This window comes from Cupriavidus metallidurans CH34, assembly GCF_000196015.1.
Taxonomy (GTDB): Bacteria; Pseudomonadota; Gammaproteobacteria; order Burkholderiales; family Burkholderiaceae; genus Cupriavidus; species Cupriavidus metallidurans.
Genome location: NC_007972.2, coordinates 113,013 through 169,631, shown reverse-complemented (window position 1 = coordinate 169,631; position 56,619 = coordinate 113,013). Strand labels below are relative to the sequence as shown.

The 56,619-nt window shown below is 60.4% G+C and carries 58 protein-coding genes and 1 pseudogene (2 of these 59 running past the window's edge); 28 read left to right on the top strand and 31 right to left on the bottom strand.

What is annotated here, in order from left to right:
• The 13 genes from RMET_RS31690 to RMET_RS31630 all read right to left on the bottom strand — a co-directional run.
• On the bottom strand, positions 1–158 hold the beginning of the coding sequence (locus RMET_RS31690; RefSeq protein ID WP_008649473.1) for an ATP-dependent helicase. It extends 1,582 nt beyond the left edge of the window; the window shows 158 of its 1,740 coding nt (coding positions 1–158); the start codon lies at positions 156–158; its stop codon lies beyond the left edge, outside the window.
• Positions 159–436: 278 nt separating this feature from the next.
• Positions 437–1,270, bottom strand: coding sequence for a hypothetical protein (locus RMET_RS31685; protein WP_008649471.1), 834 nt, complete (start codon positions 1,268–1,270; stop codon positions 437–439).
• A 55-nt stretch (positions 1,271–1,325) separates the two neighbouring features.
• A complete protein-coding gene (locus RMET_RS31680; protein WP_008649469.1) occupies positions 1,326–1,943 on the bottom strand; it encodes a DUF4400 domain-containing protein in 618 nt (205 codons plus the stop codon).
• A gap of 3 nt (positions 1,944–1,946) precedes the next feature.
• Entirely contained in the window at positions 1,947–2,243 is a 297-nt protein-coding gene (locus RMET_RS31675) for a hypothetical protein (protein WP_150982632.1), read from the bottom strand.
• Positions 2,218–2,724 (bottom strand): hypothetical protein, encoded by a 507-nt coding sequence (locus RMET_RS31670; protein ID WP_008649465.1) that lies wholly within the window; start codon positions 2,722–2,724, stop codon positions 2,218–2,220. Before RMET_RS31670 ends, RMET_RS31675 begins: the two co-directional genes overlap by 26 nt.
• Before the next feature lie 6 nt (positions 2,725–2,730).
• Entirely contained in the window at positions 2,731–4,596 is a 1,866-nt protein-coding gene (gene traD, locus RMET_RS31665; protein ID WP_008649464.1) for a conjugative transfer system coupling protein TraD, read from the bottom strand.
• A complete protein-coding gene (locus RMET_RS31660; RefSeq protein WP_008649463.1) occupies positions 4,596–5,837 on the bottom strand; it encodes a TraI domain-containing protein in 1,242 nt (413 codons plus the stop codon). The genes traD and RMET_RS31660 overlap by 1 nt, the downstream gene beginning before the upstream one ends.
• Complete coding sequence (locus RMET_RS31655) at positions 5,837–6,889, bottom strand: type IV secretion system protein (protein ID WP_008649461.1); 1,053 nt, start codon at positions 6,887–6,889, stop codon at positions 5,837–5,839. Before RMET_RS31655 ends, RMET_RS31660 begins: the two co-directional genes overlap by 1 nt.
• Positions 6,890–6,901: 12 nt before the next feature.
• On the bottom strand, positions 6,902–7,660 hold the full coding sequence (locus RMET_RS31650; RefSeq protein ID WP_008649459.1) for a TrbJ/VirB5 family protein: 759 nt from the start codon (positions 7,658–7,660) through the stop codon (positions 6,902–6,904).
• A gap of 16 nt (positions 7,661–7,676) precedes the next feature.
• Positions 7,677–10,133 carry a VirB4 family type IV secretion system protein gene (locus tag RMET_RS31645; RefSeq protein WP_008649457.1) on the bottom strand — a complete coding sequence of 819 codons (2,457 nt, stop codon included), beginning with the start codon at positions 10,131–10,133 and terminating at the stop codon, positions 7,677–7,679.
• Positions 10,127–10,456 carry a conjugal transfer protein gene (locus RMET_RS31640; protein WP_008649455.1) on the bottom strand — a complete coding sequence of 110 codons (330 nt, stop codon included), beginning with the start codon at positions 10,454–10,456 and terminating at the stop codon, positions 10,127–10,129. The genes RMET_RS31645 and RMET_RS31640 overlap by 7 nt, the downstream gene beginning before the upstream one ends.
• A 1-nt stretch (position 10,457) precedes the next feature.
• Entirely contained in the window at positions 10,458–10,805 is a 348-nt protein-coding gene (locus RMET_RS31635; RefSeq protein ID WP_008649454.1) for a TrbC/VirB2 family protein, read from the bottom strand.
• Positions 10,806–10,824: 19 nt separating this feature from the next.
• The gene (locus tag RMET_RS31630) at positions 10,825–11,874 is read right to left on the bottom strand and encodes a CpaF family protein (protein WP_011239902.1); all 1,050 of its coding nucleotides are present in this window, start codon (positions 11,872–11,874) and stop codon (positions 10,825–10,827) included.
• Positions 11,875–12,272: 398 nt separating this feature from the next.
• On the opposite strand from RMET_RS31630, the gene RMET_RS31625 reads away from it, so the two are divergent.
• From RMET_RS31625 to RMET_RS31560, 14 genes are all read left to right on the top strand, one after another.
• Positions 12,273–12,980 carry a VirB8/TrbF family protein gene (locus RMET_RS31625; protein WP_008649452.1) on the top strand — a complete coding sequence of 236 codons (708 nt, stop codon included), beginning with the start codon at positions 12,273–12,275 and terminating at the stop codon, positions 12,978–12,980.
• A gap of 17 nt (positions 12,981–12,997) precedes the next feature.
• The gene (locus RMET_RS31620; protein ID WP_008649451.1) at positions 12,998–13,909 is read left to right on the top strand and encodes a TrbG/VirB9 family P-type conjugative transfer protein; all 912 of its coding nucleotides are present in this window, start codon (positions 12,998–13,000) and stop codon (positions 13,907–13,909) included.
• Positions 13,909–15,153 carry a TraB/TrbI/VirB10 family type IV secretion system protein gene (locus RMET_RS31615; protein ID WP_008649450.1) on the top strand — a complete coding sequence of 415 codons (1,245 nt, stop codon included), beginning with the start codon at positions 13,909–13,911 and terminating at the stop codon, positions 15,151–15,153. Before RMET_RS31620 ends, RMET_RS31615 begins: the two co-directional genes overlap by 1 nt.
• Positions 15,146–15,943 carry a transglycosylase SLT domain-containing protein gene (locus RMET_RS31610; protein WP_008649449.1) on the top strand — a complete coding sequence of 266 codons (798 nt, stop codon included), beginning with the start codon at positions 15,146–15,148 and terminating at the stop codon, positions 15,941–15,943. Before RMET_RS31615 ends, RMET_RS31610 begins: the two co-directional genes overlap by 8 nt.
• Entirely contained in the window at positions 15,940–17,166 is a 1,227-nt protein-coding gene (locus RMET_RS31605) for a TrbG/VirB9 family P-type conjugative transfer protein (RefSeq protein WP_011239903.1), read from the top strand. Before RMET_RS31610 ends, RMET_RS31605 begins: the two co-directional genes overlap by 4 nt.
• On the top strand, positions 17,163–17,585 hold the full coding sequence (locus tag RMET_RS31600) for a lytic transglycosylase domain-containing protein (protein ID WP_011239904.1): 423 nt from the start codon (positions 17,163–17,165) through the stop codon (positions 17,583–17,585). The genes RMET_RS31605 and RMET_RS31600 overlap by 4 nt, the downstream gene beginning before the upstream one ends.
• A 28-nt stretch (positions 17,586–17,613) precedes the next feature.
• A complete protein-coding gene (locus RMET_RS31595) occupies positions 17,614–18,201 on the top strand; it encodes a toxin co-regulated pilus biosynthesis Q family protein (protein ID WP_011514910.1) in 588 nt (195 codons plus the stop codon).
• 11 nt (positions 18,202–18,212) lie between these two features.
• A complete protein-coding gene (locus RMET_RS31590; protein WP_011239906.1) occupies positions 18,213–20,015 on the top strand; it encodes a hypothetical protein in 1,803 nt (600 codons plus the stop codon).
• Positions 20,016–20,082: 67 nt separating this feature from the next.
• On the top strand, positions 20,083–21,447 hold the full coding sequence (locus tag RMET_RS31585; RefSeq protein WP_011239907.1) for a hypothetical protein: 1,365 nt from the start codon (positions 20,083–20,085) through the stop codon (positions 21,445–21,447).
• The gene (locus RMET_RS31580) at positions 21,444–22,079 is read left to right on the top strand and encodes a hypothetical protein (RefSeq protein WP_011239908.1); all 636 of its coding nucleotides are present in this window, start codon (positions 21,444–21,446) and stop codon (positions 22,077–22,079) included. Before RMET_RS31585 ends, RMET_RS31580 begins: the two co-directional genes overlap by 4 nt.
• A gap of 10 nt (positions 22,080–22,089) precedes the next feature.
• On the top strand, positions 22,090–23,907 hold the full coding sequence (locus tag RMET_RS31575; RefSeq protein WP_011239909.1) for an ATPase, T2SS/T4P/T4SS family: 1,818 nt from the start codon (positions 22,090–22,092) through the stop codon (positions 23,905–23,907).
• Positions 23,908–24,065: 158 nt separating this feature from the next.
• On the top strand, positions 24,066–25,139 hold the full coding sequence (locus RMET_RS31570; protein ID WP_232310531.1) for a type II secretion system F family protein: 1,074 nt from the start codon (positions 24,066–24,068) through the stop codon (positions 25,137–25,139).
• Between the two features lie 16 nt (positions 25,140–25,155).
• Positions 25,156–25,788 carry a type 4 pilus major pilin gene (locus tag RMET_RS31565; RefSeq protein WP_011239911.1) on the top strand — a complete coding sequence of 211 codons (633 nt, stop codon included), beginning with the start codon at positions 25,156–25,158 and terminating at the stop codon, positions 25,786–25,788.
• Positions 25,789–25,853: 65 nt separating this feature from the next.
• Entirely contained in the window at positions 25,854–27,074 is a 1,221-nt protein-coding gene (locus tag RMET_RS31560; RefSeq protein WP_011239912.1) for an adhesin, read from the top strand.
• A 57-nt stretch (positions 27,075–27,131) separates the two neighbouring features.
• On the opposite strand, the gene RMET_RS31555 is transcribed toward RMET_RS31560, so the two are convergent.
• The 5 genes from RMET_RS31555 to RMET_RS31540 form a co-directional block, all read right to left on the bottom strand.
• Positions 27,132–27,953: a hypothetical protein gene (locus RMET_RS31555; RefSeq protein WP_011239913.1), complete on the bottom strand. Its 822-nt coding sequence runs from the start codon at positions 27,951–27,953 to the stop codon at positions 27,132–27,134.
• 97 nt (positions 27,954–28,050) lie between these two features.
• The gene (locus RMET_RS31550; protein ID WP_011239914.1) at positions 28,051–28,248 is read right to left on the bottom strand and encodes a YqaE/Pmp3 family membrane protein; all 198 of its coding nucleotides are present in this window, start codon (positions 28,246–28,248) and stop codon (positions 28,051–28,053) included.
• A gap of 101 nt (positions 28,249–28,349) precedes the next feature.
• Positions 28,350–28,682: a PLDc N-terminal domain-containing protein gene (locus tag RMET_RS33405; protein ID WP_011514909.1), complete on the bottom strand. Its 333-nt coding sequence runs from the start codon at positions 28,680–28,682 to the stop codon at positions 28,350–28,352.
• A 41-nt stretch (positions 28,683–28,723) separates the two neighbouring features.
• A complete protein-coding gene (locus tag RMET_RS31545; protein WP_011239915.1) occupies positions 28,724–29,902 on the bottom strand; it encodes a FlhC family transcriptional regulator in 1,179 nt (392 codons plus the stop codon).
• Between the two features lies 1 nt (position 29,903).
• Complete coding sequence (locus RMET_RS31540; RefSeq protein ID WP_011239916.1) at positions 29,904–31,082, bottom strand: coiled-coil domain-containing protein; 1,179 nt, start codon at positions 31,080–31,082, stop codon at positions 29,904–29,906.
• Between the two features lie 74 nt (positions 31,083–31,156).
• Between RMET_RS31540 and RMET_RS31535 the strand changes: the two genes are divergently transcribed.
• The 7 genes from RMET_RS31535 (at position 31,157) to RMET_RS31505 (ending at position 36,732) form a co-directional block, all read left to right on the top strand.
• Complete coding sequence (locus tag RMET_RS31535; RefSeq protein WP_011239917.1) at positions 31,157–32,176, top strand: IS30-like element IS1086 family transposase; 1,020 nt, start codon at positions 31,157–31,159, stop codon at positions 32,174–32,176.
• 701 nt (positions 32,177–32,877) lie between these two features.
• Positions 32,878–33,186: a hypothetical protein gene (locus tag RMET_RS31530; protein WP_011514908.1), complete on the top strand. Its 309-nt coding sequence runs from the start codon at positions 32,878–32,880 to the stop codon at positions 33,184–33,186.
• 98 nt (positions 33,187–33,284) lie between these two features.
• Positions 33,285–33,716, top strand: a complete 432-nt coding sequence (locus RMET_RS31525; protein WP_008649407.1) for a hypothetical protein — start codon at positions 33,285–33,287, stop codon at positions 33,714–33,716.
• Positions 33,717–33,723: 7 nt separating this feature from the next.
• Complete coding sequence (locus RMET_RS31520; RefSeq protein WP_011514907.1) at positions 33,724–34,506, top strand: hypothetical protein; 783 nt, start codon at positions 33,724–33,726, stop codon at positions 34,504–34,506.
• 11 nt (positions 34,507–34,517) lie between these two features.
• Positions 34,518–35,090, top strand: coding sequence for a single-stranded DNA-binding protein (locus tag RMET_RS31515; RefSeq protein WP_011239918.1), 573 nt, complete (start codon positions 34,518–34,520; stop codon positions 35,088–35,090).
• A gap of 265 nt (positions 35,091–35,355) precedes the next feature.
• On the top strand, positions 35,356–36,423 hold the full coding sequence (locus tag RMET_RS31510; protein WP_011514906.1) for a DUF7146 domain-containing protein: 1,068 nt from the start codon (positions 35,356–35,358) through the stop codon (positions 36,421–36,423).
• A gap of 96 nt (positions 36,424–36,519) precedes the next feature.
• Positions 36,520–36,732 carry a hypothetical protein gene (locus RMET_RS31505; RefSeq protein ID WP_008649401.1) on the top strand — a complete coding sequence of 71 codons (213 nt, stop codon included), beginning with the start codon at positions 36,520–36,522 and terminating at the stop codon, positions 36,730–36,732.
• Positions 36,733–36,807: 75 nt separating this feature from the next.
• Here the strand turns inward: RMET_RS31505 and RMET_RS34435 are convergent, their stop codons facing one another.
• Together RMET_RS34435 and RMET_RS31500 are read right to left on the bottom strand one after the other, a co-directional pair.
• Positions 36,808–36,939, bottom strand: a complete 132-nt coding sequence (locus RMET_RS34435; protein WP_011514933.1) for a hypothetical protein — start codon at positions 36,937–36,939, stop codon at positions 36,808–36,810.
• Positions 36,940–37,430: 491 nt separating this feature from the next.
• On the bottom strand, positions 37,431–38,456 hold the full coding sequence (locus RMET_RS31500; protein ID WP_011239920.1) for a PRTRC system protein D: 1,026 nt from the start codon (positions 38,454–38,456) through the stop codon (positions 37,431–37,433).
• A gap of 1,128 nt (positions 38,457–39,584) precedes the next feature.
• Between RMET_RS31500 and RMET_RS31495 the strand changes: the two genes are divergently transcribed.
• Both RMET_RS31495 and RMET_RS31490 read left to right on the top strand, forming a co-directional pair.
• Positions 39,585–40,739 (top strand): integrase domain-containing protein, encoded by a 1,155-nt coding sequence (locus tag RMET_RS31495; protein WP_011239921.1) that lies wholly within the window; start codon positions 39,585–39,587, stop codon positions 40,737–40,739.
• Positions 40,740–41,352: 613 nt separating this feature from the next.
• Positions 41,353–42,489 (top strand): hypothetical protein, encoded by a 1,137-nt coding sequence (locus RMET_RS31490; RefSeq protein ID WP_011239922.1) that lies wholly within the window; start codon positions 41,353–41,355, stop codon positions 42,487–42,489.
• A 392-nt stretch (positions 42,490–42,881) separates the two neighbouring features.
• Here the strand turns inward: RMET_RS31490 and RMET_RS31485 are convergent, their stop codons facing one another.
• Complete coding sequence (locus RMET_RS31485; RefSeq protein ID WP_011514905.1) at positions 42,882–43,628, bottom strand: AbiU2 domain-containing protein; 747 nt, start codon at positions 43,626–43,628, stop codon at positions 42,882–42,884.
• A gap of 473 nt (positions 43,629–44,101) precedes the next feature.
• On the opposite strand from RMET_RS31485, the pseudogene RMET_RS31475 reads away from it, so the two are divergent.
• Together RMET_RS31475 and RMET_RS31470 are read left to right on the top strand one after the other, a co-directional pair.
• A pseudogene (locus RMET_RS31475) lies at positions 44,102–44,374 on the top strand (HU family DNA-binding protein); the annotation flags it as partial.
• A gap of 23 nt (positions 44,375–44,397) precedes the next feature.
• Positions 44,398–45,315, top strand: coding sequence for a hypothetical protein (locus RMET_RS31470; protein WP_029306690.1), 918 nt, complete (start codon positions 44,398–44,400; stop codon positions 45,313–45,315).
• Between the two features lie 90 nt (positions 45,316–45,405).
• Here the strand turns inward: RMET_RS31470 and RMET_RS31465 are convergent, their stop codons facing one another.
• From RMET_RS31465 to RMET_RS31435, 7 genes are all read right to left on the bottom strand, one after another.
• Positions 45,406–46,296: a DNA/RNA non-specific endonuclease gene (locus RMET_RS31465; protein ID WP_011239925.1), complete on the bottom strand. Its 891-nt coding sequence runs from the start codon at positions 46,294–46,296 to the stop codon at positions 45,406–45,408.
• 53 nt (positions 46,297–46,349) lie between these two features.
• On the bottom strand, positions 46,350–46,940 hold the full coding sequence (locus tag RMET_RS31460) for a hypothetical protein (RefSeq protein WP_008648655.1): 591 nt from the start codon (positions 46,938–46,940) through the stop codon (positions 46,350–46,352).
• A 94-nt stretch (positions 46,941–47,034) separates the two neighbouring features.
• Positions 47,035–47,280 (bottom strand): hypothetical protein, encoded by a 246-nt coding sequence (locus RMET_RS31455; protein ID WP_011514902.1) that lies wholly within the window; start codon positions 47,278–47,280, stop codon positions 47,035–47,037.
• Entirely contained in the window at positions 47,277–47,537 is a 261-nt protein-coding gene (locus RMET_RS31450; RefSeq protein WP_011239927.1) for a DNA methyltransferase, read from the bottom strand. Before RMET_RS31450 ends, RMET_RS31455 begins: the two co-directional genes overlap by 4 nt.
• A gap of 27 nt (positions 47,538–47,564) precedes the next feature.
• Complete coding sequence (locus RMET_RS31445) at positions 47,565–48,515, bottom strand: phage Gp37/Gp68 family protein (RefSeq protein WP_029309938.1); 951 nt, start codon at positions 48,513–48,515, stop codon at positions 47,565–47,567.
• A gap of 475 nt (positions 48,516–48,990) precedes the next feature.
• Complete coding sequence (locus tag RMET_RS31440) at positions 48,991–49,206, bottom strand: hypothetical protein (protein WP_011514935.1); 216 nt, start codon at positions 49,204–49,206, stop codon at positions 48,991–48,993.
• A 12-nt stretch (positions 49,207–49,218) separates the two neighbouring features.
• Positions 49,219–51,999: a DUF6531 domain-containing protein gene (locus RMET_RS31435; RefSeq protein WP_158664421.1), complete on the bottom strand. Its 2,781-nt coding sequence runs from the start codon at positions 51,997–51,999 to the stop codon at positions 49,219–49,221.
• A gap of 379 nt (positions 52,000–52,378) precedes the next feature.
• Between RMET_RS31435 and RMET_RS31430 the strand changes: the two genes are divergently transcribed.
• The gene (locus RMET_RS31430) at positions 52,379–53,044 is read left to right on the top strand and encodes an alpha/beta fold hydrolase (RefSeq protein ID WP_029309940.1); all 666 of its coding nucleotides are present in this window, start codon (positions 52,379–52,381) and stop codon (positions 53,042–53,044) included.
• 113 nt (positions 53,045–53,157) lie between these two features.
• Here the strand turns inward: RMET_RS31430 and RMET_RS31425 are convergent, their stop codons facing one another.
• From RMET_RS31425 to RMET_RS34065, 3 genes are all read right to left on the bottom strand, one after another.
• Positions 53,158–53,373 (bottom strand): hypothetical protein, encoded by a 216-nt coding sequence (locus RMET_RS31425; protein ID WP_011514931.1) that lies wholly within the window; start codon positions 53,371–53,373, stop codon positions 53,158–53,160.
• A 9-nt stretch (positions 53,374–53,382) separates the two neighbouring features.
• On the bottom strand, positions 53,383–54,576 hold the full coding sequence (locus tag RMET_RS31970; protein WP_231138462.1) for an RHS repeat domain-containing protein: 1,194 nt from the start codon (positions 54,574–54,576) through the stop codon (positions 53,383–53,385).
• A 201-nt stretch (positions 54,577–54,777) separates the two neighbouring features.
• Positions 54,778–54,921, bottom strand: a complete 144-nt coding sequence (locus RMET_RS34065; RefSeq protein ID WP_167585606.1) for a hypothetical protein — start codon at positions 54,919–54,921, stop codon at positions 54,778–54,780.
• A gap of 90 nt (positions 54,922–55,011) precedes the next feature.
• On the opposite strand from RMET_RS34065, the gene istA reads away from it, so the two are divergent.
• Complete coding sequence (gene istA, locus RMET_RS31415; protein WP_011239930.1) at positions 55,012–56,565, top strand: IS21-like element ISRme9 family transposase; 1,554 nt, start codon at positions 55,012–55,014, stop codon at positions 56,563–56,565.
• Positions 56,566–56,572: 7 nt separating this feature from the next.
• Positions 56,573–56,619, top strand: the 5' portion of a protein-coding gene (gene istB / locus RMET_RS31410) for an IS21-like element ISRme9 family helper ATPase IstB (protein ID WP_011239931.1). Its footprint extends 709 nt past the window's final position; only the first 47 of its 756 coding nucleotides appear in the window; the start codon lies at positions 56,573–56,575; its stop codon lies off the right edge, out of view.

Here is a 56,619-nt window from a genome sequence, read left to right as displayed (position 1 = left end):
ACGGTAAGGGCTGGGTTGCTCAGAAGCAACGCGGCTTTGGCGGCAATCGTCGCTGTCTTCCCTGCACCAGGCACAGCGACGGCCACGCAATGGTCGCGGCAGTCAACGACTTCCCGCTGGGACGGATTCAGCTTTTCGAGAACTTCTGCGAGAGACATAACTCGGTGTGGCGAATGCCTGGGATGGTCATTGACCGACTTGGTCGGACTTGGTGCCAGCAACGAAGAGGAAGTGCCACCAACTGCCTGTTGCTTGACTTGTGCCGTTATGCAAACAGGCACCATGTAAGACTTAGCCCCAATTGGTGGCACGTGCTGACACAATGTCCGACTTACGCTGTGGGTAACTCCGATCCGTCATCTGGCACCTAATGGCACCACGTCCAACCATGTCGGATGGCGACGGACTTGGTGCGACCATAGTCGCGCCGGAAGCACTAGATGCCGCGCACGGTTGTCATGAGCTTCAGGTGCGTCGTGTAGCTGCGCAGGCCCAAAGGCTGGAACTTACGCAAGAACCGCGACACCTCTTCATTGACGTCGCTCTGGTCGCGGATGCCGTTCCACACCATGAAGTCGAACTGGTCCATCGTCTGGTCGAATTTGATCAGCACCTGCAACGCCCGCACCGCGAACCGGGAGTACGCCTGGACCTCAAGGGAGACCGACGGGCGCTGGATCGTAGGTACAAATACGATATCCCCGGCCCCCCGCATCTCGGTTTCGCGTTGCTCTCGGTATGCGCTGGCCACTCGCACCTGCTCGTCCACATAGTCCTCGAGCTTCGACAGTTCGCGTTCCAGGAACGTCTCCAGTGTGGACAACTCCGTTCGCGTGAAGGTGCTCTGGCCGAAGCGCTGGAGATTCAGCGACATCCTGTTCATGTAGGGCCACCATTGTTCGAACAGGGGTCGCAGGCGCGTGTGATTCAGCTTCAGGGCGACAGACACGACGGCAGCGCCCGCGAGTTCGCGGTCCAGGATCTGCAGGCCCAGCTCGCGACGCCGGCGGATGATTGCCTGGCGCTGTTCCGGCTGAAGTTCGCGAAAGAGCTTCCGGGTTCGCTCGACCTCAGCCTTGCGTTGCTCATGATCGGCCGGCGAGAGCAGCCCCTCATTGCGCAGCGCATCGGCGGACGCGTCCATCTCGTTGAGCTCGTGCTCGACGTCCCCGGTGCTGTCGATGGTTCCGAGCGTGCTCGGGGTAGGGGAAGCCGCTACCGAAGCGTCAAGGCTGCTCTCATCGGCGGGGATCAGGTCGGTCGTGGTCATGATTTCTCCGTTTGGAAGGCCATCCACATGGCCTCGTCGTAATTGAGTGGCCGGACTATTTGCCGACATGGAACGACGCCGCGAGGCGCCAGCAAAGCAGGCCCACCAGGCACACCACATAGGTCCACCAATTGGCGAGCAGGGAAATCGGGAGAAGCAAAGCGGAGGCTCCAATCCCGAAGCAAAGCATCAGGCCGTGGGCTGCGACATGGAATGACACGGGATTGGCGAATCCCGCGCTTGCAGCGTGGATCTTTCGCGATACCGATCCGTCATTGAAAATCGCCAGAATCAACACTGTCGCGCCCAAGAGCCAGTGGTGGGCAACCGCGGAACGGTATAGCGCCCGATAGATGGTCAGCCAGAAGTGCTGCATCCAGCCGCGGCCGAACGTTGACGCGCCCCCGTCCGAGAAAGCAGTTGGGGCATCGGAACCGGCGAAGGATGCTTTCACCGCCCCAGAGTCGATGAACCACTCGCGAAAGCGAGCGTTTGCCGATGCCACCGCGATATCGGCCTTCTCCGTCCCAAGGACCCCTTCCACAGACGCCCTTTCGGAACGACTGATTTCGAACGCTGTCTGGTCCTGAATGAATGGCGCCAGCGTGCAGATCATGAGTGGCGAAATAATCAGCCAAAGACGGACGTGGGATGCGAATCGGCTACTTGCCATGGTTCAGATCCACCGCAGTAGCAGCAGGACGGGGAAGCTGGGGATCGCAACAAGCGCGGCCCAGAACACACCCGGCTTGGCGAGAGAGATGTTCACAAGCGCGAAGCAAGGTGCGGCCTTGGTGGCTGTGAACGCCTCAGGCGGCGTCTCGTCCGGGTAAGCATGCGAGACCAACCAATCTTGCATGGCCAGCGCCAGGGCCGGGTCGACGTTACAGATGCGTGCGGCCACCATAGCCGGAATACGGCGAAGCCGCTGCCCGACCCAGCGGGCGTCAGTGTGCAAAGTTGCCAGCGACATCGTAGCTCTCGAAGTAACGGGAGAAGGCGTATCCGGTCAGCACCCGGGCCGCGAGTTGAAACGCAGCACAGCGCTGGGAAACCTCGCCGGGGACCGGCTCGTCAACGACTTGGCAGACGTAGCCCGCCAGCTGCCGTTGCTCGAATGCCGGGATCGATTCGTGGAACGGGTACCAGACGTTGTACTTTTCGCCCTTGAATGCGGCATAGCGCTTGTTGTACAGGTCATGCGCGCGCGAGAAGAGGCCCTTCATGAACGCGACAGACGGATCACCATGCTTGCGCGCGGCGCGCCATGCTGCGATGCCGTCCGTCAGCATTTCTTTGATCAAAGGCTCTTCCCGCACACGGTAGTTCGTGCCGATGTAGTCGACCACGCGGGCACAGATCTCATCGAGGTCCGGAGAGAGGGTGAACACCGGGGAGAGCTTCGCCGACAAATTGTGTTGCTTGATAACTTCGCGGAACAGGCTGCTGCGCATGGATGGTTAGTCCTGAATAATTGGAATACGACCTTGGTAGACGGCGCCGCCGGATATCCGTAGGAAGTACTGGAGGTTCGGCAGTTGCATGACCAGGTCATGCGGAATCAGGGGTACCTTTTCAAGCTGTGCGGATCGCGAAACGGAGCCACTAAATTCACCTACGTGCGCTTCCGTGCCGGTACTCGTGCTGCTGGAGATCACCAGGTTGCGGATAGCCGTCGTCCCGGCCTTCTCGGCGAACCACTGCGCGGTGTCGATGTCTTCCAAGCGTAGAACGATCTGGTTGTTCAGATTGCCCAAAACCTGCTGCATTTTGGCCACGTTTCCAAGTTTTGCCGTGAAATCGGAACGCGTCTGGTAAGCAACGAACGCCTTGAAGCCTGCACCACGCCCCTTGTTGAGAAGCTGGAGCAACTGCTCGTTGATGGCCTCAGCCGTTTCGTCAACTTGAAGGACGATCTCGGGAGGCTTCGCGTAGAAGTTGTAGATCGCGCCAGCGACCGAAGCGATGTCCGCGAGCAGCATGGACATCACCGCTTGCGCGACCATGGAGTTCGACAGGGAGTCCGCACCGACGTAGAGCACGGCCTTCTGTTTGATGACCTTGTCGATATCCCAGATTTCTCTATCGTCCTCGAAGTCATCCGCTTTGGGCGCTAGCATGAGGCCGGTCTCGCCGGTGGCCAGCATCTGCAGGAGGGGCAGGGCAGAGGCGATGATACGGCCGTAGTGGTCTCGATCGTGTTGAAACGTCGAGATGAGACCGTCGATCGACTCGTGGCCCTTGCCCAGATTCGAGAAGCGGTCGATATACAGTCGAACCATAGCGTCCAGACGGGTACCGCCACCTTTCTGACCGACTTGCTGCATGTATCCGGCGACCTCGTCTTCCCAGTCCGTCATGCCGGCTTCGGGGAAAAAGCGCTGAAGCGCACGCTCGAGCAGGTTGTTGATACCGTTCTGTGCGTATTGGAGGATGGAGCGCAGGTTGGGCTTGTCGCCGACGTAGAGCTCGCCTTTGACAGAACGATCGATGAACAGGAACGCAAACTGCCGGAACGGGCCTTCCTCCATGAGCTGGGCGACGCGCGTGGGTATCTCCGACGGTTGCGACCAGTTTTCCAGTGGATTCAAACGGATGGATTGGGACGGCGCCGCCTGCTTCCAATACAGAAACTTCCGACCCGTACGCTCGCATTCTCGCCGGCATCTTGCGACCCACTCGACGTCGTTCTTCGGATCGATCACGATCAAAACGTCATTAGGGTTATGAATAACCTGCGTGGAAATCAGTTCGAATGTGCGCGTCTTGCCCGCACCGGTGGTGCCGCTGATGGACGTGTGGCCGCCCATCGCCTTGTAGTGAAACGGCACTGGCTGCTTCTTGGTCTCCAGACCCGCAATCCAAGGTTTGCCTTGAGGCGAATGGTCCGCAATGCTGTTGGCGGGAGCAAAGGCCTTTTCGATGGCACGTACCGTTTCGTTCGGCAACCATTTTGGCAAGCCGGGAATATCGGTGGACGGCATGCGCAGAATATCGTGCGCAAGTTGACAGTGCTTCTGGGTCCATTCGTAGCCGGTGCCGAGGTACATGGCGTCCACGTCTTTGTCCTTCGAGCGGAGACCGCGGCTGGCATCGAGAAGATCATCGATCTTGACCACGGTAAGCCACTTGGTGGAAATGGCGAGTCGGAATCTGAGGGCGCGCCAAACCTGCGCGGACCGTAGCAGTAGGGCACATAGGCACAAGAGCGCGAAATAGCCAGCGTGCGGCATGCCGCTCAACAGAATCAACAAAGCTGCGACGGTCCAGCCAACGGCCGCGCGAAATTCGTAAATGGGCCGGAAATGGTTGATGTAGTGATTCATCATGATGCAGTCTCCGGCGCGATGAGACGTCCTACTTCGTCGACCAACAGAATATTCTGGCCATCGACCTTGTATAGGTGCTTGCCCTTTCGCAGATGCTCGACAAGGGTGTCGGACGCCAGGCCAAAGTTGCCGAGCGAGCGCTTGCTAATCGAGACTTTGCCGTCGATCCGCGCGACCTTGGCTTTGCCGCTGGCAACGTCCTGGGCCAGCGCCTTGAAGAACTCCCGCATCAAGTTAGAGCTGCCGGCCAAAGCCTTGAAGGGATCGTCGGCGGATAACTCCTTGCGCAACGAACGCGCTCCGTCGAGCTGAACCACATTTCGCGCCGCCGAGGCATCCGAGGCCGTGGCATCCGGCGATTCGACCTGAGCCTGCGAACCAAGGCCCGCGGATTCCGCTGGCGAGACGTTACCCTTTCCGTCGGCGTGCTGCGTGGAAGTGGCCGGCGGCGGCGCCGGCACCGGTGCGTCAGCCTGAGCCAAGGACGGATTGACAGCCTTCTCCAGCCTCTCGGCTGTCGGAACGGGCGTCGAGTCCGGGGGGAATTCTGCTTTTCTGGCCTTGATCTCGAACTGGGTCAGTGTGTCGATGGATTGCCGTACAACCTTATGCAGCAGCGTTTCGAGTCCGGTCGGTCGAGGATCCGGATTGATCGCACCGAAAAGCTCGGTGAGCACCTGGCTGTCGAAGGCACTTAATCGTTCGCTACCAAGAATCTCGCGCGCGAGAAGTGCGGTGCGCATACGCTCAATGGGCTGGATAGCCTCGCGTCTCGTGACACGGTAATTGCTTGTGCCGACCCAGGGACCGAAGGCGCCGTGGGCAGCGGGGATCCACTCTGCACCATCGCTGTCGCGATAGAACTGAAAGTGACGGCACGGCTCGTCGAGCCGCGAGCAGCACGCTGCAAGGAAAAGGGCGTAGAGATACTGAGGCTCGAGCATGCGCCGGCGCTCAGACGGCTGGTCTGCACCGAACTTCTGCGCGCCGGACAGGCGCATCGCAAAGTACGCCGCTTCGACCGTAGCGCGGAATGCACCGCCCGGTTCCGCATGTTCAGCGAAGCGCAGGGGCATACTGGAAAACCAGTCCGCGCACCGCGTCAGAATGCTCAGCCACTTTACGGCGAACAAGTCGCCGGACACCTCGTTTGCATACTGCCGAATCAACGCGATCCGGCTCTCGTGAGCTGACAAAAGCGCTGCTGCCGGCATCGAGGAATGGGTGTGCGTACTCATTATTTCAACTTCGCAAGGAACTTGCCGATGCCGCCGGCGGCCTTGAGGCCAACCCGCATGGCCCCACCGCCGCTGATGCCACCACCGGAGCCGAAGATCGCACCGGCGATTTTAGGAAGCTCGAAGGCGACAAGAATCATGAACAGCGCAATGCTCATGGCATACACGGCACCAGCCAGCGTCGCTGTGCCGGCGCTCTTCTGATCGATAAGCGTGGACACCAGTGCACTCGAGACGAGGCGAGCCATCACAGCGGCAACGACCGAATACATCGATGCGCCGATCATATAGTCCAGCCACGAAGAGAAGTAGCGACGGCTATAGTCGGAGAATCCGAGGGCGACTGCGATAGGTCCAATTACAATTCCGATGGCTGCCGCAATCTCGCCCAGGGATATGAAAAACGTGTAGAGAAGAGCTGCGAGGGCGCAAAAAACGAACGCAGCCAGCAACAGCATTCCAGCAAACGCTATCATCAAGACGTCTGAGATACCGCTTGCCGCCTTCATAGACTCAATATAGGAATCAATGAATCCGGCGCCGACGGAAGCGAGCGTCATCGCAGGTGACATCGCTTGTGTGCCTGCGATTTTGTCGGCGAGATGCTGGAAGTATTCGTAAATGCCAGGCCCGAACTTGTCATATCCGGTGTAGAGGGACGCGAAGATGCCAAGCATAAGGAGCGTCTCGAAGACCTCGGTCCAGGCCGCGACAGGTTGCGACGCCGCGGCGAAACGAATTCCAGCCAACGTCAGCGAAATGACGGCAAGCCCGAAGGCGATCTTGTCCGCGTCCGGAGTGAGGGTCTTGCTCAATGTGGTGGCGCCCCCGATCAGACCGGTACGGAACGATTCGAACTGGCTGAGCCAGCTCTTGAGCGATTCACCAATCGATCCCGGCTGCGCGAATAGCCCGGGCTTGCCACCCTTGTTCGGGGCAGTTTGCTGTGCGGTGTCGGTGCCCGCTTCAGGGGCGGACGCTTGTGCGAAAGCCGGCGGCGAATGCAATAGAAGGGCCGTCAGAAGCAAGACGATGAAGCGGGCGATCTGCATAGTGTGTGACGGTCAGTTGGACTGCAGCTTGCGGGAGAAGACGCGGGCCCGGAGGTTCTTGAGCTCTTCATCTTGAGCGGCTGCCAGTGATCGCATCGCTTCTGCGCTCTGGGTCTCCTTGGCAACGGTCTGTTGGTCCCGATCGGCGTCGGCCTGGGCACGCACACTCATGAGCTGTAGCAAATCGGAGTTCTGGCTCGCCAATACGTCGAGCATCTGGTTCGTGGTTTGCGCGGCAGCTTGCGCGGTTGCCGAAAGCTTGATTTGCGACTGGATCTTCTGGCGGCGCTTGGCGACCGATTGTGTGTTCTTGAAGATCTGCTCGCCCAGGCTGAAGAGCGCCTTGGCAGTTTTGTCGCCGTTGGTCAGGAGGGAGCGCTGATCTTCGAACCACTGTTCCTTCGTCTTGCCGGACGAGACGACCATGCTCTGAATCTTCTTCAGATAGTCGGCGTTGTCGGAGACGGTGCCATAGAGGTCCTTGAGCGTGGTGCCGTACACCTCGTACTTTCCGATCTCGTCTTTGATGCTGTTGAACTGCTCGGTGATGGCCTCTGCATCCAGACCTGTAGCTTGCAGCAACTGATTCGCCATCATCTGGTACTGGTAGACGATGTTGGTGTTCTCGTACACCTCGGACTTGATGGACTGCAACGCCGAGATCGTGGTTTGCACCAGACCCACCCAGTCGGTGACGGGTAGGGCGGCGTGAGCGGGGGCGGCGCCGAGCACGGACGCGGCGACGGCAAGGTTGGCGATCCACTTCTTCACTCTTATATCTCCCTGTTTAGGCTGCGCGCGCGAGCATTTCGCGCACGTAGCGGTCTTGCCAGTCGGGCTCGCCCGACGCGTAATGGGTGTCGCAGATGGATTGCGCCACACCGTCCGAGCGCAGCATCGCCACCATCTCGTCGTTGAAAGCGGTCTGGAGCATGCGGGTCTGGACGTTGGTGATCCAGAGGTAGTCACGGTTCGGTACCGCATCGGAGATCATCTGGATCTGGTCTTTGGTCAGGCCAAACATGTCTCCGTAAAGGTCCGTGCTCGTCTTTGCCTGGCTGTTCGGCAGATAGATCCAGTTGGCGATGTTTTCCTTGAGGATTTCAAAATTCGCCACACGCGCGATTTGCCGCAGGGACTGCGTCGCCGCCCAGATGGCTCCGTTGAGCTTCCGGATGGTGGTGATCCAGTCTTCGAAACGCTTATAGAAGCGCTCGTTCTGAAAGAAGAAGCCGCATTCCTCCACTTCGATGACGGTGTAGCGGATGCCGTCCATCGACTGGCTAATCCGGTAGAACGCATAGTCGGTGAAGAGAGCTGCCGCCCGAGGAAACTTCTGGAACAGTTCGCCGCACTCGATGCAGAGGTTGTCGCTCACTGCGAACGCATCCTCGACGTGATCAAAGAAGTGGCCGTACTGCCCGCCCACCAGCCAGATCTGAAGCCGCTCGCGCAGATCGGCATGGAGCATCGTGGAGAGGGCACTGAGGGTCCACCGCTCGCGGGGATAGCTCGCGAGCAGCTTCACTGCCTCGAACATGTCCTGACTCTGTTGCGGAGAAAGGGAGAAATCGTCGTCTTCGAGGGCCAGCGTTAGCCATTCGGTGACGTAGGTAAAGCTGCCCGGGTCGGCGAGCAGAGACAGCGGATTGACCGGTGTGCTCGCCTGGAACTTGCCGGTTACGTCGATGAATGCCCCCCCGCTCAGCAGCGTGGGGATACGCGTGGAGCGGTCTTTGTCGAAACGGATGCGACGCGCCTTGTGCCGATCCGCCTGCGACACTAGGAAGTTGAGGAAAACTGACTTCCCCGCGCCGATGGGCCCGATTACAAACAGGTGTCCATTGCCGCCTGGTTGATGCATATCGACGCGCTGGCCAGTCCGATGACGGGTGGGCAGGCAGGTGAGTGGCGGCACTTCCGTGCCTGTCTTCTCCGACAGCCAGTCGTTGCGCGTCGGACCCTCGAGCACCGACCGTACAGGAGCAATGTCGGAAACCGCGGGTGTCTCGACAAACTGCAAGCGTCGCTGGCGGTCCCAGCGGCCGGGCAGCGTGCTGTTCCACGCCGCCATCAGATTGGTCTTCTCCCGAATCGCGCCAAAGCCAGCGTTCGTCAGTGTTCCTACCACCTCGCTGACGGCATCCTCGCATTCCGCCTCGGTGTCGGCGTAGACGACTATGGAGATGTTGGCGAATCCGTGCTGTACGCCTTCAGCGGTCAGTCGCTTTAGTGCCTTGCCCGCTTCCTTGGCGAGTTCCTCCCGCCCCTCGTCATTCTCGTTCTCCTCCTTCGACATATATTGCTGGACCATCGAACGGAGGTTGACCGCCGCCATCTTGTAGAAGCGGCGCACCTTCTCGATATAGGCCGTTGCCCGGGCGGTGTCCAGAAAGCGGTACATGATGCAGATATCCAGCTCGGCGTCGACTTGCAGCAGAGTGTCGAGCGCCGCTTCCTGGAAGCTCATCCATTCCTTGACGGCAACGATAGCGGCATAGCGTTTGCCATGTGCGGATTCGAACAGAAGGCGCTCGGAGCCAACCGTAATTTCCGACTCACTCAGATGGGTGTCGAGCATCGTTACCGGGAAACGGATGCGACGCTTCGGCACACTGGGGTTGGCGACCTGGTGGAGCGCGGCGTAGCTGTCCTGCATCGCAAGGCGCGTTGGCTTGATGCGCGGAATCCCACCGGTAAATGCGTCCAGCATGGCTTCGAAGCGCCGCGTGTCGGAGCGGATTTTCTCCATGTCGAAGGCGAACGCGCTGCGGGCAAGGACCGTATCCTTGGTCGCTTCGAGCAGGGCGGCGAAAATCGGCTTACCGCCCACGGTCATGTGATGCCCAATCTTCTCGAAGAACTTGGCCACGCCCGTCTCGGGGGTATAGGCGATGCTCAGCGAATGCGCATTGCGGTAATACCTGCCCGTGGTCATGTGGGCGCGGTTGAGCGCGTCGAGACGTGCATCCGTTCCGTTGCTGAACTCGCCGTCGACGTATCCCTTGGTACGTCGGTGCGTCAGGCGCCACCAAGCTGTGATGCGGTTGTCAAAGGAGCGGCACGCTTGGTCGAGCTGGTCTCGCGCGGAGGTGATGTCGCTCGCGTCCGCGCTATCGGCATCCACACCACGGAATTCGTAGTTAGCGAGCAGTGATCCGTCCTTGTTCAGGATGAGCTCGGGAGTAATCGAGGTGAGCCACGGCGCGATTTCCGCCAGCGGCCGTCGTTTCAGCTTCAGCATGGCAGGTCGCTGTCAAAGCCATAGGGGCGGCGGAACACCGCGTGAGACTTGCCGTGCCATGGCAGCGACTCGTACAGGTCTCCGTACTGGTTGTAGACGTTCAGGATCTGGTTCCACCACGGATCACGACTCGTCAGCCACGCCAGCAGTGCGTGGCTGCACAGGCCATAGACGAAAACTGCCAGCGGGATTTGCCAGCCGCTCCGATATGTGACGTAGATCAGGAGCGCGACAATCGTCCCATTGGCGATAGCCAGACTTCGTACTGCGCCAGCGATCAGGCGCGGCATGGACAGGCCGATGCTTACGTGGTGCTTGCGCATGTCAGAAACCGACACAGGAGGCGATCAGGCCTAGCGACTTCAGGATGGAAGGGGCAGCGGCCGCTAGACCCACGCCGACGCAGGCGCCGGAGATAAATTTGGAGAGGGACGACTCCGCGTTCGCGTACGCGTAGGCGCCCAGGACGATCACGATCAGGCCCACCACGAAGAGATACTTCGTGTTGATGAACGTCGCGATGCCACAGATGAAGTTGCCGAGGTTATTCAGGAATGCGTCGTCAGCGGCAACCGCCGACGTGGCGACAGCCATCATGCCGACCATCAGCAGGGCCGAGGGCGCGTACTTGCGTGCGGTGGCGCGCACGCGGTGGTTGAAGGTTAGGGTCATTTCGGAAAGACTCCGTTGGTTAAAAAACGCGGTTGATGTCGTAATCGCCGTTGCTGAAACCCTTGATCTCAATGATTTCCGAGACGTGACGCATTTCACCGGTGCGCTTCATGTGCACCACGTAGTGAATGCAATCGGCAATGAGCTTTCTCATGTCGTCGAGCTTCCATCCCGAGCCGGGGGGAATCCCAAGAAGCGCCATGCTCTCCAGGCGAGATAGGGCCGAGCGAGCGCTGCTGGCGTGAAGGGACGCCATGCCGCCGTCGTGGCCGGTGTTGAACGCCTGCAACATGTCGAACGCCTCGCCAAAGCGAACTTCGCCAACGAAGATGCGATCGGGTCGGAAACGCAAGGCGAGCGCGACGAGGTGTTGCGTAGTGACGCCCTTGTCCTTGTTCGAGAGCAGACGCACCAGATTCGGTACCGTCAGCTTGAGTTCCATCGTGTCCTCGATGGTGAGGACTCGGTCGGTGGCCGGGACGCGGCCGGCGAGCGCGTTAAGGAAAGTGGTCTTGCCCGACGACGTGCCGCCCGCAACGATGACGTTCTTGCGCCTTACGATCAACTGCTCGAGCGCACGCATCAACGCCTCGTCTTCCTCGTTGCCCAGGAAGATCGGCTCCTCAGCCTTCGTGGTCGCGTTGCGCAATGAAAACGCGCCCGCCTTGGCGTAGTCCTCCAGCGTCAGGTTCGTTTCGCGGTGGCGACGAATGCTCAGTGCGTGGCCGTCGATCGCGGTCGGCTGCATGACCGCCGCGATCCGCAGACCTTTGTGGCCGGCATTGATGATGCCCTGGGAGGTTCCGCGCACAGCGGACTTTTCAACGGAAGAGGCGAGGGAGCGAACGGCGCCTTCCACCTTAATTGGGTCCAAGACGATATCGAGCTTGGTCAGTACCCCACGTCGCTCCACCCAGATACTGTCGTGGCGGTTGATCATGACTTCCGCGACGTCCGACGCATGGATGACATCGTGCAGTGGCGCCAGCGACTCGAAGAACATCGAGACTGCGCTGTCGGCGAGCTGCGTGAGCTGCAAAAGAGGGTGGTTGTTCGCTGGGGATTCCATGCCCGCTATTGTTGGCGGGCAAATGGGCAAATGAGGCGGCGAAAGATGGCCGATTTTCAGTAGCTTTCGACAAATTCGCTTTGTTCCCACATCGGGACCGATTTCGCTTCAGCCCGACCGGAGGAACATGTTCCTTTCAAAAACGACGAATCGCACGGTCAAAACCTGAGTATTCGCGTTTCTAAGTCCGTATGCGGGGTCGAACCGAGGCATGCCAGGCATGTCGTCCGTACATCCAGACTCTGAGGAGATTTCCTTGATTGCGGGGGGCGGCATGGGGATATGACAGTCGCTCTAATGCAAATAAATGGAAAGCTCCGCGAAATGGCATAGCTTTCGGGATAAGCGGAAGGCGAATCACTGATTCAATTAGCGGCATCCCATTGGACCGCCGCAGCATGCCATTCTTTCGAAAATCCGCCGACAAAGCCAAGCCCCTGACCGTGGCGCCAGGTATGTATGGCAATGAGCGTCCGGAGCAAGCGATATTCGATATCACCACACGCATCAGCGTGGATCGCAACCATTGGAAGTTGGCAACGTTCGGGCTCGGCGTGATTGCGGTGGCTGCGATCCTGACCCGCGAGCCTCCGCCGTCTGTTGTGAAGGTGGTGGGCGTATCGTCGGACGTGACTGGCAAGCCCATCACGCGCGAACTCGACGCATTTCGTCCCGATGAGCGCCAGGTGCAGGCGGCTCTCAAGGATCTGGTGCAACGCTGGTTCACGGTCGAGCCGATCCTGACGCCGCAGATTGAATCGTCGCGTATGGCATCAAACCTGCGTTCGGTTCGTGAGCAGATGCTGGGTGCCGCCAAGGACCAGTTCAACGCTTGGGTGCAAGAGGACGAGCCGTTCCGACAGGTCATGTCGTCGCCCACGCTGACGCGAGAGCCGAAGTTCATCAACATCGCGAGCCTGCCCGATAGCACGGTCGTCGTCGAGTTTGTCACGACAACTACCGAAGACGGCTACAAGCCTCGCAAGCAGCGCTACACCATCACCTTCCGGTATCAGACCAAGCCTGCAGACAAGGAGGCTGTCCTCGGTACCAACCCGTTTGGGGTGTACCCCATCTTTTTTAGCATTCAGAAATCGGCGGCTTAATCGTCGCGCATACGCCCATGGAAGCTCGCACCCCCTCCCGGTTCATCCCTCTGGCCATTGCGCTGTGCATGGCCATGCTGCTTTCCGCTCCGGACAGTCATGCGGCCGACAAAAATGCGCGTCGCACCGGCGCCGGCATGGCCGGACTGGGAATCGGCGACCTCAGCGACGCTATGAATCCGGCCAATCCGTTCAATGGCGGCGTTGATCCGATCGCATTGCCGGGTGACTCTCGGCTTGTGGTCTTCACCTACAGCCGAGATCAGATCTTCCGCGTGCTCAGCGCACCGCTGAAGATCACAACCATCGAATTTCCAGACGACGAACAGATCGTTGGCGATCCCGCCTGGGGCGAAAACGTGCGATGGGACTACGACACGGACGGTGCCAATCATCTTTACGTGAAGCCGCAGGCGGCGGGGCTGGTCAACACGCTGTCGGTCAATACGAACAAGCGGAGCTATGAGTTCACGCTCGTATCGTCTCCGCTCGGCGGCATTTTTTACCAAAAGGTCCGGTTCAAGGTTCCGACGTCGATCTCCGCCAAGGTGAAGGCGCGCAACGACGCGCGTGGTGAAGCGCCGGACGAAGCCAAGGGTGCAGAAGCCGAAGGATCGCGCAATCCGGATGCGGTTGGCGTTTCTCCCGATCAACTGAATTTCGAGTATGCGATTTCGGGGAGCGCCAGTTTCAAGCCGGAAACTGCCTTTGACGATGGCAAGGCGCTCTGGTTGCGCCTGCCCAACGCAGCGCTGCAGAACTGGCCGGTCGCTTTCATCAAGGACGGCAGCGATTTCGTGGTGGTCAATGCCATCCGCCGTGGCGGGTACCTCGTGGTGCAGCGACTGGCTGATACCGTCGTGCTGCGCTCGGGCGACGATGAAGTGAAGATCGAGCGCGGCCGCCGCCGCATCCTGGGGCTGTTCTGATGCGTGGCAAACAAAATGCGGACAACGTCACCGACGTGACGGACGCGCAGGAACGGACCGTCAAGGGGAAGCTCCCGCGCAATGTCGTCCTCGCACTGGGTGGTGCGGCGGCACTGATGGTTGGCGCCCTGGGCTATTACTTCCAGACCGTCTCGGACGAGCAGATCGACGCCAAGGCTCAGCAAGCGCGAGCCGATGAAATCAAGCAACGTGCCGGCAGCGCGGATACCGGGCAGAGCCTGGATGCGGTCATTCGTGCGCAGGCGGACAAGGCGCGTGAGGAATCCGAGAAACAGCGCAAACTGGCCATTGCGACGGATACCAAGGCGCCCGTCATGACCGCCGGCGATCTCACTAGCGCGGCGAAAGCCACAGGCGCTGCGCCGGATGCGAAGAAGAATGCGGAAGATGACCTCTTCACGTCCTCAGTATTCAAGAGCGGGACACGCAAGTCCCAGGTCGCACAGGTAAAGCAGCCGTCAGGCATGCCGGACGTGACGGATCCCGCGCAGATGCGTGCAATCCAGCAGGCTGTCGCGGCAAAGGCGGCCGCCGCGAATGCTGCGGGGGCGACCCCGGAGGGCGTTGCGCCGCAGGCATCCTCGTCGGATCGCCAGTTCCTGCGCGACGCGGGAAGTCTGAACACGCTGCGAACCGGGTTCGACGGCAAGCTGCCGCGCTGCACGCTGAGCCGCGGCTTCGTGATTCCCGCCAACTTCGCCGGCGGCCTCAACTCGGACAAGCCGGGTGAGTTTCGTGCAACGGTATCGCAGGACGTCTACGACACCGTCAAGGGTACGTGCAAAATTATTCCGGCCGGCACCACGTTGGTTGGGATGTATAGCGCAGACATTGCTGTGGGCCAGGAACGCATCCTGACCGCTTTCGTGCGCATGCAACTGCCAAATGGGAAAACCGTTCCCCTGATGGGCATGCAGGGTGCGGACCCGGACGGCACGGCTGGCAATACAGGCGACGTCAACAACCACTTCCTCAAGATCTTCGGCGGTGCGCTCGTGATCGGCGCCCTGTCGCTGCGTTTCAACGACAACCCGACAACTACCACGGTAGGACCCTCGGGTCTGGTGGCGTACGGCAATGCGGCCGGACAGGTAGCGACCCAGACGGCGCAGACGATTCTGAACCGCAACCAGAACATCCGCCCGACCATCACCACCGAGCCGGGGCAGAAGATGATGGTGCAGGTCAAGCACGATATCGTCCTGGAGCCGTATCGTGACTAAGCGGCTTGCGACGCTCCTGATTGCCGTTGCCGCATCGCTTGGCGCACAGGCTGCAACGATCGAGGCCGTCATCAGCCCCAACGCTATCGTCGTCAAGGCAGACGGGCAGGCACGCGTCCATATGCTGGATGGCAAGCCGGTCCTGTACTGCGGCCTTGACGCGTTCCTTGGCTGGTCCGCGCGGCTTCTCGGCGCGCAGATCGAGCCGGGTGCCGACGACGGACCTGTCGTGACGTTGGCTGGCAAGGCGACGCCCATTGCCCGACTGTTCACGCGAGAAGGCTGGCTGCGACCGGCCGTGCTAAACGATGCGGCGCAAGAAGCCCTGGCCGAGCGACGCGGCGGCTGGGCGTGCGCGCCGAAGACCGAGCCGTTTGCCCAGATGGGCGTTCGCGTCGATCCCAAGATCACAGCCGGCATCGCCATGAACGAGTCGTCGTATCGCGGCCGTCCGTGGCCCTGGACGCTTAACGTGTCGGGTCGCGGCATGTTCTTCGCCACGCGCGAGGAAGCGTACGCGGCCGTCAATCGTCTGCTCGCGAATGACCGTTGCGACTTCGATGTGGGCTTGATGCAGGTGAATTGGTGCTACCACGGCAAGCGTTTTGCGTCGCCGTGGGAGGCGCTTGCCCCAGCGACCAACATCCGCGTTGCCGAAGACATTCTGGCAGAGAACCTTCAGCGCAGCGGTTCGGCCATGAAGGCTGTCGCCTGGTACCACAGCGCCAATCCCGAGCGCGGTGGGCCGTACTTTTCCCGCTTCATGAAACACGTCGCCCAATTCCAATGATCAGGCCGCTCCTCTTCTCCGCTGTTGCGCTGGTCGCGGCGTGCGCTCACGCGGCCGACACTGATCCGCTCGACTTCGACTACCAGGTCGTCGCTCGCGCTGCGGATCGCCCCGCCATGGTCTTCAACGACGGCCTTTCCACCTACATTCAACCCCGGCATGGGCAGCTTGTCCAGGCGGACGGCGCCATTCAGAACGGACCTTATTGGGTCATCGATGGCGTGCCCGATGTGCTGCGCTACACCGTGAACGGGCAGCCGGTGGTGGCTCGATGGAAGAGGGCAAACGGCTTTACCTCGGAGCCGGCCAACCCTAGCGGGGATATGCCGCGGAGTCTTGCTTCCGTCTCCGGTCGTTTGGCCTTGATCGGTAACTATGCGGACCTTCCATTAGTACGGGTCGGCCGCTCGTCACTGCCGCTTGCACAGATGGTGAAGTCCATCGCGCCCGCCGGATGGAGTGGCACGGCCCAGAAAGATATCCCGCTTACCGACGACGTTTCGTTGGACGCAAAGGCGGGCGAGAACTGGGTGCAGGCGCTGGCGCGCGTGCTCGAACAGCGCAATCTCTATGCGGAGGTGGACTTCGTTCGCCGGAATATCTCGCTGCGTGCCACGCCGCCCAAAGCGTTCTCTGTAGAGCCGGGCCACGCTGCGCAGACGGCCGGCATGCTGCGTGTTGCCGCGCCAGTGGCCGACGCGGCGCCTACCGCCACACCCCTGCCGGAGGGGCCGACTCTGGCTTCGGCCTTCAATGCGCTGGCCATTCGCGATGCCAAAAATGGCCGCATCGAGGTGCGCTTCGAATCCGAACCGAAGGACCTGGAACTGCGCGATGGCTCGGGCGACAAGCTCCGCACACGATGGGATGACACCGAAAAGGTTCTGTCCTTCCCGACGGTCGACAACTTTACCGCCAGCGGTGGCGGCAAGCGCGTGGAGGTCGCGCGCGTGCCAGGCATCAACTTCCTGTTTCCGCGGGACAACAGCGCTGGCCTTGAGCGCGTTTTCGAGAAAGATGGCGCCACCTACCTGAGCTTTGCCAAATCGATGGCCAGCATCTCCGTCTTCGGAGACAACCATCAGGGAGGCGGGGAGCAAAAGGACCGGTATTACAAGTTCAACGGCGTATCCGACCACCTGACCGTCATCGCCGACGGGAACATCGTGCGTGTGGACCGCCTACCGGAGGTTCGCTTTTACGAGCGAGCGGCGGCGCAATGATCGCGTTGCGAATCGGGCTCCTGATCGCCGGGACCGCGTTTGCGAGCTTGGTCCGCGCCGACTGTCTGGACGATGCGGCCGCGTTCCATCGCGTGAGTCCCATCCTTGCCCGCGGCATCGCGCAGGTCGAGTCCGGCATGCGGTCGTGGGTGACCAACCGCAACAGCAACGGCAGCGAGGACATCGGCCTCATGCAGATCAATTCTGCCCATCTGCCTCGCCTGGCGAAGTTCGGAATCACTCGGCAGAGCCTCTTCGATCCATGCACCAACGCTTACGTCGGCACATGGATCCTCGCCGATTGCCTCAGCCGATACGGCGAGACGTGGACTGCGGTCGGTTGCTACAACGCCGGCTCGCCGGATAAGCGGCTGCGGTACGCCAATCGCGTCTACCAGAAGCTGCAATCGACCAAGTAACCCATTCGAATTGAAACGGAATACAGCCATGCACCAGTCTCGATCGTTGTCCCGGATGTGCCGGGTTCTCCTTGCTGGCGCCGCGGTCCTTGCGGCGTATGCGCATGCCGCAGTCCCTGCGTCCACCCCGTTCGGCGCCGACCCCTCGGGCAACTTCGAACCGAGCAAGCCCTTGGCCGGTGGCGGCTGGCAGCTGCTGTCCGATCGCAAGGCGCCGAAGGTCGATGCGACGACGGTCGCCGCGCTGGCGCCGACCCCTGCGGGCGCCGCGCCGGTGGCGTCTCCGGTCGCGGCACCGCCAGCAGCCCCAGTGCCCGTGGCGGCACCGGTCATGGCCAACGGCCAGCGCGATTGGTCGGTGTCGCCCGGCGACGGCAATTACCGCCTCCTCATCGAGAAGTGGGCCCGCGATGCCGGTTGGACCATGGCGCCTTGGGAGCCGGACCAGGACGTGCAGATCGAAGGCGCGGACGCTTTCACCGGCGACTTTAAGACGGCGGTCCGCCGCGTGCTATCGGCGACGGAAATGACCGACTACAGCCTGAAGCCGTGCTTCTACTCCAACAACCTCGTCCGCGTGGTGAAGCTCACCACGAAGTGCGACCCGACCAAGTGAGAGAGCTGCAGATGAAGCTGAAACACATTATCCGACCGGCAACTGGCGCCGCCCTGGTCTGTACCACGCTATCGGGTTGTGTCTCCCCGACGCTGCTCAAGGACGTTCGGCAAACGACCGACGCGACCACGATGCAGATCACGCAGACGACGGAGGACCTGTATGCACGCATTCGACGCGATCGCGCCGCGGTGGAGGCAGAGCAGGAGGTGAACCGCCCCTTCCTCGCCGGCAAGCGTGTGCCAGTGGCGCGTAACGTGACGCTGCCCGTCGCACTGCGCAAGGATGTGGACACTCTGGTCGTGTTCCCAGAGCGCTCGATGTCGCTGGCCGTTGCCGCGCAGCGCGTGCAGATGGCGACCGGTATCCCGGTCAAGATCGAATCGGATGTGTACCTACCGCCGAATCTGCTGTTGCCGCTTACTTTTGCCGCGCAGGCTCAGCAGCAACTGCGCACGGCGCAGCAAGTACAGGGCAGCGCGGTGAATCCACTGTCGCAGGGCCTGGGCCCCGCACCGGCGCTCAACTCGCCGCTGCCTTCCGCGTTGACAGCCGGCGGCGGCGTTGGCGCGACGCAGGCCACGGCGCTACTTGAGACGCCACTGAACGTCGAGTTCAAGAACAGCGAAAAGATGCCGCTGGCGAACATGCTCGACCTGATTGCGACACGGCTGGGCATCAACTGGGAATACAACGCCGAAAAAGGACTGGTCCGGTTCTATCGCCTGGTGACCAAGACCTGGCAATTGCCGATGGCCGGCGGCACCAACTCGTTCACGACCGAGTTCAAGCAGTCGGCCGAGGGTGGTTCGTCGGGCGGCGGTTCGGGAGGCTCGGGGCAGTCCGCTCAGATCGATGCTGCGGCCAAGGCGGAGATCAAGGAACAGAACGACCTCGAAGGCGTCAAGAAGAGCATCTTGCCCGCCATGACGATGGTCGGCAGCGCCGAGCTGAACCCCGCCACCGGCGTGCTCACGCTGCGCGATACCAAGGAAGCAGTCGATGCGGCCGACGAGATCATCCGCAAGCAGATCGCGATCTACTCGCGCATGGTGACCCTGAAGTTCCAGATGATCGACCTGACGGTCTCGGACGCGGGTGAAGCCGGCGTGGACTGGAACGTCGTGCTCACGAAGGCGCTGCAGAACCTGCCGGGCTTCACGGTCAACGCGCTGTCACCGGCCACCCTGGTTTCGTCGACTGCCGGTGGGGTGGGCCTGGGTATCACCTCGGGCGGATTCAACGGCACGCAAGCCATCGTGAATGCCCTGAAGCAGTACGGAACGGTGACCTCGGGCGTCACGATTCCCGTTTCCATGCGCAACCGTCACGGCTTCCAGTACAACAATCGCCGGACGTTTTCGTATGCATCCGGCTCGACGCCGGCGACGACGACGGCGGGCGGTACGGGTGGGATCCCGGGGATCATCACATCGACGGCGACGGTCGGTTTCAAGCTGGCGGCCTATGCCGACGCGACCTCGCGCGACGACGTGAACCTGACGATCGCGCTGGACCAATCCAAACAGGACGGGCCGCTCGAGAAATTCACTTCGGGTAGCGGCAACAACCAACAGTCAGTTCAGACCATCAACATCGTCGGCAAGGGCATTCCGAAGCAGGACATCATCGTCCGCAATGGACAGACGGTGCTCATGGCCGCACTGGACCAGGACGACACTGCGAACACTCGTCGAACGCTGGGCGAGTCGTTGCCAATGCTTCTCGGTGGTTCGCAGACCGTCTCGAAGACGCGCACGTTCACGCTGCTGCTTGCCACAGTCATGGTGCAAGACCACGGGGAGGGCAAGTAATCATGCGTGCTATCCGAACGCCATCTTCTGATGCGTGGGCCGAGCGCGTGGCGCCGGGAGTTGCCCGATGATCCTCGAGATCCACGGCAAGGCGATTGCCTTCGGCATGCAATGGCGTACCCTGACCGGGAACGCGCCCGCGCCTGACCTCGCCGCGAAAGTCGCCAAGGAAGTGAAGGCTGCGCGGATCTGGCACGACGGCGCGGCGCTGCACATGGGCTATCTCGCCCAGGAAGACGCGCAGACCAAGGTCAAGGACAAGCTCTATTCGGCGGCTGTCGCGGTGGCCCGCATTCCCGGGCTGATGCCTAATGTGTTCTTCGCGTACAGGCTGGAACATGCGGGCCAGCATGTCGGCTATCTGGTCTGCGGCATCCTCAAGGGCCGACCACGTGTCGGATTCGACCGCGTCGTTCAGGACGAGCAGACCCTCTCCGAGCTTGCCGTCGAGTTCGCACGGGTCGCAGGGGGCACCTTCCGGCTGGCCGGCAATCTTCCCGAACTGGCGCAGTTGCTCGGCAACGTGCCGGCGCTGACGTTTTCGGAGCTGACGCTTGAGCAGCTCGCCGACGCCGCCGACCAGCACGCAGCCTTGCGAAAGCCGAGCTCGGCCGCCGCGAAGAAGCGTTTGCTTGCGCTGGTCGCCCTGATCGTTGTCGGGGCCGTGGGCTACAAGTACGGCATGGCGCAGTACCGAGCCTATGAGGCGCGCAAGCATCCGCCGCCGCCGCAGAAGAGCCCGGCGGAACGCTATGCCGAAGACATCCTGGCCCGCAGCCGCGCGCCGTCGGCGGTCGCTGCGGTGGCGGTGCCGCGCTTCGCAAAGTGGTTCGTCGACGTCGATCCGCTGTTTGTCGGCGGATGGAAGCTCACGAAGATCAACTGTGGTGCGGTCGCGGCGCCGCAAGCGTCGTGCTCGCTTACCTATGGACTCGGCGGCGCGAAGGACGCGCCACGAGGTGTGACGAACGCTACCTTCCTCGCCGCGCTGCCGGACGCCTTCAGCGCGCCCGCCTTCTCCAAGGAGGACAAGGAAGTCACCGTGCAGGCGATGGTGCCGTTCGGCCCGGACGCACCGCTGGGCAAGCTGCTCCAGACGCTGCCGACGTCGATGGCGTTGCGCACGGACTTCGGGTCGACCCTCCAATTGCTGCGTCCGGCTGCATCCAAAGCGGTGCTGCAGGACATCGGATTGTTCGGCTCGATCCCGGGAGAGGGCCTCGCTTCAATCCCGTATGTCTACAAGAGCGCCAGGTGGGAAATGGAGGGGCCGCTGCGCAACGCGGCGGAGATTGGCACTTTCCCGCCGTACGTCTCGGTCAACGAGATCGTCCTGACGATCAACCTGGATGCGGACTCCGATATTCAGAAATCGAAGTTTGAACTCAATGTGAAGGGCGATGCGTACGCCCGCGATGGAGGAAAACAATGAAACGCATTGCCATGATTCTTCTCGCAGTTGCCGCCTCGCTGGCCCATGCGGAAGGCGACAAGACTGTGACGCGGGTGCTTCTGGAGAAAGACGCGCAGATCGCCGTGCAAAAGGCCGATCAGGAGCTGGCCAAGACGAACCCGGCGCCGGTCGTCACCACGACGGCACCCACTGCCGAGCAGCGTGAGGCCCGCGGCGTGCCCAAGACCGTGGCGATCTTCGGCGTGGATGGAAGCAAGGCTGGCCTCCCGGTCACGCTGCGCAGCTATGTGAAGTGGGGCAGTCAGGTCTATCCGGCGAAAGTTGGCGGGACCGTGCGCGGCTACAAGGTGGTGTCGATCTCCGAATCAGGCACAAAGCTCGCCAAGGGAAAGCAGACGCTCACCGCGGAGCGTGCCGACGACGATGCCATGCCGTTCGAGGAGCCTCCCGTGCAGCGCGCGTCGGTAGCGAATGGCGGTGGTCCGCTGCCCGCTCACGCCACCGGGACGCCCACCGCGATGCCGTCTCAGCCCCCGGTGATGCCTGCACCGTTCCCCGCCGCGCCTGGCAATGGTGTGTCCCCGATCATGCCACCGGTGCCGCCGGTGCCTGCACTGCCGGCCGCGCCTGCGGCAGTGGCGCAGGGCTAAGGAGTCCATCGTGCGACTCTTTGAACGCTCCAAAAAGGGGCTGGTGCCCGAGGCCGCCGGCGGAATCATGGTCATATCCGGCGCGGGTGCGGCTCGCGCGGGCACGGCGCAGGTCGCCGCGGCGCCCGTGCACGCCGAACCCTCCCTTTCACTGCCCGAGATGAGCGACGTCGGTTGTACGGAGGTGCGAACGACCGATGATCTGCCACCGTTCTCGCGGGTGCTGTACGACGATCTCTCGTTGGCGCAATCACTGCGGCACCAGATTTGCCCGGTGCTGATCGAGGCGGCGGCCGATGGCCAGCGCGGCAAGTTCGCGTTCATCCTGTTGGCCGATATGCGGTACTCGGACTATACGGACGAGATCCTGCGTCAGGCGAAGTTGCGCTGGGACGCCGCCGACCCGCTGTTTTACACGGCCACTCCGCAGGTCATGACTGCGCTGTCGCGCGGCGTCGAAGGCAGTACACGTCAGGAAGGCATCCAGACCACGGGGCTGCGCAATGCGAGCGGCCTGTGGCAGACCTTCCTCGCTGCAGCGCAGTTCGCCAAGCGCGAGCAGGCATCCGACATCCACTTCGAGGTGAAGGACAACAGCGAGCTGTCGCAGATCCGTTTCGCCATCGATGGCCATCTGGTTCTGCCGCCCGAGTTTCGCCTGCGCACGACCGACCTGCTGGACATGCTGTCTCACGTCTTCCAGAAAGGTAAGGGCGGCTCCCACGGGGTGTTCAGCCGCGTGCAGCCGCAGCAGACGAGCATCCGGACGGTGGTTGACGGCGTGCCGATGGTGTTCCGGTGGGCCTCGATGCAGAGCGCGGACGGTCACGTGACCGTCATGCGTATGAATCCCGAGAACGCGACGACGACTCAGGTCGATTTTGTCAAAGACTTGCACTTCTTCCAGCAGCAGGCGGATGTCATCGACCGCTGCACGATGCAGATGGGCGGCGGGGTGGTGCTGGTCGGCACGGTGGGCTCCGGGAAGACGACCACCGCGCACGCCGTCATGCAGCGCCTGCCGTCCTGGATGAACAAGATGTCGATCGAAGACCCGGTCGAATTGATGGCTCATGGCACGCACCATTTCTCGGTGGCACGCCAACTGGATGGCTCAAACCGGGAAGAAGATCCGTTCATCGTTGCCAAGCGTCAGCTCAAGCGGATGAATCCCCATTTCGTGATGGTTGGCGAGGTGCGGGATTTTGAGTCTGCAGGGCTGTTCCGCGACGTTGCCGGCGCGGGCCTGCGTGCGATGACCACGCTGCACGCGCCCTCGGCCACGGCGGCCACCGACCGCCTGGCTGACAGTGAACTGCAGATTCCGCGCAGCGTGTTGGCCACTCCCGGCTTTGTGAACCTCTACGTGTACCAGGCGCTGCTCGCCAAGACGTGCGACTGCGGCCATCACGGCGAGGAAGCCAAGAACATTCTGGGTGCGGCGAAGCTCCAGCAGATCGAGCGCCTGTTCCAGTTCGACATCGAGGGTATCCGCGTACGGCGCGAAGCCGGATGCGACAAATGCCGGCGAGCGAACCTGCCTGATCTGAATGGCATTCGTGGCCGCGTCATGGCCGCCGAGATGTTCGAGCCGGACGAGCTGGACCTCATGTACATCCGCGATGCGCGCGCGATCGAATTGCAGGCCCATCAACGCGAAAAGCGCGTGACCGGTTTCGACGTACCGGACAGTACCGGCAAGTCGGTATTCGAAGTGGCCATGTATCACGTGTTCGCCGGCACGGTGGATCCGCGCCAGGCCGAGCGGATTCTGTCTCTGGATGCGTATGAAGCGAAGTTGAAGCGACTGACGGGAGCTCGACAATGATGCAACGATTGAAAGACGCACTTGCCGCGATCAAGCGCAAGAAGTACGCCGCGGCCGCCGAGAGCATCGGTGGTGCGACGGGGCGCTTTCCGGACAAGCTGTGGTTCGCAAAGCTGGAGTTCTCGCCCAAGCGCGCGGACTATTACTACGACCTCGCCATGCGCATCGAGAAGATGCCGGGTGAGCCGATCTCGAACCATTTTGCAAAGGATGCAGCCCGTCGCGCCGGCGAGCCGCTGGGTCTGCTGGCAGCGCTATGGCTGGCGCGCTACGAAGGTCTCGACGGGCAGACGCAGGAATCGCGGCTGGCCGAAATTTTTCGGGGCACAGTTCCTGACGAAGACCTCGCTATCCTGGCGGTGGCCGAGCAGGGCGGCGATGTCAAAGACGGGTTGTTCCGATTGGCGGAAAACCTCCGCGCGATGAGCGAGGCCAAGTCCAACATCTTGCTGCTGCTGGCGAGCATGGGCATCACGCTCATCATTCTGCACGTCTACCTTGGCGTCATGGCCTTTATTGTGGCGCCGATGCTGGACCGCAGCTTCGCAAACCTCCTCCCCGTCGACGGCTACGGGCCGATTGCCCGCGCATTCCATCTGGGTACCACCTTCCTGCGCGAGTGGGGCTGGCTCGTCCTCCTGGGTGAGGTGGGGCTCGTATGGTGGGTGCTTCGTGCGCTTCGCAACTACACGGGACCGTACCGCGCATGGCTGGACAAGAACGTCATCATCTTCGACTTCTTCCGGCGCTTTCAGGGCGCACAGTTCCTCGCGGCCATGTCTGCGGTGACGCAGCGCTTCGGCGGCGATATGAACAACCTGACCAACGCGCTGGAGATGATGCGCGCCAACGCGTACCCCTATCTCGCCCAGCACATCCGGCGTATCGAGGCGACGCTTGAAGAGTCGCCCAATGCCGGCGGAAAGATGTTCGACACGGGGCTCTTTGACCGTGACACCACCTATCGGATCCAGGACATCGCGGAATATGAGGACGACCTTTCCAAGATGCTGAACACGGTATCGGTGACGGTGTTGAAGACCGCGCCGCGCGAACTCGAACAGCGAGCGTCGAAGTTCAACCGGCGTTCCTCCGTTCTGCTGATCGTCCTGATTACAGCCCTCGCATTCATGCCGGCGTTTATGGCGCGTGAGCTGAAGAAGAGCATGCAGGTGCACGGCATCAAGACGCATCAGAAGAGCATCAACCCCTCCACCCTCCCATCCAATTGACGAACAAGGCTGAACTATGGACAACAACCTCCAAACCAACGCGGCGGCTCGCGAAACGACGGCGGGCGAGAATCCGGTACCGCTCAACCGCCTGAGCCGTGCCGAGCAATGGAAGCGAATTCGGAGCAATCCGCGGCTTCGTGGCCAGCACGGTGGCATTCTGGACGAATACGGCTTCTACCTGCTGCTCGTCGCCTTCTCTCTCGTTGCCATCCTGGTGCTCTTCTCAGGCAACTCGACAGACTCGCAGGTCCAGCAGTTCACGACCGAGCTGAACAAAGTGATGGGCAAGGTCAAGACCAACTATCGCGGCCGGTACGCCACGGTCACGGTTGCGTCGGTGGTCGACAACGGCACGTTCAAAGACCTGACGACGATGACGGTCGATAGCGGAACGGTCACCGTGCAGCCTGGCGGCGGCACGCTAACGATCGTGCCGGGCAAGCTGCTGACCGCAAACGATTCTGTGCAGTACACCATCCCGAATCAGCCCGATGCTGCCTGCACGCAGATCGCTTCGGCCTTTCAGAGCAGCGCCGGCAAGATCGTGGTCAATGGCACCACCATCAAAGACGTCGGGGGCAATGTGAACATGACGCAGGTCAAGTGCTCTAGCGACAGCAACACGATCGACCTATTCATGTCCTGATCGCGGCCTGACGCGCGGATAGACTGCCCGGCCGTTGGCCGGGCTTTGGCATAGGAGAGTGGAATATGTTGATGTCGAACTACGCTATGGGGCTGGCGCTGAGCAGCGTCGCACTAATGGCATCGGTGCCGTGGACGTACGCGGAGATTGAAGAGGTTCAGTCGGTCGGCACGGGCAACTACATGGCAAACATCGCTTCGGCCGTGAATACCTACACATTCGAGGCATTTACGGACCTGGCGAAGAGCCCGACCGTCCCGACCAACCTCACGGTGGGCGGCAAGACGATTGGGGTGGCAAGTCCGCTGCATCCGACGGTCCAGGATCTCATCAACTTTGGACTTCTGCCGATCGGCTACACGGACATCAGCCCGCTGGGTCTCTCGTTCCGTGTGGACCTGACGCCAACAAATTGCGGGGCTGACATCACCGCGTGCTCGATCCCCGGTCTGGTGTACTCGACGACCGGATACCGGGACGCTGTTGGCCGCGTTCGGACCGACCTGCTGGGTCTTGCTGTGGCGAAGGCTGGGCAGGACGCCGGCGTTTCGTATGCGGAGACGCCGGCCACAATCACCGGCATGTCCGCCAGCTGGTCCACGGTGAATCCGGTTGCTGCACAGCCCTCGGGTGTGCTGGCGATGCGGACCGGATCGAGTTCGTTGCTGGCCCAGTCGATGAACCAGTTCTACAAGCGAGACGGCTCGCTGAACTTGACCGGCCCGATGGACGCGAACAACCAGGCGATGAATCGAGTTGGGAATTTCCAGTCGAATGGGTCCGTGTCGGCGGCCGGAAATGTCGCCGCTAGCGGTAACGTGACGGGAAACGTCTTGGCCGGCAATGGGGTCCAATCCTACGGAAATGTATCTGCAGCTGGAAACATGTCGGGAAACGGCGTGTACGGCAACTACGTCCAGTCCAACGGCAATATGGTAGCAACTGGTCAGGTCGTCGCGAGTCAACTGACCTCGAATGGTAATGTTAGCAGCGCGGGAAACGTTACAGCCAATGGGTATCTATTTGCTGCCGGCGCAATTGTCCCCTCGGCGGCAGGCGGACAGCAGGTCTACGATGGCCAAGGTTGCGGTGATCCTCAAGGGTCCATCCGGAGCGATTCCGCGGGCAAGATCCTGTCTTGCCAATCTGGCGTGTGGCGCAGTGTCGGCGGGGGTGTCGGCAAAGCGGTCGCGCAAGTCTATATGGCCAACTGTAGCGATTTGATGGTTCGGTACACTGACGGAACGGAGGGGTTGGTCAGTAGGTTCGGATTCACCTGCAACTAGCGGACAAAAAATATCGGCCAGCATGGCTGGCCGATATCTACTACGAGCTACGGAGAATCACTGGCACTTCAGAATCACTACGCCCGTGACATCTCCGCTCGACGGTGTGGGCATTGCGTAACCGATGGCGAGCAACGGTTGGGACTGGGACGTCCCGAGCGTTTGGACGTGATGCAGAACACCATTAGATTGCGTCACACCGTTCAAGACGGTGCCGACAATGTTTGCCGTTGCGTGCGCGTCAGAGCCGATAGCCACATCAAGGTTGAGCGTTTGCAGCGTAGGGCCATTGAGGTCAATTACCGCAGTGGCGGAATTCAGCTTGCCGACAGGGAAGTTTCCGGACACCGCTGTTGGGCTGGTCGACGCGATTTGGGTGCACGCCAAGGTCTTGCCAATGCCCAGAACTTGCAACAACTTGAGTGGCGTGCCGACGGCATAGTGATCGCCCTGATTCACGTTGACTGCGCCAATCGTCGACGAACCATCGGTCCAGCGGCCGATCGCGTAGTCCCCATTTCCGGTCACATCGACCACCTTACCGCTGGTCAGCGTGATAAGGCTGTTGGCGTCGATCCCGACCTGTGTGTATGCACCGCTTTGCGTGGCTTTCTGATATTGCGCGGGAAATGCCGCATGCGAGATTGACTGGAAGGCCGGCCGAGTCGACGTTTCAGTATGCGGCACATACACGACGGCCAACGGGTCCGCCTGAACCGCTGCCGCGCTGCCCTGAACAGTGATAGACGGCGTCGGCGGCGTCGGTGTTGCCGGTTGCTGCGTGACAGCAGCGCTGTCGCCACCGCCGCCGCCACAGGCGGCGAGGGTCAGCAGTGCAGCAGCAGAAACGATGGAGAGAGCGATTTTGGTCTTTTGCATTTTTTCTTCCTCTGTTGTTCAAGATGGACCGCGATTCGGTTTCGAACCGCTTGATTCCATCCTACGGGCTTAATCCGCAAGTCAAGCCCGCAAAAAATTATCGACCGCGGCTATTGAGGGCAGCCTGAATCTTCTTGTCGGTCTTGTACTGGCTTAGCGCGTAGGTCGACCAGATCGCAGCCGGAATCCACCCGATGATCGTGAGCTGAAGGATCAGGCAAATAATCCCCGCAAAGGGACGGCCGATCGTGAAGAACTGGAACCAGGGCAGCAGGATCGCGAGCAGCAAGCGCATTTCATCAATGTCAAAAGTGGCAAGGACCGCAAGAATACAAGATTGCGGACCGTCCTTGTATCGACGGAGCAGTTCTAGGTCTTAACCCCCAATAAGGGGGGTTACCGTGAGCGGTACAGCGTTGTCCCGCAGTGGTTGCAGATGTGGTATTGCCGGACCTTAATGAAAGCTTGCTCCCGCCACACCCGGATGCTGCGCGACCCGCAGCGGTTGCAAGACATACCGCCCGCAGCATTGCCGGGATTTGTCCGAGCGTACTCTTCGACCGTGGGTAAGCCTCGCCGGGTCAGCGCGAATGCAATTAGCCCGAACCAAGAAAAAACGAAGCAGGCGACCGTCCACGCCCATTTCGAACGTTTCTCCTTTCCAGACCAACGGAAAGCCAAATAGGCGGGCAGGAAGAAGTTGAAGCCGATCGTAATCCAGTCTTTCACAAATGCTGCTCCATGGCAGGGTGATTGGGAAGCGAAGTCTACTATTTACGGCGACGATTCCCACCGCGCGTTGCAGTCAGTGTTCCGTTGCAGCAGGGACACGTAAAGGAATGCAACAGTTCGATCTTGTCCGATGAGTTGGATGCCAGATAAGGCGTGCCGCATTTCCGGCAAGGCCAGACCGCGAGCTCCTCGCTCATGGCCATTGATCGTGCCAGGTGCATGGAACGCTCAGGCGGCACCTTGCAATCGTCGGCAAAAAACGTTCTGTTGATGTCGATGGCGGCGACGAAGCTCTCGGGCGTCGACACTTCACGCGCGATTGCAGAGCGAAACAGCCACATCTGGAAGGTCGATTGCACGCGGCGGGGCGGGGTCTCGATGAACCAAGTCAAGGACGAAGGTGGCTGGCCAGACGGCGACGATCGGCCATGGATCCTGCGGTACGCGTCGCGGGCGACCTCGAGACTGGTATTGAAGAGCGAAGACACGCTCTTGGCACGGCACCCGAAGTAGAGGAATGCTTCGAAGAGGGCATCGCGCACAAAATTTTCGAGGCGGAACTTGCCCCACGGCTCCGAATGCGGCAGCTTGTCCGTACGCATTGGCGACGACTCCATCAGGAAGTGCGCAATGAGTTCGCGCGTCAGCCTTCCCGCGTGGGTCTCCAACCAGAACATCTCGTCAGCGAAACGCCAGTGGAACAGCGGAACCAGTCGCTCAGATATGGCGACATCCATTTCGTGCTGTGGAACCGAGCGGAGATAGGCGGCGAGTTCATTGGAGATGCCGATCAGTGGGGCGGCCAGCACCGACATGTTCAACATGTCATAGAGCGCTGTGATGTAGGACCGATTGGTGTGCTCGAGGGCGAGCCGCTCGACGATTGAGAGATCCGCCGGCAAGGACGCCTGCAACCGCTCCATGGTAATCGTCGGGATCCCTCCCTCGATGAACGACCGCCAGTCTGCGACGGAGGAGAGCGCGGGTGCGAAGGCAAGGAACGGGGTGCAGAAGACCTTATTTGAGTGTGTCTGATCGCTACGCAACGAGAACAGATCGCTATGGGTAACGCGGAAGACGCGTTCCAACTCCGGGCGCACGGCCACGGCGTTTACAACGTAGTTGCTGATGCGAAGATTAGCCGAGAGGGCGCGATCCTGGACCCAGCTTGGCAAAATGAACTGCTCGAAGATCGAGCGCGAGGGGTTCGTTTGCATGTCAGGCTCCAGTGAGGCCAATCAGTTCGTTATGGAAGGACTCAACCCGACGGCGCAGCGACAGCAATGCCGCGCCGTGTTCCTTTTTCTTGATCGATTTGATCGTCGCGCGGAGCTTACTCAGTGCGTCGTCTAAGTCGGCGCACAGTCCATCGATGCGAAGTGCTGTGCTGCGGGAATCTGCCGCCTGAGACTCATGCGCTTGAATCTGGACGTTGATGTCACCAAGGTGTTGCTGGGCCTCGCGCAATTGCGCCTTGGCCTCATCAAGTTGCCGGTTGGCCTCGATTACCGCCTCTGCAACGTCCTTGTACTCCGGCGGCACCACTTCGACCCGGACCTCCCTGACAACCTCTCGGATCTTCGATTCAGCGAGGGTCTTCTGCAGTGCGGTTTTCTCGGTGGTCAGTCGCTGCACGAGAACCTGCAGCGACTCGACGGTATTCGCCTGTGAATTCAACGCTGCCGTGGAGCGGTCCAGTTGCTCCTTCTGCGCGAGCTTCTGGGCGTCGGAAACGTTTGCCTGTTCTCGCATGGCACGCATCTGGGCTTCGAGGTCACGCTGGCGCTCGAGGCTCTCGTTCAGCTGGTCTTCGGCCGCCTGGAGCGTAGCCATGACGCTGTTCAGCTCCTGGTGTGTTTTGCGCGACCATTCGATGTACGGGATGATGTCCTTGCGCGAGTACGTTTCATCGGCCTTACGTGCATCAATGAACCGCTGGATCTCCTCTTCCGTAATGTCCGCGCGCTTCAGGATGGTCAGTTCGCCGAGGTTCAGAAAGGTGATGGCGTCTGCGTTGTCGGAGAAGTGGTGAAACGCCTGGAGATACTTGATAGCCGAACCTCGAGAGATTCGCAGCGCCTTGGCGGCGAAGGAATACAGCAAGGCATCTGCCTCGCTCTGCGCGCGCTCTCCAGCCCCGAAGCGCTTCTGGACTGAGGTCAGGATCGCGTGATAGATCTGGAACATGCGCGAGCCGATGGCGGTGTGCTCGCTCAGGATGCGTCGGCGAGAGAGTTCGATCTCTTGCGCCGCCTGAACGATCCGGCCTATTGCCGCATTGTCGACGTACTGGCCCAACTGGTGAACGGCCAATTCGCGTAACGAGTTCGATGCGCTCGGATTAACGATATCGAATCGCGGCTTCTCGTCTTTGTCTTCGTTTCCCTTGTTATCCATTGTTGCCCCGTCATTAAAGGAGGGCGGCCTCAAATCTGAAGTGCAACACCTTGCCATTCGGTAAGGTGTGGTGAATGACGAGAACGAAGTACCAACAACTACAACCCGAAGAACGCATGCGCATCGAGATTTGGAAGGCAGAAGATGTCAGCCTGCGGGCCATGGCCCGCAGGCTTGGCCGCGCGCCTTCGACACTGATGCGTGAGCTTCGCCGCAATGCCACCGCCCGTGGCGGCTATGGCGCAATGAGCGCACAAGCCTGCCGTACGCAACGCCTCAAGGCCAGCCGTCCGGTCGCTAAGCTCGCTCCTGATGGCGTATTGTGGGGCGTGGTGCGCCACTTCCTCGATCAGAAGTGGTCGCCCCAGGAAATCTCCGCTACGCTCAAGCGGGCCTTTCCTGACCAACCCGACCTCAACGTGTCCCACGAGACCATCTACAACGCCATCTACGCATACCCGCGGGGTGAGCTGCGCCGCCAGCTCATCGCCTGCTTGCGACAGGCCCGAACCAAGCGTCTGCCGCGCTCGCGTGGAACCGACCGGCGCGGCCAGATTCCCGACATGGTCAGCATTCACGTGCGCCCGCCCGAGGTGAACGACAGGCTGATGCCCGGGCACTGGGAGGGCGACCTCATCAAGGGGGCGGGCAACCAATCCGCCGTAGGCGTGCTGGTTGAGCGCATGAGCCGCGCCGTACTGCTGGTCAAGATGCCAGACGCCACCGCTGCATCGGCTCTGGCCGGCTTTACCGGGAAGCTGCAATCCCTGGTGGCGCCGCTGCGCCAGACCCTGACCTACGACCAGGGTCGAGAGATGGCCAGGCACGCCGAACTGAGCGCCGCCACTGGCGTGCGAGTGTACTTCTGCGACCCGCACAGCCCCTGGCAGCGCGGCACCTGTGAGAACACCAATGGTCTGCTGCGCCAGTACTTACCCAAGGGCACCGACCTGTCCGTCTACTCGCAGGAGGAACTTGACGCCATCGCCGACAGCCTCAACGGCCGCCCGCGCAAAACCCTGAACTGGCACTCCCCGCTACAAGTCCTCGCTCAGGTTCTGGCCAATCCCACGGACCGGCTTCCTGTTCAATAACCAAGGGGTGTTGCGCTTCGCACTTGAAACCGCCGAGAGTGATGCGGACCCGTATGCGCCGCAACTCCTTCAACCTACCACTCGAAAATCAATGTCAAGTGAGACGAGAAACAGATGCAGCGATCAGGCTGAAGCTTATGACGTTATCGAGTACTCGTGAGGACCGAAAGCGAGGCAAAACCATATCGCTTTCAACGTCCAAGCTCGAATCAGCGGTACTTCAGTACTTCTTTTAACGACTTGGGCTTAGGCATTTTAAGGTTAGTGCCACTTCAGGGGGGACTGCCTGTCTATACAGGTTGCGTGATAACGACCCGCTAAAAGGGCGAAGAAAAGGAACATGTTCCTTTCAAAATGGGCGAAAGCTCAGTTCCCGGACGTCTAATTCGCGGTCAAAGCCGCTATACGAGCGAGCCTTGCCAGGCCACTTATTCGGGTGTAGAGTTACCTCACCTCCAGCGTCACAGACGCATCGATATCGCGGTGGCTACCCAGCCTCCATGTCGCGCCGGTAACATCGCGCCACGTACCGCCAATTTCCCCTGATTTTCCGCCGCACATAGATAGCGCCTTTAAGACATGCATTGCATGCCTTAAGCGCGTTGTGATGCGCGCTTCCATGGATTCCTTGCTCGTCCGAGCATCGAAGAATCGCCTGGCATCCGCCAGGAAATCCCTTTTAACGTTTCTCGAGAGAAACCATGGAATCCTTTGCCAACAACCTCATCAAGCGCCCGCTCAAGCTTCTCGCATGGTCCTTGGCCCTGTTTTCAGCTTCGCAGTCGTTCATCGTTGCAATGTTTGTCTCTGCTGTTCTGTTCTTTTACCTGAAGGAGAAGGCGGTCCAGTGGAGCAAGGTCGTACCGGCAGCGCCGAAGGTATCGACGCCGGACAATCCGGCAGAACGTAAGGCTACCCCGGTTCAACCGGCGCAACCGCCCGAGACGCAGTACGAACGCTCGGCAGTGGTTACGCCTATCCGTCGCACCGGAACGCATGACCGTTCCTAACTTCTAGCCGCCCAATTCTGGGCGGCCTCATTCCACCTGTCGCGGGTATTCGATACCCGCCGACAGGTGGGTCTTCGGATACTCGTCCGGAGACCATCTTGGAAACAACGGCAGTAGGGTGGCAGCTGGACTTCTTCGGTGAAGCGGCCGCTATCGTTGTGCCTCCTCCGAAAGTCGATCCACTGCCCGACCCCTCGCTTTGGAGCGAATCGGTTCGGGAGCAGATGATCGACGCGCTTATCAGCTTGGCTTGTGACAGCCGTCGCGGCGACAACATGCCAGAGTCACTAGTCGATTGTGCTGATCTCTTACGTGACCGGATCCGCAACAAGTCTTCACTGGACCTGGAGGACTACTCCATGACCCTCGGCTGGATCTTCGGTTACTGGGACGGTGCACTGCCCTATACCTACGTCTGTGCAGTGTGCGGCGTGAGTCCCGAGGTGCTACAGGACGTCATCCTTAACCATGCTCGCCTGAAAGCCGACCTCGATGAGGTGCGCAGACAGTGCTGCGGGTCTCTTCTCTGATTTCCCCATGTCACTCTTCAATCTTTTCAAGCAAGCGGCCATTTCTTTGCTTGGCCACAAGAACCCTACACCACCCAGCGCGAAAGTTCATGTGGGAACCGGCGCAGACAATGAATTTCAGATCCACATTGGCGGCGTGCCCCATCTCTTTCGGGATGAGGGCGATCGCGTGGTGCATTTCAGGGCCGTATTCGACCGGACGATCCAACACACGGCGTTCGGTGACAAGTTGTTGCCCGAAGTGATGCCGCGATGGAGCAAGGTCGGCGTGCACGACGCAGATGGCGACACCCTGCAGTCCGTTGCGGAGAGAGTCGTGCGTGACGCAAAGCTGAGCGCTTCAGTGTCGCGGCAGGAGGATTCCAAAGCGGAGGTTGTTAGGCAGCATTCCACTGGCCTTCAAAAGGCTGGTCAGCTAGATGATCGTGCGGTGCATCGTCCCCAGACTTCTGCATCTGACGCTTCGTCGTCGACGTACACCGTCGGCACGCTGCTCGAATGGGGAGAAATGGAGTTCCCCAACCGAAAGCCTGGCGGAAAACGCACCTACACATCGTTTGCAGTGAAACTCGATACGGGCGCTGGCGTGAAGACGCTGCAAGGCGAGGGCCTGAAGGATGTCCTGGCTGATGCCCGTTGCAAGGTGGGCGAGCGCGTCGGCGTCAAACGCCTCTATAAAGAGAAAGTTCCTGCATTCGACCAAACGACGGGGCAGCCCCTTCGTGATCGAACAACAGGCGAGCAAAAGCTCTGGGACCGCTGGGTCTGGTCGATCAATCGCATTCATTGACAAGGAAGCATATGGCATCCGTTAACAAAGTAATCCTCGTGGGCAACCTCGGTGCCGATCCCGAAACCCGTTATCTGCCCAGCGGTGACGCCGTCACCAATATCCGCATCGCTACTACCGATCGGTACAAGGACAAGCAGTCCAACGAGTTCAAGGAAGCGACCGAATGGCACCGGATTGCATTCTTCGGGAAGCTGGCGGAAATCGCCGGCCAGTATCTGAGGAAGGGCTCGTCGGTGTACATCGAGGGCCGCATCCGTACTCGCAAGTGGCAGGATCAGTCCGGTCAGGATAAGTACAGCACCGAGATCGTTGCCGATCAGATGCAGATGCTGGGAGGGCGCCAAGGCGGTCAATCGGCTGATGATGACGCGAGCGAGGGCGCTGGACGTCGCGCAAGCGAAGACCAGTTGCATGGTCAACGTCATCAGCAGCGATCGACCAGCGGCGGTGCCAGCGCACGCAATGCGCAACAAGTCGGCTATGGCGGTGGCGGCGCGCAGCGTGATGGATTCGACGGGTTCGATGAGGAAATTCCATTCCATGCGGTGAGGGCGCTCGACGGAATTCCCTTCCGACGCTAAGGCGCATCGAACGAAGGGCGGGCGATAGTCCCATCGACCGCCAGGTCACACTGTGTCGTGCATATTTTCCCTACTTCTGCCGGAATCCGGCAGAAGTAGCGGCATCTCTCCTGTCTGCGCGGTCCTTGCCGCAATCCACCCACTTCCACCTACGCATGACGCTATGCTGAAAAGACCTTCTGGTTAAACCGGGATGTCTTTTGAGCAAGCGTTCCTTCGCCTGTTTTACAGGCATCGACCCACCAACTCCCTCAGGAGTCATCCCATGCAAGATATCAGTGTGATTGTGAAGAGCTGGAAGGCAGAGCAGTGGGACGCCCTCATCGCTCAGTATCTGCCAGCCGGCATCCTCACGGATGCCTTCTGGCGCGGTCGCCCTGGTCCCTGCCCGATATGTGGCGGCAAGGACCGGTTTTCTTACACCAGAAACCGCGGTCGCGGCGACTGGGTGTGTCGCAAGTGCAATAACGGCAGTCCCGCTGGTGGCGACGGTCTAGAGTTGATCCGTCGATACACCAACATGTCCTACTCGGAGCTGAAGCGTCGGCTCAATGGACAGTGCAGCGAGCCACTTCCTCCGGTTGCGGCACGGGTGCCGGCGCGCGAAGTTGTGCCGCCAAGTGAGCTGATGAGGCGCGTCATGAAGCAAGTCAGCAAATCGAAGCCGGTTCAACCTGGCGATGCAGCCATGCGCTACCTCGCGGCAAGGGTGCCGGGGCTACGCGCCCCCATCCCGCAGTCGCTACGCATGGCCGAGCAGGACTATTGGCACGAGCGAAAGGTGGTTGGGAAGTTTCCGACCATGATTGCCGAGTACAGGCTGGCAGATGGCAGGCTAGCCACTGTGCATCGTACGTCGTTGCATCCGGATAAGCCGGAGAAAGCAATAGTCGTGTCGGATGATGGGGAGATCCTGCCTAGCAAGCGCAACTACACGGGCGCGCTGCCGCTGGATGGGGGCGCTGTCCGATTGATGGCGCCGCGTCATGGCGAAATCGGTGTGGCCGAAGGCATCGAGAATGCCTACGCCGCATACATGCTGTTTCGCGTGCCGACCTGGTCTTGCCTGAACCGAGTGCTGATGAGCAAGTTCGTGGTACCGAACGACCTTGGGATTCACACGGTGCACATCTTCGCTGACTTTGACAAGGTCGATGCGAAGACTGGGAAATCGCCAGGCATGGCCGACGCGCTCACGCTGCAAAAGCGCCTTCGGCGTGAAGGCTTCAACGTTGTGCTGCATCGACCGAAGGTTCGGGGCAGCGATTTTTGCGACGAATGGCGCACGGTCTATCAGTTGCGCGAGATCTCGCAGCAGGCGGTCGCCGCCTAGTTTTCTTCCGCCGCATACGCGGCAAGCCTCAATTTCTGCCCTGTGGGTTCGCCCACAGGGGCGGATTCCCTTGTGGCAGTCTCAACGGAGAATGCAATGCCACAGAAAGGATTTACGATGATCGTGAACAAGCTGCACATCCAAGCCATGCGGAGCACTGCAACTCAGGATGTCCAAGCGTGGAAGTCAGAGGCACAGTTCTTCCACGTCTACAGGAAGGACGCAAGCAACAGCTTCACGCTGGTCGAAAGCAATCTTTCGTATGAATCGGCGGTGGATTTCTGCCTTGCCCCTGGCACGCTTCACTGATGTGAGCCCAAACCTTAAACAAAAAGCCCAGCGATCATATCGCTGGGTTTTTTTTTTGTGGCGTGCGCACTTGGCCTACGCTTTCTTGCGTGCCTTGGCACCTCGGTAGACTGCCACGACAGCTTCCACCACGCAGTAGCAGATCACGGTGCCGAAAACGAATCGATTAATGTCATGGTTGGTCGAGAGGAAGTCGAAAAATTTCATGTGGATCTCTCCGTCAGGTTTTCTGTAGCTTGCCACATAACTGTTGGCGGTCAAGCCCTAGGCTAGTACCGGGCCATAGCGTCATTAAGCGCTCCAATGTCGATGCCGGCCAAGGGGTCGACGAGGTCGCTATCATTCCCCTCCATCGCGCCTTGCATTGGTCCTGTCGCTGCAGGAGGCGCAGCTACCGTCGGCACTGATAGCGGTGCCTCGTTGTGTGGTCGAGGCACGGCACCTCGCATTATCGGCTCCTGAGTTATGGGAGCAGGCGTCCGCACTGGCGTGGAATCTAGGCCGCCCGCCGGTGAACCTGACACTGGTGGCCAGACCACGGCCTCTTGCCCGCTGGCCCGTCCTGACTGGAGTCCCCGCAATGCCAACATGCGCAGCATGAAGGACCGCTCTCGTGGATCTGAGAACTGACGCAGGTAAGCGAGCAAATCTGGCTCGACCAGCGTCACGGTCATTTGAACCTTATCCATGGCCTTACCTTACGCGGCTCGGCTTGCCTGCCGAGTGGCGGCACCGATCGTGTAGAAGCCGCGCACATTCGCGAAACAGGGAGAGTCCATCATGTGGATGGGGTTCAGGGGAAACGCAGCGCGAATGGCCGGTGCATAGAGCTGCGCGCCGCCGCCGGTCAGGATGATGGCACGCAAGTCGTCGGTTCGGCCGACGCGCGTCTGGATTTCCTTTACGGGCTGATTCGTGAGCGCCATCGCTTCAGACAGATACGGTCCCATATCCAGATCCTCCCCAAAATACACGAGCGGCTTGGCGTCCCTAATGGCCTGGTCGATGCGCTCGATGCCGACATCCGGTTGGTTGCGGTCGGCAGTGATCAGGCTTGCGACCTGCTGATAGATGCGCGCTGCGCCGCCTGGAACGCCACCGCTGCGCGTGTCGTCGACCGTGTAGCCGCGGGCGACCACCCAGTCGGTCGTGAAATAGCCAACATCGATGACAAGATACGAGTTGTCGGGGTCGTATTGTTTGCCGCGTTGCTGAATATAGTGAATGAGTGTGCCAAGCGGTTGGGGCAGTGGCAGCACGCTACCGACATGTATGTCTCCCCACCCAAAATTGTGCGTGCCTGCGAAACGCTCTTTGAGGTGGGCTGCATACTTTTGCGTGTTGTGGACCGGCAGGCCGAGCACGAGACGGTCCACTTCGCGCGCGCCGGCGTAGTGCAACGCTCCTGCCAGTAGAGCGGCGTAGCCGGCGGTGGTCGCGAAGTCCTCAGATAGCGAACGGCCGGTGTGCACATGCGCGCCACTGATCGATACGCCGGGGCCGACCTCATACCGCGCACCGTCAACTTCGACGTTGAGGACATTCCGGCCTTTGAACACGCCCCCGCCGAAGGCGTTGAGGGAGCTGTTTGCTGCGAGCGGAGCAAGCGACGGGAACATGTTCGTTGCGATCTCGGCGCCCATTGCCCAAGCGGTTTTCGTATTGCCGTAGCCTACGTCGATGGCGATGGTCGGGTGCTTGATAAGTTCGTTCTGTTGTTTCATGTCAGCTACCTTGATGGATTGAGTTTGTTTCGGTCGATGCTCCATCGGGAGAGAGTCTGCGTCCTGGTCCGAGCAAGTCCCACCAAGTGGCACTTGGCGGCGCCATGTCCTATCTAGTGCCACCATGTCCGAGGACTTTGATGGCACATGGTGGCACTTGATTTGCCCAAGTCCCACCTGCTCCGACGTGGACCGACTTCGTGGCACATCGCTATCACCCACTCTACCGTTGAAAAGCCGAAGTCAAGCGCCGAAAGCTGATCGATTTGCGGTGTGATACGTTGCCAGTGATTCGTTCCGTGGTTTATGCTTGGCGCACCTACCGCGTCCCCGACGCATCGACTCCGCCGCCATTGCGCGGCACAAAACGGCCTTCGATCCTTCCGTACGGAGGGGTACTGCAGGGCTCACTGTTCATGCCGGAAATTGCACCGGCTTTTTTTTCAATCAAATCAAGTGGACCGTGTCGGATAGTGAGGACACCGGACACCGCGATACCAAGCCGATTGGCGGTCTGTTTGTGAAAATAGACCGTAGTGCGGACAATTCCGAAGCCGGACACCGGACAGGTGCTCTGTGGAAATTCCGCGTATGCCCGACACCCTTACAGCCGCGTGGCTGGGTGCGGATCACGAAGCCCAAAACACTGCGGCGGGGATGATCTGACTTTGGGGTGGGGAGCTGCTTTGCGTGCCGAATGACGGCGAACGCAGGCTTCTGAGCAAATATCGATCCGGGGGGCGCCACCGGTACCAGAACGGCGCAACAGGTAATCACCCATCACGGCAAGGGCCGCAGGCGTGTGGACGCAATCCACGCGAAGGCAGGCTCGCATCCAGAGATGCACCGGATAGGGTGGCCGCGCAAGCGGTGCGTGAGGCGAGAGCCTTGCATGTTCGCGAAGCGGACGGTCACGACGCATTGCTTCCATGCTCAGGGCCGATCGGTTTGGCATCGCTAAAGGACCGGAAGAGTGGTTGTAGGACCGGCAGGGTGGGCCGGCAAGCTGGGGGTGGTACCCCGGTGCACCAAGCGGGCAGGGCCAATTCGGGGTTGGCGCCGCCGAGAATTGGGTTGCGCAGATTTGCGCGGCCGGCGGGATGCGCTTAGCGCGAATAGGAATCCGTCATGCTGAAGACAATCAACCTTCGACCAATCCTGGACCAGTACAACCTGCCCGAACGTTTCAAGGCCGAATTCGCGGTATTGGCGAGCGAGCACCTTCACCTACCGCACAGCGGCACGCGAGTCAGCGGCCGGTCGCTGTCGCAGATGTCTCAACGCCAGAGGGCGCAGGCGCTTCTTGCGATGATGGTGGAGTTACGGCGCATCGGTGGAATGGCGGTGACATCGCCGTATGCAATCCGGCAGAAGCACGTTCGCTGGCTTGTCCGCTACTGGGTAGAAGATCGCAAGCTGAATGTCGGCACTGTAGAGTTGCGGCTGACGCATCTGCGCGCCTTCATGTCGTGGATGGGCAAGGTCAACATGGTGGGACGGATCGACGACTACACGGCGCGCCCGGAGGGTTACGTTCGCGGCTACGTCGCGAAAGAAGATCGGTCCTGGGAAGGCAAGGGGATCGATGCTCTGGCGAAGGTTGCCGAGATTGAGGTGACGGATCGGCACGTCGCGCTGCAGCTGAAACTTGAGGCCGGATTTGGATTGCGTGCGAAGGAAAGCTGGCGGCTGCGTCCTGCTCTGGACATCCTTCCATCGGGCATGCTGCATGTCCACGATGGCACCAAGGGCGGCCGGCCGAGACGCGTGCCTATCGAATTCGACTGGCAGTACGACCTGCTAGGGCAGGCCGCGCGCTTGGCGCAAGCGACCAATCCTGGGAGGGAGTCGCTCATCCCGGCGACCTATACGCAGAAGCAATGGCGCCGGCGTTTCTATACGGTGTTGGAGAAGCATGGTGTCACCAAGAATGGCGCTGGCGTGACGGCACACGGGCTTCGCCACCAATATCTGCAGCAGATGTACCAGCGTCACAGCGGGCAGCCCGCTGCCGTCAAGGGCGGGGGCAAGGTTGAGGACGCGGCTGCGCACCACGAGGCCATGCGAAAGGTGGTGGAGGCCGCAGGCCATAGCCGCGCGACAAAGGCCAACGCGTACTTATCGACGTATGCAACGCAGCGCGCCCAGGACAGGCCCGAACCCACGGTCGCAGAGATCGAGGCGGCAATTGCGCAAGCCGACGGTAACAAAGCCGCTGCGGCGAAGGCATTGGGCATTTCGCGCGCCAAGCTATATCGCGTGTTGTCGAAGCGGGACACGTAATGGCCGATATTGTGGGTGGTGGCGCTTTTGGCACGATGAAACATAGCCAAAGTTGCAGGCACGCTTCCCCCGGATTTCCTGTAAGCCTCGCCAGCGCTGGCTCTGGTTAAAGGGGGAAGCCACGGCCATTCGGCCGTCGCGTTTGCCGCGACGCCATTGGCTAGGATGCGGCGAAGCGCATCGTCAGAGTAGAGTTTGTCTACATACATGGGTCATCTAAGCCTCTAGCTGGCTGAGAAACACGCTACAAAGCATCACTTAGCTAAGCTGGAAACGGGGCGGATTCTACGCCAAATATACGAGCAATCCCCCGGCTACCACGACGCCGGCCGCCTCTCTCCATAAGCTGGCAGCAAGCCGGTGGCATTCGGCATGATGGGCGTCCACGTGGGCTTGGCGCAGGCTTGAGGCGGGGCGGATGTTCGTAAGCCGGAGAAGCCGCCGAAACACGCGATCTCGCCCCGTACCCTACCTACCACCACTCCTATCCTCGGAATCGCGCTTGTGGCAAATTCCTTCCGGCTTGCCCGGGCATAGCCGCAGGGCTTCACACCCCGCGCGGTAGAATCGCCGTACCGTCACTTGGGCCGGTGCCGTCCGGCTCTCCGTCGCCATGCCAAAGGCCATCGCCTTTTTCCCGTGGGTTGCCATCAACGGAGCGCGCAGCTTCGGGGCGCTTCGCCTGATTCCTTACGAGCTCGGCAAGGCGCCGGGCGATCTTCCCTACGCAACGCAAGCCGATATTGAGGCGGTACTCGGAGCGTATGCCGAGCATCCGAGGCACCCGATTCGCGCCGCTACCCTGGTCGAGTTCGGCGATTGGCAGACGGGTATGGATATCGAGGATCGGGCGCAATGGCTGTGGGCCTTGCAAAAGCTCGTCGCCTTCGCCGCGCTTGCGAATCGCCGGCTATTCACGGTGGCCTACACGAATACCGATACCTATAAGCTCGTCATCCAGCGGTATCGAGCGGGTGAGGCAAACCGGTTCGGATTTCACACAAGGCGGCGCGACGGCAAAGGTTTGCACAGTTGGGGCACCGATGAGTTTGCCTTTCATCGACCGCACCACGTCAGCCGGTCGTGGTTTTCCATTGACGAGCACTTGCTATGCGCGTTGATGCCGGACATGCCGCCGCACTGGCGCAGTGCCATCGAAGACTATTGCGCGGCGAATACCGATTCGCGCGACATGCCAGACCATACCGAGGCCGTCTTGCTGTATTGCGCGTTCGAATGGCTCTTCGGCTTTAGCAACAACTGCAAGAAATTTATCGATGCGCTCGACCGGACCTTTCCCTATCACGCTGACATGCAAGGTAACGGGCCGCTTGCCGATGATTGGAAAGGGAAATACCAGCACGTGACGAGGCCGCTAACAGCATGGGCCAGCGAGTTTTGCCAAGTACGCGGGCAGTCCGCGCACGGCCTCTCGCGCGAGGTGCGCCGCTTCGTCTGGCCGGTCCACACGCATCTCGCTTTCGCCTCCATGTTGTTTCCCTTGGCGTTCAAGAAAACACTCGCCGATGCCGGCCGTTTCGAAATATCAGAGGGAGACTTGCAGCGTATGCGGCAGATTGACGCCTATGTGTTACATGACCCATTTGCATTCGACTTCACGATGGAAACTGAAGACAACAAGCACCCGTGGTGCGAGCTCGATACCGAGCACACCTTGCGTGCCATGATCGAGCAAAGCATGCGGGAAGTGATGGTGGGCAAAAGCCCCGGCGCCGACACCGAGGCTTGAGGGGAGAAGTGTCCCGCGCACCGTTCATTGCCGCGCGTTGCCGTTTGAAAGGGGAGCGGCATGCGCGGGACGGCGTTGACCATAAGACAACCGGTCGGTCTACTATCGAGCGGCGCCCGCACTGGCAGGCAGAACTCGCCGGGGCGCCATCGGCAAGAGTTCGGCAGCTCGACGCCGTCAAGATCGAGACGCGGGCCAGTCCCTTACATGCTGGCGACCCCCGCGATAGAGATAAAGGCCAGCCGAGCGCCCGCGCCGCCTATGCGAACAGCAGCGCGGGGGGCTGGCTACGTTGTCCGAGGCCGATTCTTCCGGGGCGAAATCGAGGTTCGCGGGATAGAGGCTTCGGCAGGCGCGATGTAGGAGGGTGCATCGATTTCTTGATAAACCCCCTATGACCGAAAGCTAGACTTGGGTAGCTGTTCCAGTGCCTTCATTAGTGCTCGCGTCTCCCGAACAATTTGCTCATGCGGCCTTGAGTTCCTGGAGCTATCGGCGTAGATGCGATTTACCGAGAAGCGAACCGGCGTAAGTAACGGCTTCCGACCGTTGTGCAACAAGCCCCACAGCGCAGAGTGCAAGCGGACCAAGAACGTTGACAGGCGCCACAGGTCAGCGACTTTACCGCGCGCAAACAGTGCTTGAACTTTTGTGTTTCCGTGCGCTTGCCGATGAGCGAGATACTGATGGCGAACCGGCATAATGGCGCGCTCATAGACGCACCGGTATTTCTCAATATTTCGCCTCAGGCGTGCAACGTCCGCCTTAGTTGGATAGTGCGCGGCGGAAAGGTAGGCATCCAGCCACGCTGGGTCGCTCGTCGCACCATTGCGCTTGCGGTGAGCAAGAGCATCTCGACCGAAGATCGTCAAATCGCGCTCCATCGAAATCATGAGCGCTTCGAGGTTGTAAGGAGATTTTTGATCGAAAACTCTACCGAGTGCAATATATGCGGCTGATTGTAAGGCGGCGGTGCAGGATATCCAGAAGGTGGGGGTTTCGTTTAAGTGGTCTAGCAGTTTTTTAGATTGCGACGCGGCATGCTGAATGGTCATCTCCGCATACGTATAGTTGGCAATGACGTTGGCCTCATGTTCAAGAGACTTCAACTGATTCTCGAACGAGTAATCTGGTTTCACGCTGCACTCTGCCCTATATAGTTCTAATTCTCAATTAGAGTAGCATACCGCCAGCGTGAGCCTCCTAGCACGAGATCTTTTGCTGGCGGAATTTGCCTACGGTCCGCACTTCGCACCGTTAGCCAGGCGGCGGCTGAACGGGGCGGGGTGGCAGCTCGAGGATCACGATACCGAGGCTGGAACGATTTTTCGCATTTCGTCCGCCATGCCGCCGGAGAAGGGCGATGTGTTGGGAAAGGCGTTGGGTGTAGCGCTTAAGCAGGCCGACGTCGCGCATCTTAGTCTCGCATGCCAGGGGCGCGCTTACCTCGATGGTTTGAAGGACTTTGCGGAGCTGCCTGCTCGGCCGATAGCGGGCAGGCCAGGCTCCAACTCCGAAAGGTTGTGAATTTGGCGGGTCTTTCCAGGCGAGAGATGAGGTCGAGGCGTGCTTGAATACCTCGGCACATCCAACGCGCAAGGAGAATACCCGCATGACGAAATCTGAACTGATTGACGCCGTTGCTCGCGGTGTCGACGGTCTCACGAAGACCAAGGCCGAGCAAGTCCTCAATGCAACGCTCGATGCCATCGTCGAGGCGGTAGGCCGCGGCGAAACCTTGAGCCTGATCGGCTTCGGTACCTTCAGCAAAGGCGAGCGTGGCGAACGCATGGCGCGCAATCCGCGCACCGGCGAGGAAATCCGGGTCGAGGCAGCCAAGACCGTGAAGTTCAAGGCGGGCCAGCGATTCAAGGATGCGGTCAATGGTGGCCGGTGGCCGGTGACGCGATGCATGCGCCCTCCCCACAATACGTGCCGGTCGCGGAGCTGCTCGCCGGCACCGCGGAGATCCCGCAACGCCTCGATGCGGCGACGATCCGATATCGCGGCGTCACTTGCCATGTCTATGGCGTGCTCCATGGTCTGACGGGTGGCACCAATCGCCAGTACAAAGCTCTGGTCGAAGACGCAATCGAGAATGCCCCGGGAGAGCTTGTCTTTGGCGAGACGAAGTTCGCGAAGCTGTACCGGGGCATCCAGGTCGAGATGGACGACTGGACTGAGATCCCACTGCGCGATGCATTCCGGATGCAGTTCAAAGCCGCTCTCACGCCGATGCGCATGTTTATGGTGGCCGCTGGCATGCGGCGCGAGCGGCGGACGATGGCGGACCGCTTCGGAGCGAACGGGTTTCGTCGTCTCCAGGACATCGGTGGCTCTGCCGCCTTCCATGCGCTCTCGCCCGACGAGCGGCGCAGGATTGCTGGCTTTCCGGAGCCGTACGCCTATCTCGTGGAGAATTGCCGGCGGCGGGCGGGCGGGGGTGATCGCTGCGGGCCTGTGTTTCCGGATCCTGATTGGCGCTGGCTTGCGATGATCGAGCCTGAGCTCAACATCCCGTTGCGAAGCGTCTTCATGCTGGAGTTCGCAGTGGAACGGGCGAGGGTGTTTGGGGGCAGCGAGATATCGATTTTCGTGGGCGAGATTCACAACTCCGACATGGTGTGGCTGGCGGGCTTCGACGAGTCCGCGGTGGACCCGAAGGTACGGGACATGGTGGACAATGTCCGCTGGCGCGCTATCGAGCTTGCGCGGGCGCCGCGGCGCCCTTCCCGGCTCCGCTTCGTTCTGGCTTCGCTGGCGGGGGCATCCATCCCGCTATCCTTGTACTTCGGCCTCGGAACGTGGCTTTGGGCACGAGGCTGACTGTAAATCGGCCAGTATGAAAGCGAAAGGCGCGTCAAAAGGCGCGCCTTTCGTCTTTTTTGAAAGGAACATGTTCCTTCCGGCGGGATGCTACCGCGCGTAGGCCAGCATGAGCGTGGCCAGCGCACCGGCGTGCTGAACCAGCCCACCGAGGGATTCAGCCGCATCCCCTGCTTTGTCGTTTCCAACAAGCCTGGCAAATGCGACACGGCGAGCCGCCTTCTCCCCCGGATGCGGTGTCGGCGGCGGTAGATCCAATGCGACGCCTCGCTTTGTCGGCGCCAGAGCGGGGAACGGATCGATGCCGGTGAAGCGCGACAGTTCGCTAATGCTGATGACGCTGTAGGCTTGCGTCGCATCGTTACGGACGACGTAGGCCGCAGCGCCGACGCCCGGCACATAGATTGCCTTCCACAAATAGTCCGGGATGCGCACGCGGCCGTTCAGCATTCGGGCGGCATTGGTGAATGCCGGACCGGTCACGACATGGATGGCGCCATACTGACGCGCGAGCTTGCGCGTCGATGTCTCGATATGGCTCCAGGTCCTCCGGTTCGACGTGCTGTTCTGAGGCACGACGTTGGCGAGGCTGAAGCTTTCGGCCTGAGACGCCTTGTCTCCGAAATCACCGCTCGGGGCAAGGTGGCCACGGTCGTATCCAGATCGTACGAAGTCTCGCCGCTGCGCACGCTCGCCAGCCGGCAAGCGATCTTCTTCATAGAAATCACTGTCGCGCGGCAATGTACGGGCCGCATCCGCCGCGGCGGCGGTCAGGCGTTCGGCGGACCATAGGGCCGTGCGGGTCTGCGGCGAGTAGAGGACTGCGTACGCGCGGTAGCAGAGCAGCTTGGTGTTGGCGGCAGGACGGCTGGCCGCCGGCTTGCCGGCCTCGAGGATGTTTCCGCATTGCGCGGCGTCCTTGGCGGAGGCGGCTGCCGCGGTGACGGCGAGAAGAAGGGCGACTGTAAGTTGACGGATCATTGCTGGGAGGGCGTCATTGAACACGCTCCCAGCTTGCCCTTTCTGGGCCAAAGTCAAGGCTGCCAGTGATCGGGGAGGCCATCGATAGCCTTACCAATGAACTCGTGCAGATCCAGAAGCGGCCAGTCCTTGTCGGCGAGGGATTCTTCGGCGATCTCCGCGCACAGTGCCGGCACATGATCGAAGCGGATCATCGGTGCGCCATCGATATAGATGATCTTCGCGCGCTTCAACAGTTTCTGGTATCTCGCCGCCTGGGAGATCACGGTCTCCGGTGGATCTACGTGCTTGAACTCGTACCCTGGCTGGGCAAGCGCCGCGGCCATGGCGGCAAACTTGGGTCCGACCGTCTCCCAGTCGGAGGTCGTTGCCGCCAGCAGATTCAGGAAGTAGGGGATGTCCGATGCGGTGAGCGCGCGCCGCGACATCATTGAGACCGCGTTCTGGTCGGCTGGGCGGTGCTCGACGCGGCTATTCCAGATCGCGCTGAGCGTCGTGAACGCGGTGTCCTTGTCCGCAGAGTCCAGGCGAACAGGAGGCGTAGAAATGCCGCATTCTTCACATACGATAACTGCCTGGAGCCGGCCAGAGATGTAGGTCGGGGCGCCGTCGCAGTGGGCGCATTGGAGGAGGCCGCTGGGCATGGGGAGAATCAGGATCGGGAAATGCCGGCATTATGCCTGCCCGCATCCTGTGCCCAACGGTCGGGCGCGACTGACTGTGCGAAAGGCGGCCGGGCTAAGGGACGTCGGTCGCCAGATAGTCTGCCGTCGTATTCAGGAGTTCCTGCAGCGCGGTGTCCTCGAAGCCCTGCAGGATTTCGGCATGGTCGCGCAGCGCGGCGCCAATCTGCCAGAATTCATTAAGCCAGTGGCCAGGCGGACCCTTGGGGCCGCCCAGCTGCCCGGTGGCGATGGCACCGCGGATGGCAAGGACGGTTTCGGGTTCGGGGTATTCGCGTTCGTTGTCGTCGTGCTGCGTCATTGTCGTTTGGGTTGAGTGGCCCATTGCATGGCCGGGTGCATCTGAAAGCCGTCGAACTGGCGGAACAGTTCGGCGGCACCGCGCGCGTATTGCAGGATCCATTCCGTTGCGATCCAGCGCCGACCTAACCTCTCGGCGGCCAGGCCGGTGCGAATCGTCCCGCCGAATGGGTCGACCACAAGGTCGCCTGGCTGGGACAGGAACCGCGTGAAGAAGTCGGGGATGTCGGTAGGCTGCATGGCGCCGTGGGTCGGCAAGCCGAGTGCCTGGGCGGCACGGCTCCATCACTTCGCTCCACGCGCCAGTGCGCGTCCGCATGCAGCGCCGACGTCGAGCGACGTCACAGGGAAGGCGTCATGGACCACCCCGTCCAGCAGCCGGCCGGAGGCCTTCTTGCCGACAGCGTGAAAGGCCGCTTTCCCCGTAGACCCATCCACGACCTGCCAGTGCCCCCATTGCTTGAAGAGGAACGGCACGCCAGCCGAGGCGCATTGGTCGCGCAGGGAACGGGCCCATGCCGGGTGCATTGAGCGGGCGCCGGCGCCGCTCTCACCTCCCACGATGATCCAGTCGAGGGCGCCCGGCTCGTAGTCGTTGCCGGACGTGTGCAACAGTTCGCCGGTAGCAGAGGAGAAAACGTCGACATGGCCGAGCAGCGGCTCCATCGAAAGGAACCGCGTCTTGGCAGGCGTGCGCAGCAGCTTGGGGATATCGCGGTCGGCTTCAGCCTGATTCACGATCGTGGCACCGAGCCAGATATCAGCGGGTGCATTGCCGGCGATCCACGTTGCCAGCCAAGGTACGAGCGGATTCTCTGCACAATCGTCGCGCAGCATCAGCGTGTTGAACGCCTCACCGAGCCGCTTCGTAGCGTTGCCGATGCGCTTGGTCAGCACGAGTTTGTCCAGGTGCGGCGTCTGGCGCCAAACATCAAGCACGTCGATAAGCCATTCGATAGGGACGGCGGTATCGAACACGTCGGCCAAGCTCGCGCAGAAGACGCGCTGGCGGCGGCCGTGGACCGCAGCGAACGCGGCGTGGGCAGCGTTCCACCGAAACATTTTTCGCCAGTTGGCTGCGGAGGTGCGGCGGCGCGGCGCCCCTGGTCCCCAGTTCGGGGCAACGCCCCCGCCAGACCGTTGGTTGCGGGTTTCGGCATAGCAATGGTCGCAGCCCGGGCCTACCTTCTGGCAGCCTTCCCAGGCATTATCTAATGAAACCTTGTTGTTGCGCATTGAGAAGTCGCTGTCACCCAGGGGCTTTGGGCACTGATCAGCGTATCGCGTGTTGCGCATTGAAATTGAGGACAATGAACTTCGGCACCGGTCGTGGCGAATACATACAGGCGCTCGATGATCTTGGCCCGCTCGTGATAGTTTCCGGTGCTAGCTTCAGCCGAGACGGCTGTGCGTCGTCGCGGACGTTGGAGGACGATTTCAACCGAGGGGTTGCTTTGAGCGGCGCATGAATTGTGTCCGCTGGATCAAAATCCCTCTAGGGGCGAGGTAGTAGCCCTGCGCCGCAGGCCATGACAGTCATTCACTGACTGCTGGCCAGGTGGCTGGGTCCGGCCAATCCCAGCCACTGGACCTTTTGCGACAAACGTCCGCTCAACTATCATGAACCGACGTTGATTCGGCTTTGGTGATTCCCATCAAGAGCACCGCTCGTCCCCAATCGTCTCGCGCCGAGCGTAACACCGATCAACCCCTAGTCTTTCATCGGGTGGTATTTGCCCCATCCGAAGTAATCGTTATAGATTTGTGCGGCTTCGTCATAGGTTTCGGCATCAAACGTCTTTAGTAGCACTGGCGTGCCCTCGAACAAGTGGGCTTGCGCTTCGAATTGCCCCTTTTCGATAAGCGCGTTTTGTCCGCTTCCATCAATGTCCGAGATTGCTTGCCAAATCTCGTATGTCTTGGTCATCCTGTTCCCCCTTTACGGCACGAAAGCCATGCCTTTTTGTACCTCAATATCAATGCGCTCACTGCCATTGACTGCGATGACCTCATCGTTGCGGAAGGTCTGTTTCGTTGGGCCTGTTCCGCCGCCTCTGCTGGCATTCACAACAAACCGCTTAGCTCTCGCCAAAGCCTGTGAACGAGCTTGATACTGCTTCTTTGTCATTCGCCCTTCAAGGGCTTCCAGTTTCGCCAATCCAGACGCTGCAGAAAGCGGGTCCGCCTGCGCCCACGCCTCAACATCGCCAACGCCCTCATCTGGATAGCCAGGACCTTGCGCCTGAATCCGTCCTCGGTGATCGGTTTTCGGACTGTTTCCCGAACACGCTTCAATCAATCGTGTCGTCCAAATCGCCATCCACTCCCAAGGCTTCTTTCCACCGAGGTTGGGGGCAAGCACGTCCCATGGGTTCGGTGTGTAGGTACCAGGAATCGACATAGATGCGCCTACTGCCGTTACCGGCACTGGTATCGCTTGCGCATGTGCCGAACCGAACAACCAGTTGAATAGCTTCGAAACCCAACCCATCCATGCACTGAAGGGATTGGCCCCTGCATCTTCTGCCGATGTCCTGGCTAGGGCCAGAGGTTGCTCATCCGGGTCTGGGCCAGTGAGCGACTGACCATTGAACAATACGTCGATGAGCCGGTGCGCCGCATCGTAAGTGTAGTTCGTGACGTCTCCGTTGGGACTGGTCACCTGGACTTTCTGCCCGATTGCGTCGTACACGTATGCGGTCACGTTCTCGCCATACAGGTACTGGAGCACGCGACCTCGCTGATTGTAGACATACTTGACGGTCACGCCTTCCAGATCGACCGCTTCGAGGAGGCGCCCGGCGGCATCATATTGCACAGCATGCGAAGTTCTACCGGTTCCGTCTGCCGCAGACGTCAAATTGCCTTGTGCGTCGTAGCCGAACGTCCACTGCTGGGTCGCCGTGCCATCGACTTGTTCGGTCAATGCTGTCATTAGCCCGTTGGCGTCATAGCCATAGCTGTTGCTGGACACCGCTCCCGATGGGGCTGCGTTGAGCCCTTGGCCGCCATTGACGTCGGCTGTGGGAAACCACCCATGGGCGGTCATTTGACCTTGACCATCGTAAGTGAAATAGTCGACCCGCCCGGGCGCAGCCACCTTCAGCGGCAAATTCCACGTCGGATGCCACTCGGTGGTCGTGGTCTTCGCGTCCGCCGTGCCGTAGCCCTCGATGCGTTGGGTCTCGCGCCCGAGCGCATCGTAGCTGTAGCGCGTCTCCTTGTCCGCAAAATTCCTCCGACTCGCAACATTTCCTGCCGCATCGTAGGTCACCGCCTTGGCGATGTCCCCGCACGCTGGGCAGGGGGCCGAGGCGCCGGTAGCACGTAGCACGTTGCCCTGCAGTTCCGAGGTGAAGGTGCGGCTGGTGCCGTCCGCGGTGGTCACCGATGTTTGTCCATTCCCGAGGAAGCTCAGTTGGAACTTGTCGACGCCCCCGGCGTGTTCGGTGCTGGTGGCGCGGCCGAGGGAATCGTAGGCATACGTCGCGAACCGGACGCCCTTTTCATCAGTGATGCCCGTCAGCGCCCAGCGGTACTGGGAGTTTTCGTAGTGATACTGGCGTCGCGTGCCATCGGCATAGGTCACGCCGTTCAGCATGCCGTTGGCATCGTACGAATATGTGATTACGTTCCCGCCGGGCGTGGTGACAGCAACGATACGACTCTGCGCATCGTACGCAAAAGAGAGCTTCTGACCAAATGCATTCCGAACTTCCAAGAGAAGATTCGGTTCCGGTGCAATGCTCGAGGGCGTGCTTGCGTCACTGTATGTCAGCGACGTTGCCCAACCATTGGCTTTTTGTACGCGCAGGAGCTTGCCGGCAATGTCAAAGTCTTCCGTGACTCCCATCGTTATTTGGGCAAACCGCCAGCCAGAAATTACTCCTTTACCATCTCGAAGTGGCGTCAGGGAATCGCCTTTTCCATCTACGGAAAGCCAAATACCGTTGCTGGGGCCGAAGTTGGAATGACTGCCATCGGCACGCTGAACAGTGAGCAGAGGCGTGGTGCCAGAGTACGAAGAAAAATCCAGACGCCTCTGCCATTCGTGCATCCACAGGGCACCGAAGCCTTTTCTTGGCGCCACCAGGTAGCTCGATCGGTAGGTTCGTTGCAGGGATAGAGGCTGAGCGCCGGCGCCGACATAGTCAACCTCGGATTGCCGCTTTAGCCCTGAGCCAACGGAGCATGGATTGCCAACGGCACAGCTCCGCTCATCGATTTGATTGACGGGGATCTGCGAGCCCGGGTAGTTCGACACGTTTCCCCGGACCGTGCCGCATTGTTGATCCAAAGGCTTCGTCGTATCAGGTTTCGACCCATCCTCGCAAATGGAACCATACAAGTATGGCCAGCCGGCGGGCCAGTCTGTCATAACGGTTCCGTCGTAATTCTGCCTTATATCCATCACGCACATACCCCGACTGCCGAAATATGGGAAACTCGTCAGCGTCCATCCCGGCATGTCCGAAGCAAAGGTTTTCGGCAGAACCTCTGTACATAAGGCTGCAGCCGATGATTTGATGTTCCCCGGTTCGTTGTGATAGGTATCGTTCCATCTAAGAATGAAGGCTTGCACGGGCGGATCAGCCTTTGCCTCTGATACAAAGGAAGCGAAACAAAATCCCGCAAGTGATAATGCGATCGGAAGAAATTTTCCAAAAATTCCCAGCAGCTTCAGCGAAGCTATATTTTGGAGCGCTCGCAACGGGTGCAAGCCCGTCGCCGCGCTCGAAACGGATATTGTTAGATTCATTTTTTACCGACCCGAAGTCGCGACTGCCGAAGCGCCGCCTTGATTAATTTGGGTTGAGTTTAAACAAATCGCATCGAACCATGTATCTTGTAATGCATATCAGGGTTAAGTCGAGTTGAAATCAGGCACGCACTTTAGGTGTCGGCAGTTGACGGTAGCCGCAGGAGTCGACAATCGAACGAAGATCTCAACGACTGGCTAGTACTGGATAGCGGCCATTGAAGGCGAGCTGCTGAGGGTCTATAAAGGGACGATGGCGGCCTTGCGTAGTCCCGAAATACTCATGCACCTCCAACCAGCACAGGAGCACTGATTGCTACCCCTCATCCTCTTGCCCGCGATGCCATGCGACGAACGTATGTATGCCGCGCAGGTTTCTGGTCTATCAGACCTGACGGAGTGCAGAGTTATGGTGGTAGACGCCCAATCGTTTGACGCGGGTGCAGAACACTTGCTGACCAGCATCCATGGCAGATTTATCATCGCCGGCACCGCCTACGGTGGGTGCCTTGCGATTGAGACAGCGATTCGTGCACCAGAACGCGTTGCGGGGTTGTGGTTGATGAACTGCAATCCGGGGGCACACCCTGACCTCGACGCAGTGCGGGAAACCAGCTTTCGGCTTAGAAGCGGGCAACTCGATCAGGTGCTCGAAGAATTTGCCACTGCGGCGATGCCGGATACAGCAGCGGACTGCCGCACCGTGTTTATCGAGATGGGACGAGTCATCGGTGCGGAAGTGTTCGCTCGTCAGTCAGACGCTGCTCTTACCCGAAGGGACCACTGGGACAAGCTGAGTTCCATCGTCGCCCCAACCCTTATTACATGGGGAATGGTCGATAGGTTCCTGCCCACCGGGATTGGAGAAGAGATGGCGAGGCTCATGCCCCACGCCCAACTCGACATGCTGGAGGGCTGTGGTCACTTCCCTTCCCTGGAACAGCCCCTGTTGACAACCGCGCTGGCTCGAAACTGGCTGTTAAAACACCAGAATGCGTTGACATGATCCATCTTGATCGGATGGAAGGCAGGGGCCGGCCGACTCGGTCATTGCGATTTAGTTCGTGGGCGTCCGCTGTGTAGGCATGAGCCGACGTTGGCTCGGTCTGGGGCCATCGCCTAGTCTTTCGTAGGGTAATGCTTTCCCCAACCCATATAGTCGTTCCGCATCTGGGTCGCCTCGTCGATATCTCGCGCTTCGAACACTTTAAGCAATCGTGGCTTTTTCCATTCCGGGGGATCGAGGTTCACAAATTTCCCTTCCTCGCATAGCTCAACCGAGTAGGAATTCCCCTTCTCGTTGAAAAATTCCCAAAGCTCAAATTTTTGCATCATTTTTTCTCCTCAGGGCACAAACGCCTTGCCACCCAGAATATCGACATCAACGCGCTCATCTCGTCTGCCACCATCTTCATTCTCTTTCCGGATCTCGTCATTGTAGAAAGACTTCTTTCTGACTGCGTCGAGTCCGCCGGCGCGCCCTGTTGAGATTACATATCTCTTTGCGTCCTTGAGCGCCTGATTTCTGGTGCTACGCTGCTTGTTATTCATGCGCGCTTCAATTCTCTCCAACGCTTGTAGCCCCCACTCCACCGTCGGCGGGCTTAGCTGGGGTCCCCACGTTTCGGCATCTCCTACACCTGGATCACGATACCCGGCGCCCTGAGCCTGGATCTTCCCGCGATGAATGTTCTCCTGCACCTTTGAACGGCAATAGTCGACGGCACGCTGGGTTGCCATGGCCAGCCACTGGCCAGGCGTCTTGTCACCATTCAGCCCCGGCACCAAGTCCTGCAGCGGATTGGGTGTGTATGTGCCCGGTGCCGAGCCACCGCCTCCATAGATCGGCGGTGAAGGTGCCGGTACCCCTTGTGCATGTGCCGACGGCAACAACCATTTGAATAGCTTGGCGATCCAGCCAAACCACGACGCAAAGGGATTGGCACCGGCATTGTCGGCCCCGGATTCTGCCTTTGCCATCGTGATGGCCGCCGTCTCAGGCGCCTCCGGTGTAGTCAGAGACTCGCCGTTGTACAGAACATCGATCAGGCGATGGGCCGCATCATAGACGTAGTTTGTCACGTCTCCTTCCGGACTAGTAACCTGAATCTTTTGCCCTATCGCATCGTAGACGTACGCAGTCACGTTCTCCCCGAATACATACTGCGTCACCCGGCCTCGGGAGTCGTACACATACTTGAGCGTGTCGCCGTCAATGTTCACCGCCTCAAGCAAACGGCCGGATGGATCGTACGCCAGTGCCCGCGCTGTCCGCGTGCCGTCTGTTGCCGTCAGCAGATTTCCCTGTGCATCGTAAGTCAGGCTCCATTGTTTGGCGATCGCACCGTCCTCTACCTCAGTTAGCGCCGTCATCAGCGCATTGGTGTCATAGCCATAGCTGTTGCTGGACACCGCGCCCGATGGCGCTGCGTTGAGCCCTTGGCTGCCGTTGGCGTCGGCTGTGGGAAACCACCCATGGGCGGTCATTTGACCCATCCCGTCGTAGGTGAAATAGTCGACCCGCCCTGGCGCAGCCACCTTCAATGGCAGATTCCACGTCGGATGCCACTCGGTTGTCGTGGTCTTCGCGTCGGCCGTGCCGTAGCCCTCGACACGTTGGGTTTCCCGGCCGAGCGCGTCGTAGCTGTAGCGCGTCTCCTTTTCGGCAAAATCCCTTCTGGTCGCGACATTCCCCTGCGTATTTCGGGGCGCGTGATCAGCGATTTCGGGGGAACGTGATCACCTGTTTCGGGCGGATGCTGATCGCTGGTTTCGGCGGAACGTGATCACTTCGGCGATGCCGCCGAAATCGGTGATCAGCTTCCCGAAACGAGTGATCACGTTGCCGAAATAGGTGATCAAGCAGCCGAAATGGGTGATCACGCACCGCAATGGGGCCGGGGTTAGGGGTGGGACTGCGCATGGACTAGAACGCCGGCGATACGCTGCTTCCTTTTTCAAGGAAGCAAGCTGATGCCGGCCAACCGGATGACCATGCGCAAAATCAAGGAAGTGCTTCGCCTGAAGTGGGCGTGTGGCCTTTCGCACCGGCAGATCGCTAGGGCGACGGGTGTGAGTGTTGGCGCCGTTTCGCAGTACGCGGCAATGGCGAAGGCAGCGGGGCTGGATTGGCCGCAGGCGGACAGCCTGAACGAAGATACGCTGGAGCAGCGGCTGTTCGGCGCGCAGAAGCCGGCCAACAGCCCGGGCGGGCGGGTGATGCCGGACTTCCCCTATCTGCATCGCGAGTTGCGCCGCAAGGGCGTGACACTGCAGTTGCTGTGGGAGGAATACCTGGAGGCGAATCCAAACGTCCCCATTTACCAATACACGCAGTTCTGCTGCCGTTACCGGGACTGGGCAGCGACGCTCAAGCGGTCCATGCGCCAGCAGCACCGCGCCGGCGAGAAGCTGTTTGCTGACTTCGCCGGTCAGATGGTGCCGATTCTGGATGCGGAGGGCGGCATTGCCTTCGAAGCCAGCATCTTCGTCGCTGTGCTCGGCGCTTCAAATTACACGTACGCGTGCGCCACCCGGGGGCAGACCACTGCCGACTGGATCGGGGGAATGGTCTGCGCGATGGAATTCGCCGGCGGCGTGCCCGAGCTGCTTGTTCCGGACAACCCGCGCGCGCTGGTGGCTCGCCCTGACCGATACGAGCCAGTGCTGTCCCGAACTGCAGAAGACTTCGTTCATCACTACGGCACGGCCATGCTGCCAGCACGGCCACGCAAGCCGCAAGACAAGGCCAAGGTCGAGACTGGCGTACTGATCGTCGAGCGGTGGATCCTAGCGCGGCTGCGCAATCACCGCTTCTACAGCTTGGGCGAGCTCAACAAGGCTATCAAGAAGCTCGTCGCCGACCTGAACGACCGACCGTTCAAGAAGCTGCCTGGCACGCGCCGGGAGTGGTTCGAGCGGTTGGACCGGCCAGTGCTGCGACCGCTGCCGCCGCGGCGCTACGAAGTTGCAACGTTCAAACAGTGCCGCGTCAACGTCGACTACCACGTCGAGATCGACGGCCACTACTACAGCGTGCCGCATGCCCTGGTGCGCAAGGCGGTGGAGGCTCGCGTAACTCGCCACACCATCGAGATCCTGTACGGCGGCAAACGGGTGGCGCTGCACGCGCGCAATACCCGCAAGGGCAGCCACAGCACGGTCAAGGAACACATGCCGGTGGCCCACCGCGCGCACCTCGAATGGACGCCCGGCCGGCTGCTCAACTGGGCAGCCTCGATTGGGCCCAACGTCGCCGTCATCGTCGAATACCAGCTCACCCACAAGAGCCATCCCGAGATGGGCTATCGCGCCTGCCTGGGTCTGCTGAGTCTGGCCAAGAAGTACAGCAAGGAGCGGCTCGAAGCCGCTTGCGCCCGCGCCGTCGCCATTGGCTCGCTCACGCGTAAGTCTGTGGTCTCCATCCTTGAAAACCATCTGGACCGGCAAGCCACTCTGCCGGTATCGCAAACCGAGTGGCATTCCCCCATGCACGACAACGTGCGCGGACCCGACTACTACCATTAGGAAAACTATGCTGATGCAACACACCGTCGGCCAGCTCAAGGCCCTGAAGCTCGA

Excerpts from the sequence above, each read along its gene's own strand:
- RMET_RS31630 (WP_011239902.1), bottom strand. The coding sequence starts at position 11,874 with ATGGAATCCCCAGCGAACAACCACCCTCTTTTGCAGCTCACGCAGCTC.
- RMET_RS31660 (WP_008649463.1), bottom strand. The coding sequence starts at position 5,837 with ATGAGTACGCACACCCATTCCTCGATGCCGGCAGCAGCGCTTTTGTCA.
- RMET_RS31680 (WP_008649469.1), bottom strand. The coding sequence starts at position 1,943 with ATGGCAAGTAGCCGATTCGCATCCCACGTCCGTCTTTGGCTGATTATT.
- RMET_RS31520 (WP_011514907.1), top strand. The coding sequence starts at position 33,724 with ATGTCACTCTTCAATCTTTTCAAGCAAGCGGCCATTTCTTTGCTTGGC.
- RMET_RS31615 (WP_008649450.1), top strand. The coding sequence starts at position 13,909 with ATGCGTGGCAAACAAAATGCGGACAACGTCACCGACGTGACGGACGCG.
- RMET_RS31530 (WP_011514908.1), top strand. The coding sequence starts at position 32,878 with ATGGAATCCTTTGCCAACAACCTCATCAAGCGCCCGCTCAAGCTTCTC.
- RMET_RS31500 (WP_011239920.1), bottom strand. The coding sequence starts at position 38,456 with ATGAAACAACAGAACGAACTTATCAAGCACCCGACCATCGCCATCGAC.
- RMET_RS31465 (WP_011239925.1), bottom strand. The coding sequence starts at position 46,296 with ATGATCCGTCAACTTACAGTCGCCCTTCTTCTCGCCGTCACCGCGGCA.
- RMET_RS31620 (WP_008649451.1), top strand. The coding sequence starts at position 12,998 with ATGGAAGCTCGCACCCCCTCCCGGTTCATCCCTCTGGCCATTGCGCTG.
- RMET_RS31440 (WP_011514935.1), bottom strand. The coding sequence starts at position 49,206 with ATGACCAAGACATACGAGATTTGGCAAGCAATCTCGGACATTGATGGA.
- RMET_RS31590 (WP_011239906.1), top strand. The coding sequence starts at position 18,213 with ATGAAGCTGAAACACATTATCCGACCGGCAACTGGCGCCGCCCTGGTC.
- RMET_RS31455 (WP_011514902.1), bottom strand. The coding sequence starts at position 47,280 with ATGACGCAGCACGACGACAACGAACGCGAATACCCCGAACCCGAAACC.
- RMET_RS31640 (WP_008649455.1), bottom strand. The coding sequence starts at position 10,456 with ATGCGCAAGCACCACGTAAGCATCGGCCTGTCCATGCCGCGCCTGATC.
- RMET_RS31555 (WP_011239913.1), bottom strand. The coding sequence starts at position 27,953 with ATGCAAAAGACCAAAATCGCTCTCTCCATCGTTTCTGCTGCTGCACTG.
- RMET_RS31510 (WP_011514906.1), top strand. The coding sequence starts at position 35,356 with ATGCAAGATATCAGTGTGATTGTGAAGAGCTGGAAGGCAGAGCAGTGG.
- RMET_RS31600 (WP_011239904.1), top strand. The coding sequence starts at position 17,163 with ATGATCGCGTTGCGAATCGGGCTCCTGATCGCCGGGACCGCGTTTGCG.
- RMET_RS31635 (WP_008649454.1), bottom strand. The coding sequence starts at position 10,805 with ATGACCCTAACCTTCAACCACCGCGTGCGCGCCACCGCACGCAAGTAC.
- RMET_RS31625 (WP_008649452.1), top strand. The coding sequence starts at position 12,273 with ATGCCATTCTTTCGAAAATCCGCCGACAAAGCCAAGCCCCTGACCGTG.
- RMET_RS31460 (WP_008648655.1), bottom strand. The coding sequence starts at position 46,940 with ATGCCCAGCGGCCTCCTCCAATGCGCCCACTGCGACGGCGCCCCGACC.
- RMET_RS31645 (WP_008649457.1), bottom strand. The coding sequence starts at position 10,133 with ATGCTGAAGCTGAAACGACGGCCGCTGGCGGAAATCGCGCCGTGGCTC.
- RMET_RS31560 (WP_011239912.1), top strand. The coding sequence starts at position 25,854 with ATGTTGATGTCGAACTACGCTATGGGGCTGGCGCTGAGCAGCGTCGCA.
- RMET_RS31580 (WP_011239908.1), top strand. The coding sequence starts at position 21,444 with ATGAAACGCATTGCCATGATTCTTCTCGCAGTTGCCGCCTCGCTGGCC.
- RMET_RS31540 (WP_011239916.1), bottom strand. The coding sequence starts at position 31,082 with ATGGATAACAAGGGAAACGAAGACAAAGACGAGAAGCCGCGATTCGAT.
- RMET_RS31490 (WP_011239922.1), top strand. The coding sequence starts at position 41,353 with ATGCCAAAGGCCATCGCCTTTTTCCCGTGGGTTGCCATCAACGGAGCG.
- RMET_RS31545 (WP_011239915.1), bottom strand. The coding sequence starts at position 29,902 with ATGCAAACGAACCCCTCGCGCTCGATCTTCGAGCAGTTCATTTTGCCA.
- RMET_RS31585 (WP_011239907.1), top strand. The coding sequence starts at position 20,083 with ATGATCCTCGAGATCCACGGCAAGGCGATTGCCTTCGGCATGCAATGG.
- traD (WP_008649464.1), bottom strand. The coding sequence starts at position 4,596 with ATGAATCACTACATCAACCATTTCCGGCCCATTTACGAATTTCGCGCG.
- RMET_RS31670 (WP_008649465.1), bottom strand. The coding sequence starts at position 2,724 with ATGCGCAGCAGCCTGTTCCGCGAAGTTATCAAGCAACACAATTTGTCG.
- RMET_RS31535 (WP_011239917.1), top strand. The coding sequence starts at position 31,157 with ATGACGAGAACGAAGTACCAACAACTACAACCCGAAGAACGCATGCGC.
- RMET_RS31470 (WP_029306690.1), top strand. The coding sequence starts at position 44,398 with ATGCATGCGCCCTCCCCACAATACGTGCCGGTCGCGGAGCTGCTCGCC.
- RMET_RS31505 (WP_008649401.1), top strand. The coding sequence starts at position 36,520 with ATGCCACAGAAAGGATTTACGATGATCGTGAACAAGCTGCACATCCAA.
- istA (WP_011239930.1), top strand. The coding sequence starts at position 55,012 with ATGCCGGCCAACCGGATGACCATGCGCAAAATCAAGGAAGTGCTTCGC.
- RMET_RS31550 (WP_011239914.1), bottom strand. The coding sequence starts at position 28,248 with ATGCGCTTGCTGCTCGCGATCCTGCTGCCCTGGTTCCAGTTCTTCACG.
- RMET_RS31565 (WP_011239911.1), top strand. The coding sequence starts at position 25,156 with ATGGACAACAACCTCCAAACCAACGCGGCGGCTCGCGAAACGACGGCG.
- RMET_RS31425 (WP_011514931.1), bottom strand. The coding sequence starts at position 53,373 with ATGATGCAAAAATTTGAGCTTTGGGAATTTTTCAACGAGAAGGGGAAT.
- RMET_RS31495 (WP_011239921.1), top strand. The coding sequence starts at position 39,585 with ATGCTGAAGACAATCAACCTTCGACCAATCCTGGACCAGTACAACCTG.
- RMET_RS31570 (WP_232310531.1), top strand. The coding sequence starts at position 24,066 with ATGCGCATCGAGAAGATGCCGGGTGAGCCGATCTCGAACCATTTTGCA.
- RMET_RS31655 (WP_008649461.1), bottom strand. The coding sequence starts at position 6,889 with ATGCAGATCGCCCGCTTCATCGTCTTGCTTCTGACGGCCCTTCTATTG.
- RMET_RS31685 (WP_008649471.1), bottom strand. The coding sequence starts at position 1,270 with ATGACCACGACCGACCTGATCCCCGCCGATGAGAGCAGCCTTGACGCT.
- RMET_RS31605 (WP_011239903.1), top strand. The coding sequence starts at position 15,940 with ATGATCAGGCCGCTCCTCTTCTCCGCTGTTGCGCTGGTCGCGGCGTGC.
- RMET_RS31445 (WP_029309938.1), bottom strand. The coding sequence starts at position 48,515 with ATGCGCAACAACAAGGTTTCATTAGATAATGCCTGGGAAGGCTGCCAG.
- RMET_RS31430 (WP_029309940.1), top strand. The coding sequence starts at position 52,379 with ATGCCATGCGACGAACGTATGTATGCCGCGCAGGTTTCTGGTCTATCA.
- RMET_RS34435 (WP_011514933.1), bottom strand. The coding sequence starts at position 36,939 with ATGAAATTTTTCGACTTCCTCTCGACCAACCATGACATTAATCGATTC.
- RMET_RS31515 (WP_011239918.1), top strand. The coding sequence starts at position 34,518 with ATGGCATCCGTTAACAAAGTAATCCTCGTGGGCAACCTCGGTGCCGAT.
- RMET_RS31675 (WP_150982632.1), bottom strand. The coding sequence starts at position 2,243 with ATGTCGCTGGCAACTTTGCACACTGACGCCCGCTGGGTCGGGCAGCGG.
- RMET_RS31595 (WP_011514910.1), top strand. The coding sequence starts at position 17,614 with ATGCACCAGTCTCGATCGTTGTCCCGGATGTGCCGGGTTCTCCTTGCT.